The sequence below is a fragment of the Sphingomonas sp. Leaf38 genome, assembly GCF_001421825.1.
GTDB lineage: Bacteria > Pseudomonadota > Alphaproteobacteria > Sphingomonadales > Sphingomonadaceae > Sphingomonas.
Window position 1 is genome coordinate 867,973 of the sequence record NZ_LMLD01000011.1, and the last position, 57,671, is coordinate 925,643.

The following is a 57,671-nucleotide window of genomic DNA, read 5'->3' on the forward strand; positions in this document are numbered from 1 at the left end:
CCGGTGACGTCCGGTGACGTCCGGGGCAGTCATCGCGCCTATCGGCCTGATGACCGCCCCGCGGTCGTTCGATACGACGACGTCCGCTCGATCAGTCCTACCGCCCCTGCAGCTTTGCCAGGATGCTCATCGATTGTTCGGAGCCCGACTGCGGTACGACCTCGCCCGTGCGGTCGATGATCGCGTCCCAATGTGCTGCGATACCCTCGACCGACAGGTCGTCGCCGGTCAGCAGCGCGCCTTGCGTCAGCGTCACATACGCCGCCTGGAACACGCCCGCGCCGGCGCCGACGATCATGTTGGTGGGCGCATCCTCCGAGACGAGGAACACCGCCGCAGGCGCGACCTTGTCGGGGGAGAACGCCTTGAACGCCTCTTCGGGGAAGATGTCCTGCGTCATCCGCGTGCCCGCGGTCGGGGCGATCGTGTTGACCCTGATGTTGGTCTTCGCGCCCTCGATCGCGAGCGTCTTGGTCAGGCCCGCAAGGCCGAGCTTGGCCGCGCCGTAGTTTGCCTGGCCGAAATTGCCGTAGAGACCGGTCGACGACGCGGTCATCAGGATGCGGCCGTAATTCTGCGCGCGCATCGTTTCCCACACCGCCTTTGTGGCGTTGGCCGAGCCGTTGAGATGGACGTCGACGACGAACTTGAAGTCGGCGGGCTCCATCTTGGCGAAGCTCTTGTCGCGCAGGACGCCAGCGTTGTTGATGAGGACGTGGACGCCGCCCCAGGCCTCGGACGCCTTGGCGACCATCTCGACCATCTGGTCATAATCGGTGACGCTGCCGCCGTTCGCCATCGCGGTGCCGCCGGCGGCCTCGATCTCCTCGACGACCTTCAGCGCGGCGTCGGAATGACCGGTGCCGTCGCGCGAACCGCCGAGATCGTTGACGACCACCTTCGCGCCGCGGCGGGCGAGTTCGAGCGCATATTCGCGACCGAGACCGCCGCCTGCGCCGGTGACGATCGCCACCTTGTCATCAAAGCGAATGGACCCAAAGTTTCCGGACATGGAAAAGGCGCTCCTCTCTTATCGTTGGAGCGCCTTTCCTAGAACGTAAAGCTGGCCGTGCAAGCGGCGGATCGTCCGCCGCCTGCATCGACGTCAGTTACTTGCCGCCGCGGTTACGGCAGCCGTCCTTGACCGTCTTCGAGCACACCGGATACTCGGCAGGTGCCGGGGTCGGCGGCGTCACGGTCGGCTGACCGAAGGTGACCCGGCCGGCGCCGGGCGCCATCGGCGCGCCTGCCATCGGTGCGCCTGCCATGGGCGCGGGGGCTGCTGCCGGATCTGCCGGTGCGGCCATCGCCGGATCGGCGGGGGCTGCGGGATCCGCGGGGGCGGTCTGGTCCGCCGGTGCCGTCTGCATCGCGGGATCGGCCGGCGCGGTCTGCGCGGCCGGGTCTGCCGGCGGCGTCGTCTGGGCGATCACGGGCGACGCGAGAAGAGCGGCAGCGGCGAGAAGGATGGACTTCATAGGAATCTCCTAAATGGGTGCACCATTTTGGTAGCGCGACGTCTGAACGCACTAAGTCGCGCTTGGGTCCTTCGTTTCGCATCCGATTCCATTCGCCCCACCGCCGGACAGAGTCCTTATCCCCCCGTATCGAGCGAATAGCCTGCCGAACGGACGGTGCGGATGATGTCCGGACGCTCGCCGACGTTGATCGCCTTGCGCAGCCGGCGGATATGCACGTCGACGGTGCGGCTCTCGATATCCGAATCATGCCCCCACACCGCATCGAGCAGCCGTTCGCGTGAGAACACCCAGCCGGGATGCTCGAGGAAATGCTTCAACAGCCGGAACTCGGTCGGTCCAAGCGAGACGACCTCTCCCGAGCGGCGGACCTTGTGGCCGACCGTGTCCATCTCGATGTCGGCATAGCTCAGCGCTTCGCCCGCGAGTGCGGGGCGGACGCGGCGCAGGACCGCGCCGACGCGGGCGACGAGTTCGCGTGGCGAGAAGGGCTTGGTGACGTAGTCGTCGGCGCCGGTCTCGAGCCCGCGGACGCGGTCTTCTTCCTCACCCCGCGCGGTGAGCATGATGATCGGCACGTTCTGCGTCTCGGGCGCGCGGCGCAGGCGACGGCAGACCTCGATCCCCGACAGCCCCTCGACCATCCAGTCGAGCAGGACGATGTCGGGCACCTTCTCCTTGGCGAGCAGCAACGCCTCCTCGCCATCGGGGGTGTGCGCGATCTCGAAATCCTCGCGCTTGAAATGCCAGACCAGCAGTTCGGCGAGGGCGGCATCGTCCTCGACCAGCAGCATCTTCGCGCGTGCCATTATGCCTGCTCCTTCTTTATGCCGCGTTCGCGATCGACCATCTGCGTGCCGGTCGCGGCGAAATAGACCATCTCGGCGACGTTGGTGGCATGGTCGCCGATCCGCTCGAGATTCTTGGCGACGAACAACAGATGCGCGACCTGCCCGATCGTCCGGGGGTTCTCGACCATATAGGTGACGAGCGTGCGGAAGATGCTGTCGTAGAAATCGTCCAGTGCAGCGTCGCTCTCGACCACCCGCACCGCTTCTTCGGCATCGCGCTTGGCGAACGCGTCGAGTACGTCGTGGACCATCTCGCTCGCCATCCGGCCCATCGCGGGCAGGATCGAGATCGGCTCGATCCGGTGCTCGCCATCGATCATCGGCACGCGCTTGGCGATGTTCTTGGCGTAATCGCCGATCCGCTCGACGACGCCCGCGATCTTCAGCGCGGCAACCACCTCGCGAAGATCGACCGCCATCGGCGCGCGCAGCGCGATGATCCGCACCGCAAGCCGCTCGACCTCCGCCTCGATCACGTCGATCTGCTTGTCGGCAGCGCGTACCTGCTCGGCGAGCGCGATGTCGTTGCGTTGCAGCGCCTGCATCGCTTTGTCGATCGCGTCCTCGGCGAGCCCGCCCATCTGCGAGATCAACCCGCGCAGCTCGCCGATATCGTTATCGAAGGCCTTGACCGTATGCGTGTTCATGCGTGGTCCTCCACTCAGCCGTACCGGCCGGTGATGTAATCCTTGGTCCGCTCTTCGCGGGGATTGGTGAAGATGTCGGAGGTGTTGCCGTATTCGACGAGCGTGCCGAGGTGAAAGAACGCGGTCTTCTGGCTGACGCGCGCGGCCTGCTGCATGTTGTGCGTGACGATCACCATCGCATAGCGGCCGCGCAGTTCGTGGATCAGCTCCTCGATCTTGGCGGTCGCGATCGGGTCGAGCGCCGAGCACGGCTCGTCCATCAGGATGACCTCGGGGTCGACCGCGATCGCGCGGGCGATGCACAGCCGCTGCTGCTGGCCACCCGACAGCGCGGTGCCGCTGTCGCTCAGCCGGTCCTTGACCTCGTCCCACAGCCCGGCGCGGCGCAGCGACTTCTCGACGATCCGGTCGAGATCCGCCTTCGCACCCGCCAGCCCGTGGATGCGCGGGCCGTAAGCGACGTTCTCGTAGATCGATTTGGGGAAGGGGTTCGGCTTCTGGAACACCATGCCGACGCGGGCGCGCAGCTGCACCACGTCCATGTCGGGCGAATAGATGTCCTGGCCGTCGAGCTTGATCTCGCCCGTCACGCGTGCGCTGGCGACGGTGTCGTTCATGCGGTTCAAGGTGCGCAGGAAGGTCGACTTGCCGCAGCCCGACGGGCCGATGAACGCGACGACCTCGTCCTGGTCGACGTCGATCGACACGTCGTTGATCGCGATCTTGCTGCCGTACGCGACGGAGACGTTGCGCGCCGTCATCTTCAGGACGGGGGCTTTCATGGGCTTTGGCATCACCAGCGGGTCTCGAATCGGTTACGGAGGTAGATCGCGACGCCGTTCATCGCGAGCAGGAAGACGAGCAGGACGATAATCGCGGCGGACGTCTTCTCGACGAAGCCGCGGCTGACCTGATCGGACCACAGGAAGATCTGGACGGGCAGCACGGTCGCCGGATCATTGAGGCCCGACGGCGGCGCGGCGATGAACGCGCGCATGCCGATCATCAGCAACGGTGCGGTCTCGCCCAGCGCACGCGCCATGCCGATGATCGTCCCTGTGAGGATGCCGGGCAAGGCAAGCGGCAGCACGTGGTGGAACACGACCTGGACGGGCGACGCGCCGATGCCGAGCGCGGCGTCGCGGATCGACGGCGGCACGCTCTTGATCGCGTTGCGGCCGGCGATGACGATCACCGGCATCGTCATCAGCGCCAGCGTCAGCCCGCCGACGATCGGCGCCGAGCGCGGCATGCCGAACGTGCCGAGGAACACCGCGAGGCCCAGCAGCCCGAAGATGATCGAGGGGACCGCGGCGAGGTTGTTGATCGACACCTCGATCAGGTCGGTCCAGCGGTTCTTGGGCGCATATTCCTCAAGATACAGCGCGGACAGCACGCCGATCGGGAAGGCGAGCAGCAGCGTGACGACCATCGTCAGCAACGATCCCTTGAACGCGCCCCAGATGCCGACGCGGGTGGCGTCGGTCGAGTCCGCCGCGGTCAGGAAGCCGGCGTTGAAGCCGCGCGTCAGCACGCCTTTCGCTTTCAACCGCGCGACGACGGCTTCGGCGTCGCGCGTGCCGTTGCCCTTGGCGGCGACGTCGATCGGGCTGGAGACGGGGACGTCGAACACGGTCTTGCGCTGGAGCAGCGACGGATCGGCCTTGATCGCGTCGCGGACCACTGCCCAGGCGCCGTCGGAGAGAAGATCGGTGCCGTCCTTGCCGAACGCCTTGGTGGCGGCGAGATCGACGGTGCCTTCGAGACCCGCGCCGGCGAGCGCAAGATCGGCCCCGCGACCGACGAGGTGCGCGGGCTCGACCGGCAGCTTGGCGGCGGCGAGATCGACCGGCAGCGACACGCGCGTCTCGACGAAGCCGCTCGCGCCCTGGCTCACCATCGAGAACAGCAGATAGGCGAGGAATGCCGCGGACAGCCACACGGCAGCGAGCCCGGCGAAGCGGAAGCGGCGCTCCGACGCATAGCGGCGGCGGATCCGCGACTGCATCGCCTGCGTCGTCCAGTCGGTCGGGACGCGGCGCACCGGCTCGGCGTTCGTCGTAGGACTCTGGGGCACGAGCGTATCACTCATAGGCTTCGCGGTACCGTTTCACGACGCGCAGCGCGACGATGTTGAGAAGGAGCGTGACCACGAACAGCGTCAGGCCCAGCGCGAACGCGGCGAGCGTCTTGGGGCTGTCGAACTCGGCCTCGCCGGTCAGCAGGTCGACGATCTGCTTGGTGACGGTGGTGGTGCTGGCGAACGGGTTGAGCGTGAGCGTGGCCACGCCGCTCGCGGCCATGACGACGATCATCGTCTCGCCGATCGCGCGCGATACTGCGAGCAACACGCCGCCGACGACGCCGGGCAGCGCGGCGGGCAGCAGCACGCGGCGGATCGTCTCGGACGAGGTCGCGCCCATCGCGAGGCTCCCGTCGCGCATCGACGACGGGACCGCTGCGATCGAATCGTCGGCCATCGACGAGACGAACGGGATGATCATGATGCCCATCACGAGGCCGGCGGCGAGCGCGCTCTCGGACGAGGCCCAGCTGATCCCGATCGACACCGCAAAATCACGCACCGCGGGGGCGACGGTGAGCGCGGCGAAATAGCCGTAGACGACGGTCGGCACGCCCGCGAGCATCTCGAGGATCGGCTTCATCCATTTGCGCGTGGTGGGTGCGGCATATTGGGTGAGGTAGATCGCGCTCATCAGGCCGAACGGGATGGCGACGATCATCGCGATCACCGCGCCGATGAAGAACGTCCCCCAGAACAGCGGCACCGCGCCGAGCGATGCGCCCGGATCGCGGCCGTCGATGACTTGCGGGCTCCAGTGCGTGCCGAACAGGAAATCGGTGATCGGCACGACCGAGAAGAACCGCGCGGATTCGTACAGCAGCGAGCCGACGATGCCGACCGTGGTCAGGATCGCGATCAGCGACGCGCCGAGCAGCAGCAGCATCACGACGCGCTCGACCTGCGTGCGCGCCCCGAAACCGGGCCGGACCCGCGTAAACGCGAACGCGCCGCCGGCGAAGGCGAGCAGCAATGCAAGCGCGGTCGCGATCCAGTCGTAGCGCGTCTGCGCGGCGGCATAGGCGGGGGCCAGCGTCTGCGAGAGCGCGTGGAACGCGCCAAAGCTGCGCCCCTCGGCGAGGCTGCGCGCCTCCGACAGGATCGACGCGCGATCGAAGCCCGGGGCGGGAAGCTGCACCGCGGCGGGGGTGGCGAGCACCGCATCGGTGACCAGCGCGGGCGCGGTCATCGACCAGACCGCAAGGAAGACGAGCGGCGGGATCGCCGTCCACAGCGCGACGTACCAGCCATGATGCGAGGGCAGCGAACTGAACCGCGCGGTGCTGCCGGCGCGGAAGCGCGTGGCGCGGACGCGCGCGGTGAGCCAGCCGATCAGGCCAAGACCGAGGACGAGGAAGAGGAGCGCGATGGCCGACATCAGGCGTTGCCCCCCATTTCATCCACTCCGGCGGAGGCCGGGGCCCAAATGGGAAGGTCGAAATAAGCGCGCGCAGCGTGAGCCAATCGAAGGTCGCCCAATTGGACCCCGGCCTTCGCCGGGGTGGTGGTCGTAGTACGCGAGATCTTCACCCCACGCCCGTTCCCCCGCGGACGCGGGGGCCCAGCTAAGTGCCGATGGCTCACGCGGCTCCTGGGCCCCCGCGTCCGCGGGGGAACCAAGGAGGGGAGAGGAGGGAGAGACCGCGTCACTTCAGCACCGCCGGATCGAGTACCGTCTCGTTCGCAATGATCGCCGCCGAGCGCGCCTGGATCGCAGCCGGCGCCGCGATCAGCCCGCGCTTCACCAGCGGTCCGGTCGTGCCCCAGTTCGCCGCGTACAGTTTCAGCAGATTGCGCAAGCCCGGAATCGCGGTCAGATGCGCCTTCTTCACGTAGATATAAAGCGGCCGGGACCCCGGATACGCGTTGTCGGCGATCGTCGCATAGGTCGGCGCGACCCCCGAGATCGACACGCCGTTCACCGCGTCCTTATTCTCTTCGAGATAGCTGTAGCCGAACACGCCGATGGCATTGGGATTCGACTGCAATTTCTGCACGATCAGATTGTCGTTCTCGCCCGCGTCCACATACACGCCGTCCTCGCGGACCCGCGTGCACAACGCCTTGTGCGCCTCCGCATCGGACTTCGCGAGCGCCTTCGCCGAGGGATCGCTATCCTCGCACCCCTTGGTCAGGATCAGCTCGGCGAGCGCATCGCGCGTCCCGCTCGTGGCCGGTGGCCCGTAGACCTGGATCGGCACCGCGGGCAGCGCCGGGTTGACGTCGCGCCAGACCCGCGCGGTATTCGTCTTGCCACCCGGACTGGCGGCGAGCGCCTTGTAGAGATCGGTCGGCGTGAGCTGCATCTTCGGGCCGTTCTTCGCCTCGGCGAACGCGATGCCGTCGATTCCGATCTGGATTTCCATCACGTCGCGCACGCCGTTGGCGGCGCAGTCCTTATACTCGCTCGCCTTCATCCGGCGCGACGCGTCCTCGATATCGGGATGCGCGGCACCGATCCCGGCGCAGAACAGCTTCATCCCCGCGCCGGTGCCCGTCGATTCGATCACCGGCGCCTTGGCATCGGGATCGTTGGCGACGAGCTGCTCGGCGATCATCGTCGTGAACGGATAGACGGTCGACGATCCGACCGCGGTGATCTGGTCGCGCGACCCTGCGCCGCCGCCGTTCGCCTGATCGACGCACGCGGCCAGCGCGCCCGACACCGCCCCCAACACCCCTAGAAGAACGATCCGCTGCACCAGAATTCCCGCCATGCACCGGCCTTAGCGGTACTTAAGGCGATCCTGTGTGACAGTCGCGTTACCCTTTTATGACACCGCCTTTTGTCGCGCCGCCGCTCGGTGGCAGGATCACCGAGACGGTGGTGCCAACTCCCACTTGGCTGGCGATGTCGAGCCGCCCGCGGTGCCGCTCGACGATATGCTTGACGATCGCAAGACCGAGGCCGGTGCCACCGAGCGAGCGGCTGCGTCCCGCGTCGGCGCGATAGAAGCGCTCGGTCAGTCGCGGGATGTGGACCGCCGCGATCCCGTCGCCCTCGTCGCGGATCGACAGGCGGATCATGCCGGCATCGTCGCGTTTCAGCGCGATCGTCACCGGCGTCCCCGCGCGACCGTATTTCATCGCGTTGCCGATCAGGTTGTGGAGCATCTGCGACAGCTGGACGCGATCCCCCGATACCGCCGGCAACGCCGAATCGATCGTCGCCATCAGATCCTGCCCACGATCGCCCGCCGCGTCGGCGAGTTCCTCGCAGGTGTCCTCGACCAACTGCGCAAGATCGACCGCCTGGTCGGGCAGGCGGAATTTCTCCGCCTCGATGCGCGACAGCGAGATCAGGTCCTCGACCAGTCGCTGCATCCGCCGCGCCTCGTCATCCATCACCTTCAGGAAGCGCGCGCGGACTTCGGCGTCCTCTCCCGCCTCGTCCCGCAGCGTCTCGATGAAGCCGAGGATCGACGCGAGCGGCGTCCGCAATTCGTGGCTGGCATTGGCGACGAAGTCGATCCGCATCCGCTCGGCGGCGTAATTCCCGGTCTGGTCGACCAGATGGACGATCCGCTGCCCGTCCGACGCCTCGCTCAGCCGCATTTCCCAGCGCTGGTCGCGCGTGCCGAGTCCGACGAGTTCGATCGGGCGTTCGCCGTCGATCGGCCCGGGCGTGCCCAGCCGCTCGGCGGCGGCGGGATGGCGGATCGCGACCCGCGCGTCCTCGCCCAGGATATGCGTGCCAAGCAGCGTCCTGGCCGCGCGATTGGCCAGCGTCACCCGTCCGTCGTGCACCAGCAGCACCGGCGCGACGATCGCATCGAGCACGTCGTCGAGCACCGCTGGCGCGGTAAGCGCGGCGTCGTCCGGGGGCGCATCCTCGTCGCCGGTGCCCGCGGCGACCAGCGCGGCGGCGATCCCGCCGACCACCGCGACGATCGCACCCTGGATATCGCGGGTGATCGCGAACACCGCGATCGCCGCGACGACGACGACGACGATCGCCCAGAAGGTACGCAGGCCAAATCCCGACAGCATTGTGATCTCCAGGGCGCGGAAGGCATTGCGCGCGTTCGTCCTAGTTCGGTACGATCGGCGCGGCTATATTGTCAGCGCTTCAGGATTATGAAAGGGCTGCGGTATAGCAGGGGCATCATGAGCGACGACACGCGATCCAAGCAGAGCCCGGCAGATGGTTCGGACACCACAGCGCAGACCGGCGTGCCGTCGCGGCGGCGCGTGCTCGCGCTCGGTGCGGTGACGGCCGGCGCGGTGATGTCGATCCGGCCCGCGCTCGCGCAGACCGCAGGATCGGTGCTGAACTGCGAGATTCCCGTCCCCGATGCAAGCCGCGCGGGCAGCTATATCGATGCGGACGGCAGGGTCGTCCCCGCCCGGACGCGCGGGGCGTTCCCGTCGTCACCGCGTCCGTTCAAGGGCGAGGAGGTCAAGCGCGCGATGGCGAATGGCAGCACGCTGCCCGGTACCGATTCGGAGCGTAGCCGTGCCTACGTCAAATATATTCGCCGGTTGCAGCGCGGCCAGGGCGGCTTCACGTGCTTCGCATCGTTGCAGATGCCGCGCGGATGAGGCCGTGGAGGATGCGGTCTATCGCGCACCGCCGAGCGACGGCCTGCTGATCGCGCCGCTCGACGAGTTCACCGCGGTCTATCACCGTGCGTCGGGGATCACGCATCTGCTGACCGAACCCGCGCCGCAGATCCTGGTTGCGGTGCAGGCGGGCGCGTGGTCACTCGATGCGCTGCTCGACCGGCTCGGGCGGGATTATGACCTCGCCGACGGCACCCGCGAGGCCCTGACGGCGCGGCTCGACGAACTGGTGGAGGCGGGGCTGGTCGAGCGCGTATGAGACACGCGTTTTCCGTGCGGATCGGTCCGGTCGGCTTCCGGATCGGCGCGGACTGGCGCGGGCCGATCGCGCAGCTCGAGACGCTGTACCGCGACTATCCCAAGCCGTTGGACGGCGTGCCCGACTTCACCGTCCGTCTGTTCGCGCGTCGACCCTGGCGACGCTTTCTCCGCCCCTCGGTCGAAATCGGCGGTGACTACATGCTGCCCGAAGCCGCGCCGTTGCCGCTGCGCCAGGGCCTGCTCGCCGCCGAGATGGCGATGAACCTGCAGATGGCCTTGGGCGCGCGGCGGTATCTGCTGCTGCACGCCTCGGCGGTCGAGCGCGATGGCCGGGCACTGTTGATGACCGGCGTTTCGGGGGCGGGCAAGTCGACACTGGCGACGCTGCTCGCGGCGCGGGGCTGGCGGTTCATGGGGGACGAGTTCGTGCTGCTCGATCCGGTGACGGCGCAGGTCCATGCATTTCCCCGGCTGATCAGCCTGAAGAACGCGGCGATCGGCGCGGCCGAGGCGGCAGCGCCCGACGCAAGGATGGGGCCGCTGTTGCGTGCGACGCCGAAGGGCGACATCCGCCACATGGTCCCCGATGCGCGCGCGATCGCGGCAATGGACGTCCCCGCGCGGCCGGCGTTGCTGGTCTTCCCGCGCTATGGCTTCGAGTCCGAGGCGCGGTCGGTCCCGCCCGGCGAGGCGTTCGTGCGGATGACGCAGGCCTCGACCAACTATGTGTCGCTCGGCGAGGCGGGCTTTCGCGCGTTGACCGGGCTGATCGCCGCGGTGCCGTCGATCGCGGTGGACTATCCCGACGGTACGCGCGCGATCGAACAGGTCGAGGCGCTATGGGCGGATCTGTGACCGACGCGCGCATCTTGGCGCGCGCGCTGGCCGACCCTGCGCAGGTCGCCGGGCTCGACGCGGACGGCTGGACCGCGTTGCTGACGATGGCGCGTGCGGAACAGCTGATCGGCACGTTGGCGCTACGGCTCGACGGCTTGCCGATGCCGGGTGCGGTGAAGGCGATCCTTGCCGATGCTCGGGCGGCGGCGGCGCACGGGCGCCGGGCGGCGCTGTGGGAGGCGGAGATGGCACGGCGCGCGCTCGCCGGGCTCGATTGCCCGGTCGTGCTGCTGAAGGGGACTGCGTTCGTCGCGGCCGGGCTGGCGGCGGGGCAGGGGCGGTCGATCGGCGATCTGGATATCCTGGTGCCGCGCGCATCGCTCGACGCGGTCGAGGCGGCGCTCCTCGCGGCGGGGTGGGAATGGGTGAAGCCCGATCCGTATGACGACGTCTATTATCGCCGCTGGATGCACGAGCTGCCGCCGCTGATCCACCGCGAGCGCGACCGGATGATCGACGTCCACCACACCATCCTGCCGTTGACCGCGCGGATCACGCCCGACGCAGAGGCGCTGATCACCGATAGCGTTGCGCTCGAGAACGGCCTGCGCACGCTATCCCCCACCGGGATGATCATCCACGCCGCAGCGCATCTGTTCGCCGATGGAGACCTTGCCGGCGGCCTGCGCAATCTCTGGGACATTCGCTGTCTGGTCGACGCGTTCGGCACCGCCGGGCTGGCCGCGGCCGCGCGCCACCACGGCTTGCACCGCGAAGTGGCGCGATCGCTCCGGCTGGTCGACGCGGTGTTCGGTGACGGCATCGCGCGCGGTATCGATCGCCTCTATGTCCGCCGCCTGACCGCGCGAGACGGCTGGGGCCGGCCGATCCGCCCGCTGACCCGGTTCGGTTTCTACATCCGCTCGCACGGGTTGCGGATGCCCCCCGCGATGCTCGCCCGCCATCTTTGGACGAAGTGGCGGAAGGCCTAGTTCAACCGCGCACCACGCCCGCGACGGACCGACCAGACCGCCAGCAATACCACCGTGATCGCCAACGTGTCGGCGATCCAGTCCTGGATATCGCAATCGCGGTGCAGCGACGGGATCGACTGCAACACCTCGATCATCGCCCCGAGAAACGACAGGCGTTCGCCGATCCGGAACAGCCGCGCGGTCGGAAACGACAGCGCCGCCAGCAAGGCGATCGTCGCAAAGGCGAGCATATGCCCGACCTTGTCGCCGAACTGGTCGATCGGCAGGTGCGGCGGCTTCGGCAGCAGCGCCATCGTCACCGCGAAGATCACGGCCACGACCAGCGCGATACGCGTGAGGCCGGTCCGGTTCATGCGCCGAGCCGGTCCAGCGTCGGCAGCAATTCGTCGTAACCGTCGATCACCGCGTCGGCGCCGAGCTCCGCGACCGGCTGCATCAGGAAGCCGAAGCTGCACGCGATCGTCGGCAGTCCCGCGGCTTGCCCGGCCTTGATGTCGAAGATCGAATCGCCGACGAACGCGGCGCGCCCGCCACCGTTACCGCCGCCGCCATGTTCACGACACAGCTTCACCATCGCATGGATCGGCATCGGCGATGGCTTCGACTCGGGCAGCGTATCGCCGCCGAGGATGCAGGCGAACCGCTCGGTCAGTCCGAGTTCGCCCAGCACGATCCGCGCGAACCGCTCGACCTTGTTGGTCACGATCCCGAGTGTCACGCCCCGCGCCGCCAGCGCGTCGAGCGCGTCGATCGCGCCCGGATAGGGCTTGGTCAGCACGCAGATATGGGCCTCGTAATAAGCGAGCAGCGTGGCGTGCAGCGGGTCGAGCATCGCCTCGTCATAGCCGCCGGTCGCGGTCAGGCCCTGCTTCAGCATGTGACGCGCGCCACCGCCGATCATCGGCTTGACCTGCTCGACGTCGAGCGGGGGCCGGTCGACCGAGGCGAGCGCATGATTGACCGCGGCGGCGAGATCGCCGCTGGTGTCGAGCAGGGTGCCGTCGAGGTCGAAACCGACGATATCGAATGAAAAATGCGTCATTGCGCAGGGGCCTGCCAGCGCCGCTATGGAATTGGCAAGGCTTTCGTGGCAGCGATCCTTCCATGACGACGCTTTCCAACGACCAGCCGATTCCGGGCGATCTCAGCGCCCCCCCCAGCGCGCCCCCTATCGCCGTCGTGATCCTCGCCGCGGGTAAGGGGACGCGGATGAAATCGGATCTGCACAAGGTGCTTCACCCGATCGCCGGGCGGCCGATGCTGCTGCATCTGGTCGCGAGCGCCGCGACGCTGCACCCCGCCAAGACGGTCGTCGTGACGGGGGCCGGGCGCGCGCAGGTCGAGGCCGCAGTCGCGCCCTTGGGCATCGCCACCGCGCTTCAGGCGGAACAGCTCGGCACCGGCCATGCCGTTGCGCAGGCGCGCGCGGCACTCGCCGGGTTCGAAGGCGACGTGCTGATCCTCTACGGCGACGTGCCCCTGGTCACCGCCGCGACGATGCAGCGGATGATCGACCGGTTGCATGGTGACGACACGCCGGCCGTAATTGTGCTCGGCTTCCGCCCCGCCGAGCCCGGCGCCTATGGTCGCGTGATCGCCGACGCCGCGGGCCGGATGGACCGGATCGTCGAGTACAAGGACGCGTCGGCGGCGGAACGCGCGGTGACGCTGTGCAATTCCGGGCTGATGGCGGTGCGGTCGACCGACCTGTTCGCACTGCTCGACCGGCTCGGCAACGACAATGCCGCGGGCGAATATTACCTGACCGATATCGTCGGGCTGGCGGGCGAGGATGGCCGCGCCTCCGCCGTGATCGAAACCGGCGCGGACGAAGTCGCCGGCGTCAACAGTCGCGGCGAACTCGCCGGCGTCGAGCGCGCCTGGCAGGCGACGCGACGCGCGCAGGCGATGGCCGACGGCGCCACGCTGATCGCACCCGATACCGTCTGGTTCGCGCACGACACGATCATCGGCCGCGACGTCGTGATCGAACCCAACGTCGTCTTCGGCCCCGGCGCGCGTGTGGCCGATGGCGCGACGATCCACGCGTTCAGCCATGTCGAGGGCGCAACCGTGGGGGCCGGCGCCAATGTCGGCCCGTTTGCAAGGCTGCGCCCCGGCGCGGACCTGCGTGCGGACGCCAAGGTCGGCAATTTCGTCGAGGTCAAGACGGCCATCATCGGCAAGGGCGCGAAGGTCAGCCACCTGACCTATATCGGCGACGCCGACATCGGTGCGGGCGCGAACATCGGCGCGGGCACGATCACCTGCAATTACGACGGCTATTTCAAATACCGTACGGTCGTCGGCGACGGCGCGTTCATCGGCTCGAACTCCGCACTCGTCGCGCCCGTGACGATCGGCGCGGGCGCGATCGTCGCGGCAGGCTCGGTCGTGACGCAGGACGTCGAGGCCGATGCGCTTGCGCTGGTCCGTCCCCTACAGGTCGCCAGGCCCGGCTGGGCCGCGCGGTTCCGTGAGAAGATGGCAGCCCGCAAGGCCGCCCGATAAGCGCGTTTCTGGAGTAAGATCTGATGTGTGGCATCGTTGGAATTCTGAGCGGCGAAGACGTTGCGGGGCGGTTGCTCGATGGCCTCAAACGCCTCGAATATCGCGGCTATGATTCGGCGGGGATCGCGACCGACCATGACGGCGCGATCGACCGGCGTCGCGCATCGGGCAAGCTCGTCAACCTGGCGAACGAACTCGCCGCGCACCCGCTGCCCGGCAAGACCGGTATCGCGCATACCCGCTGGGCGACGCATGGCGGGCCGACCACCAACAACGCGCACCCGCATGCGACGGGCGAAGTCGCAGTCGTCCACAACGGCATCATCGAGAATTTCAAGCCGCTGCGCGACGAACTGATCGCGCGGGGCCGCACCTTCACCAGCGAGACCGACACCGAAGTCGTCGCGCATCTGGTCAGCGAGAAGGTCGAGGCGGGGATGGACCCCGTGTCCGCGGTCCGCGAGATCCTGCCGCGGTTGCACGGCGCGTTCGCACTCGCGATCCTGTTCCGTCAGCACCCTGATCTGCTGATCGGCGCGCGGCTTGGCTCACCTCTGGTCGTCGGCCATGGTGACGGCGAAATGTATCTCGGCTCGGACGCGCTCGCGCTCGCCCCGCTGACTCAGCGTATCGCCTATCTCGACGAGGGCGACTGGGTCGTGCTGACGCGCGACGGCGCGCAGGTCTATGACCGCGACAACACGCCCGTCGAGCGCGCGATCACGCTGTCGGGGATTACCGGCGAGGTGATCTCGAAGGGCAACCACAAGCATTATATGCTGAAGGAGATCTACGAGCAGCCGATCGTCGTCGCGCAGACTTTACGCTCGTATCTGAAGCGGATGGAGGGCGAGGTCTCGCTGCCGATCCCCGAGTTCGACCTCTCGACCATCAAGCGCGTGACGATCGTCGCGTGCGGGACGAGCTTCTATGCCGGCATGGTCGCCAAATACTGGTTCGAGCAGTTCGCGCGCGTCCCCGTCGACCTCGATGTCGCCTCCGAATTCCGCTACCGCGCGCCGGTAATGGAGGAGGGCGGCCTTGCGCTGTTCATCTCGCAATCGGGCGAGACCGCGGACACGCTCGCGGCGCTGCGCCACGCCAGGGCCGAGGGGCAGAAGATCGCGGTCGTCGTCAACGTGCCGACCAGTTCGATGGCGCGCGAGGCGGACCTGTTGCTGCCGACGCATGCCGGCCCCGAGATCGGTGTCGCGTCGACCAAGGCTTTCACGTGTCAGCTTGCGGTGCTGGCCGCGCTCGCCGCCAATCTGGCGCGCGCCAAGGGGCTGCTGTCGAAGGACCAAGAGCGCGAGATCGTCCGGCATCTGTCGGAGGCGCCTGCCGCGCTGAACGGCGCGCTGGCGTATGACGAGGCGATCGAGGCGATGGCGCACAACGTCGCCGGCGCGCGCGACGTGCTGTATCTCGGCCGTGGGACGGACTATCCGCTCGCGCTCGAGGGTGCGCTGAAGCTCAAGGAAATCAGCTACATCCACGCCGAGGGCTATGCCGCGGGCGAGATGAAGCACGGGCCGATCGCGCTGATCGACGAGCATGTCCCCGTCATCGTCATCGCACCGTCGGGGCCACTGTTCGACAAGACCGTCAGCAACATGCAGGAAGTGATGGCGCGCGGCGGCAAGGTCGTGCTGATCTCGGATTACGACGGGATCCAGGCGGCCGGCGAGGGCTGCATGGCGACGATCACGATGCCCAAGGTCCACCCGCTGATCGCGCCTCTGGTCTATGCGGTGCCGGTGCAGCTGCTGGCGTATCACGTCGCGGTGCTCAAGGGCACGGACGTGGATCAGCCGCGTAATCTGGCGAAGAGCGTTACCGTCGAATAACGGGCTTCGCTTTCCGGCGCGCCAAACCCCCACGTCATCCTGACGAAAGTCAGGATGACGTGGGGAGGGCGGAACGGGTTACGGTGTGCAAGCCGAGCGACGTAATTCCCCGCATCCCCTCAAACGAGGGAATGCGGGGCTGTGCCAATTACTTGTCGTCGCGGACCAGTTCGGTCGCGGCGAGATGCTCGGCCAGGAACCAGACCTGCGGCTCGTGCGTGCGGATGATGTTGCTCACCAGCAGGTCGTTGGTGCCGTCGTCGCCCGACTCGTCGGCGGCTTCGGCGCCCTCGTGCGCCTGGCGCAGGATGATCTCATGCGCTTCGAGCAGCCGCGCGAGCTGCGTGGGCACGTCCTCGCGGCCCTTGGGCGGACGGGGGATCGTCGTCATCTCGGCGACGTCGTGCGCCATCGCGATCGAGATGCCGCCCAGCGCCATGATCCGCTCGGCGACCAGATCGACCAGCGCCGCCTGCTCCTCGTAATGCTTGTCGAGCAGCAAATGGAGTTGGTAGAAGGTTGCACCCGACATCTGCCAGTGATGCTTCTTGTACATGTCACGGAGCGTCATCGTGTCGGCGAGAACCTGGTTCAGCGTTGCGACGCTCTGCGCGCGGGCATTGTCCTCGAGCGCGATCGGCAGGCGCTTGAGCGTGCCGTACGGCTGGATCTCGCGATACTCGACCTTGTACTGTGGCTGTGCCTCGGCCGAGACGGCGCCAGCGATATCGGTAGGCTTGGGGGGCTTCTTTGCCATCGCAAATTCCTGTCTGTTTGGATGAACTCGACAGGCATAACGCACGATCGGGCAGATCGACAGCAGACGAAATCATCGTTCACTGTGAATGGCCGGACCTGCCTCGCGCTGCGCGCGCCGCGCGTCCCTCTTGACGGGAGCGCGCGGGCAAAGGAAGCGGGCGGGCACGAAATGTTGGGAGTTTGGGATGACGGAAGCACCTCTGGTCGCAGGTATCGAACTCGGCGGGACCAAATGCATCTGCATCCTTGCGCGAGGTCCCGATCAGATTGAGGAAACCGTGCGTATCCCGACCACCCGTCCCGAAGAGACGATGGCGGCGATCGAGGCCGTGCTCGACCGGTGGAGCGGGTTCGTGGCGATCGGGATCGCCAGCTTTGGTCCGGTTTCGATCGATCGCCATTCGCATGATTACGGCCACATCACGTCGACGCCCAAGCCGGGCTGGGCGGGCACCGATGTCGCGGGTCGGTTGCAGCGCCGCTACGGCGTGCCGACCGGGTTTCACAGCGACGTCGTCGGCGCGGCGCTGGCCGAGGCGTTCTGGGGCGCGGCGAAGGGGCTGCCCGATATCGCCTATGTCACCGTCGGCACCGGCGTCGGCGCCGGCATGATCGCGAACCATCGCCCGGTCGATGGACTGACGCACTCCGAACTCGGCCATATCCGACCCGCGCGGTTCCAAGGCGACGACTGGATCGGCAATTGCCCGTTCCACGGTGCCTGCATCGAGGGGCTCGTCGCCGGCCCGGCGATCGCCGCGCGGATCGGCCATCCCGCGGACGAGGCGCCTGCCGAGCATCCGGTGTGGGATGGCGTCGCCGACGCGCTGGGGCAGCTGTGCCATACGCTGGTGCTGACGGGGATCCCGCGGCGGATCGTCATGGGCGGCGGCGTGATGGGGGCGTCGCATTTGTTCCCCCGCGTCCGTGCGGCGATGACGCGCAGCCTGGGCGGCTATATCACGCTGCCCGAGGTCGCGCTCACCGACACTTTCATCGTCCCCCCCGCGCTCGGCAACAATGCCGGACCGCTCGGTGCGATCGTGCTGGGGGCGCAAGCGCTGGGCCATCATCTCGAAACGTCGTTTACGGCCTCTTAACCGCATCTCGTTACCGCTCGATAGGAAGAGTTGGAGGCACCAACGCCATCGCCGGACGGCGAAGGCCGGGCCCGGCGAGGAGCGGTTTTCGATGCACATTCTGATCGTGGACGACGAGCCGGCGATGCACGACAGCTACCGGCGGAGCTTCGCCGGTCAGCGGTCTGACGGGGCCGACGCGCTCGACGCGATGGCCGCCGAACTGTTTGGCGACGACGTGGTCGAACCGGTCGACGATGCGCCGGCGTTCGCGGTGACGCATTGCGACCAGGGGCTCGATGCGGTCGCCGCGGTCGAACGGGCGTTGGCGCAGGGCACGCCGTTCGCGGTCGCGTTCATCGACGTGCGGATGCCACCGGGGATCGATGGCCGCGAGACGGCTAGGCGGATCCGCGCGCTCGACCCGGCGATCAACATCGTCATCGTCACGGGCTTTTCGGATTTCTCGCCGGTCGAGATCAGCAAGGTTGCGGGCCCCGCCGACAAGATCTTCTACATCGCCAAGCCGTTCGAGGTCGCCGAGATCGTCCAGACCGCGACCGCGCTGGCGCAGCGCTGGCAGAACGACCGCGACCTGGCGACCGCGCGCGACCTGCTGGCGGCGCAAGTGGTGCAGCTCGAGGAACAGGCCGCCGAACTCGCCGCGAACGAAAGCCGCGCGATCCATATCGCGACGCATGATTCGCTGACCGATGCGCCCAACCGGCTCGCATTCCTCCGCGCGCTGGCGGCACGGACCCGCAGCGACGGGCTGTTCGCCACCGTCATGATCGATCTCGATCGGTTCAAGCTGGTCAACGACACGCTGGGACATCTGGCGGGCGACGCGCTGATCCGCGAGATCTGCGCGATCCTCCACCGCGCGACCCCCGACGGCGCGCTGGTCGCCCGGCTTGGCGGCGACGAATTCGGGATCCTGTTCGAGACTTCGGGCGAGGCGGCGGCGGTGATGGCCTGCGAACTGATCGTCGCGGCCTGCTCGGTCAGTATCCAGGTGTTCGGCAATTCGGTTCAGGGCGGCGCATCCGCGGGACTCGTCGTCACCGCGGGCGGCGAGGGGCGCGATCCGGTCGACGTCATGCGCCGCGCCGATCTGGCGCTCAACGACGCCAAGCGCGGCGGACGCGGCATCGTCCGGCTGTTCGACGAAAGCATGGACGAGGGCATCCGCTTCCGCCGCCGGGTCGAGGGCGGCCTGAGCCAGGCGATCGCGAAGGGCGAGCTCAGCCTGGTCTATCAGCCGATCGTCTCGCGCGATGCGATCGAGGTGGTCGGGTTCGAGGCGCTGGTGCGCTGGAACACCAGGGAATACGGGCCGATGAGCCCCGCCACCTTCATTCCGATCGCGGAGGAATCGAACCTCATCCACGAACTCGGCGACTGGGTGCTGCGCGAGGCGCTCGAAGTGCTCAAGCAATGGCCGGGGCAATATGTCTCGGTGAACTTCTCGCCGCGCCAGTTCCGCCGCCACAATTTCGTCGGCCACATCATGGAGAGCGTCCAGCGCGCCGGGATCGCGCCCGCGCGGCTCCAGATCGAGATCACCGAAACCGCGATCTTCGACGATGCCGAGCGCGCCGCCGACACGCTCTACAAGCTGCGCCAGATGGGCTTCCGGATCGCGCTCGACGATTTCGGCACGGGCTATTCGAGCCTCTACAACATCCGCAAGTTCGCGCTCGACTGTCTCAAGATCGACAAGTCGTTCATCGACGGGATGGGCCGTGAGCGCGAAAGCGCGGCGATCGTCCATTCGATCATCCATCTCGGCCGCGCGCTCGGGCTCGGCGTGATCGCGGAGGGCGTCGAGACCGAGGCGCAGGTCCAGGCCTTGCGCCTGGCGGGTGCCAGCCACCTCCAGGGCTATTTCTTCTCGCGGCCGGTGACCGCCGATCGCGCGCTGGCGATGGCGCAGGCGGGGACGCTGATCGGCAAGGACGACGTCTCGAGCGAGGGCCCGCCGATCCGCCAGACCTTCGGGATGCGTGGCTGATGCCATCCGCGGCGATGGGCCGGTTGCCGCCAGCGGTCGGACGCCAGTTCGGACGGATGCGGACGCCCTCGTCGCTGGGCGCCAAGCTGGTGCTGATCATGACCGCGGTCGGGCTGGTCGCGGCAGTGGCGATCACGCTGCTGCTCGCCGGCATCATCACGCCGAGCTTCACCAAGCTGGAGGACAAGGCGATCGCCGGGCATGTCGAGCGGACCCGCGCGGCGCTGTCCGAATACGCCGCGAAGGTCGAGAACGCGGTCCGGGATTACGGCGACTGGAACGACAGCTATGCGTATATGGCGCATCCCGATGCACGGTTCGAACGCGAGAGTTTCTCGCCGCTCGCGATGAGCAACATCGGCGTCGATGGCATGGCCTATGTCACGCCTGGCGGCCGTATCGTCATCGCCCGCTGGCGTGATCCGGTCAGTGGTGTCGAGCGCCCGGCGTTGCGGTCCCGGTTGACCGCGATGATCGGCCGCACGGATCTCGGGCGCGTCGTCGGTCGACAGAGTTCCGGGCGTTTCTACGCGCGGGTGGGCGACCGGGTGGCGGCGATCGGTGTCGCGCGCGTCCGTCGGTCGGACGGCAGCGGCGATGCCCGCGGCTATGTGCTGATGGCGCGGGCGATCACCTCGCAACAGATCTCGGCGCTGCTCCAGCTCAACGCACGGATCGATCTCGCCGCGATCGCCGACCGCGGGACGGTGACGCCGACCCGGTCGAAGCTGACGATCGCGGTGCCGATCCCGGGGGCGGACGGCCACGCCGTCGCCAGCACGCGGTTCAGCGTCCCGCGGGAGGTCTCGCTGCTTGGGCGGCGCATGCTGCTGCTCGCCGTCGCGGGCTCGACGATGCTGTTGCTGCTGGTGCTGATCGTGCTGCGACGGATGATCGAGCGGCTGGTGCTGCGTCCGCTCCACCGCGTCGAGGGTCATATGCAGCGGGTGCGCGCGTCGGGCTCGCTTGCGTTGCTCGAGGAAGACGGCCGGCGCGACGAGGTCGGGTCGCTCGGCCGCAGCTTCAATGCGATGCTGCGGCAGTTGAAGGACCTGCGCGAGCAGATCGAGGTGCAGTCGTTCGACCTGGGCCGCAGCGAAAGCGCGGTCGCGGTGATGCACAATGTCCGCAACGCGCTCAATCCGATCAGCACCATCCTCAGCCAGGGTATCGCGCAACCGGCGCCGGTCGACCGTACGACGATCGACCGCGCGATCGGCGAACTCGCGCGCAGCGACATGCCCGACGCACGCCGCCAGAAGCTCGCCGCGTTCGTCGCCGCCGCGCTAGAGGCGGAAATCGCCAACCGCGAAGCCACGCGCCGCGAGCTGACGATCGGGCGCGAAGCGATGGCGCACGTCCTGGAAATCATCGGCCAGCAGCAGCGGGCGGCGCACGAACGCCCCGTGCTGGAGCTGTGCGACGTGAGCGACATCATCGCGCGCAACGCGACGATCGCGCGCTATTCGCAAGGGGCGTCGATCGCGTTCAGCTTCCCCGCCGGGCCAAGCCCGGTGCTGGCGAGCCGCGTGATCCTCAGCCAGGTGATCGGCAATCTGTTCGGCAATGCGGTCGAATCGATCGTCGCGCGCGGCACCGGCAGCGGTTCGATCGCGGCGACGATCACGCAGGCGGACGACCGCGTGACGATCGCGATCCGCGACGACGGCGAGGGGTTCTCGCCCGAGATCGCCGCGACGCTGTTCCAACGCGGATTTTCGACGCGCGCGCACAAGTCGGGCGGTCTGGGGCTGCACTGGTGCGCCAATTCGATGAACGCGATGGAGGGCTCGCTCAAGCTGGAGAGCGACGGTCCGGGGCTTGGCGCGGTGGCGATCCTGACGCTGCACGCAGGGGATCAGGCGTTGGCCCAGGCGGCCTAGATCGACGTCGTCGCCCCGGGCCAAGTCCGGGAATGACGGCGGAAATGACGGCGGGGTTAGGCCGCCCGCACGTCGGGTGTCACGTCGCGCAGATACGGCGCGACCATGTCTCGTTCCAAAAACCAGCGCTGCCGCTCGATGGGCAGCGTCTCGAACCCGCCGATCGTTCCGCGACATGCCGCGCTGCCGCACGCACACGGCATCCGCCACGCGGGCAGCGACAGCGTCGTCGAATAATCCCACGCGATCTCCTCGCCCGGCGCGATATCGCGGAGCGCGATCAGGATCACGCCATCGTCGCCGAATCTGAGACCCGTATTGGGCGCGCAGCTATGATTGATCAGGTCGTCGATCCTTCCCGATGGCCCCATGAAGCTGTCCGCGGTGATCTGCACGAAGCGGTCGTCGGTGCCCTGCATCAGCGCGGGGACGCGATCCGCGCCGACGCGTCGCCCCGAGAAGCGGATCACCGTCTCGCCCTGCGCGAACCCGGCGGCGGCATAGACTGCCTTGCCGAGATGCGTCTCGCCGACCGCGAACAGGTTCGCCGCGGGCCGATACGCGTCGAGAATGAAGAACCGGCCACGTCGCAGCCCGAACGATCGCACCGGATTGATCGTCGCGAGCCCGACCATGAACCACACGCTCGCATGGCAGAGCAGCTCGACCAGGATATAGCCATACTCGCCGACCCCCGAGCCGTGCGTCCGCGTCGCCAGCAACAGCGTCGCAAGATCGCCGAGCGTCCACAATCCCCAGGCGGGCGAGCGTTCGCGCGCGCGATCCTCCCACACGCTCTGCCAGGTCGGCCAGAAGCTGATCGGGACCGCCGCGACGACCAGCATATGCGCCCAGAATGTCTCGTGGAACGCCACCCACAACAGGATCGCGGCGAACGCGGCGGCCATGCACGCCGTCTCGCTCGGCGTCGGCGCACGCCACCGCGAGCGCCGCCACATCACCAGCGTCACCACCGCACAGGCGAGGGCGGACAATCCGAAGATCCAGCTTTGCGGCGCGTTCGGGTTGACCGCTGCATAGGTTGCGGCCTCGATTCCCGTGGCGGCGCTCCAGATCAGCCATGACGCGCGATTGGGCTCGACCAGATGCCGCTGCAATCCAGCGAGATAGAGCGTATAGCCCGCCGCACTCAGACCCATTGCGATGATGAACCAGAGTTCGATCGCCCTATCCCCCGTTTCCCCGGATCGGAAGGTAAACGCGCGGTGAACCATCGTCTACGGGAAAGCATCCCCGCCGCTCGCTCGCTCGCTCGCGCAGAGCGGGTCGCCGTCATAGCAGGCTCGGCTGAACCTCGTCGTCGTCGCCGACGATCCCCGACAGCGTCAAACCCAGCAGGCGCACCCCGTCGGGCACGGGCAACTGCGCCATCAGCAACTCCAGCCCTGCGGCAAGGAACGCCGCCTTGTCCGTCACCGCGCCGTGCGAGGACCGCGCCCGCGTGATTGTCCGGAAATCGGCGTGGCGCAGTTTCAGCGTGATCGTTCGCCCGCGCGTGCCATGCCGCTCGATCCGCACCCATGCCGCATCCGCAACCCGGTCGAGCGCCGCGCGCAGCTCGTCGGGGTCGCTCAGATTGGTCTCGAACGTGCGCTCCGCCCCGACCGACTTTGCCGTTCGATCGACCCGCACCGGTCGATGATCGATCCCGCGCGCCGCGCCATACAGATACCCCGCATAACTGCCGAAATGCTGCTGGAGGAACGCGAGGCTCTGCGCGACCAGGTCGGCGCCGGTCAGGATTCCGAGCCGCTCCATCTTCTGCGCGGTGACCGGACCGACGCCGTGGAACCGCTTGACCGGCAGCGACTGGACGAACGCCGCCCCGCGTTTCGGCGTGATGATGCACATCCCGTCGGGCTTGTTCTGGTCAGAGGCCAGCTTGGCGATGAACTTGTTGTAGCTCACCCCCGCAGAGGCGGTCAGCCCGGTATCCGCCTTGATCCGCGCGCGGATTTCCTCTGCGATCGCCGCCGCGGTGCCCAGGCCGCGGATGTCCTCGGTCACGTCGAGATACGCCTCGTCGAGCGACAGCGGTTCGACCAGCGCGGTATAATCGGCGAAGATCGCGCGGATCTGGTCGGACACGCCACGGTACACGTCGAACCGCGGCGGGACGAAGACGAGGTCGGGGCAGCGCCGGATCGCGGTCACCGAAGGCATCGCGCTGCGCACGCCAAAGGCGCGCGCCTCGTAGCTCGCCGCCGCGACGACGCCGCGCGCGCGTGAGCCGCCGACCGCGACCGGCCTGCCCCGCAGCGAGGGATCGTCGCGCTGTTCCACCGACGCATAGAAGGCGTCCATGTCGACATGGATCACCTTGCGCTGGGCGGGAGGCTGGGTAGGAGGAAGCATCAGCGCGTTAGATAGGCGCGCGGCGCGCGGTGATACAGGTGCATCCGCAACCAATCGCGCAGCCATGGGTACTGCCGACGGGCATACGAAGGGACGCGAATGCAGGTCGGGACGGAATGCTGGCGGGTCGAGCGCGCCGAACAGATGGCGGTCATCGTCGATGCGGAGAAGTATTTCCGTACCGCGCGAGTCGCGATGATGGCGGCCAAGCGCCGCATCCTGCTGATCGGATGGGACTTCGACGCACGGATCGAGCTCGAGCCCGGCGTCGACCGGCCCGGCGAGCCCAAGAAGCTCGGCGACTTCATGCTGTGGCTGGTCGAGCGCGAACCCGAGCTCGAAGTGTTCGTGCTGCGCTGGGACACCGGCGCGATCAAGTCGCTGTTCCGCGGCTCGACGATCTTCACGATGCTGAAATGGATGAAGCACAAGCGCATCCACACCAAGCTCGACGGGCATCACCCGACCGCTGCATCGCATCACCAGAAGATCGTCATCATCGACGATGCACTGGCGTTCTGCGGCGGGATCGACATGACCGGGGACCGCTGGGACACGCGCGATCACCGCGATGACGAACCGCACCGCGTCCAGCCATCGGGCAAGCCCTATAAACCGTGGCACGACGCGATCAGCGCGGTACAGGGTCCGATCGCGCATGCGCTGGGCGAGCTGTTCCGGCGCCGCTGGCATCTTGCCGGGGGCATGAAGATGGCGGCGGGCAAGCCGGGCGGTACGCTCTGGCCCGAGGGGCTCGAGGTCGATTTTCACGACGTCGACGTCGCGATCGCGCGCAGCGAACCCGAAATGTCCGATCAGGTCCCGGTCTATGAAAGCGAGGCGCTGTTCCTCGGCCAGATCGCGCGCGCCAAACGGCATCTTTATATCGAGAGTCAGTATTTCGCGTCGCGTAAGATCGCCGAGGCGGTCGCCAAGCGGCTCGGCGAGGCCAATGGCCCCGAGATCGTGATCATCAACCCGACCACCGCGCAGGGCTGGCTCGAACCGATCGCGATGGATACCGCGCGCGCGCGGCTGATGGAGGCGCTGCACCGGCGCGACACTTATGGCCGGCTGCGGATGTACCACCCGTACACGGCCGGTGGCGAAGCGATCTATTGCCACGCCAAGATCCTGATCGCCGATGAGGACGTGTTCCGGCTCGGTTCTTCGAACATGAACAACCGGTCGTTGCGTCTCGACACCGAATGCGATCTGGCGATTCGGGCCAGCGACGAAGCGACGACCAAGGGTATCGCCGCGATCCGCGACGGGCTGATCGCCGAGCATCTCGGCGTCGACGTGTCGGTGGTGAGCGATCTGATCGCGCAGACCGGCTCGCTGATCGCGACGATCGAGCGGCTGCGCGGCGCGGGCAGGACGCTGCAGCCCTATGAGGTCCCCGATCTGACATCCGTCGAGGAATGGCTGGCGGACAACGAAGTGCTCGATCCCGAGGGGCCCGCGGAGATGTTCGAGTCGCTCGACAAGCGCGGGCTGTTCCGGCGGTGGCGCCGCAGGAAATAAGGGGCGGTCTTCGATCCTCCCTCTGGCGGGGGAGGGGGCATGCCTCGTTTGCCACCGCGCATATATGCGAAAGGCCGCGGCACCCCCCGGTACCGCGGCCTCCTGCTCTCCCGAACCTACAGGGGAGTTACGCGACCTGGGCTTCGAGCACCTCGTCGGGTTCGCGCAGCACATAGCCGCGACCCCAGACGGTCTCGATGTAATTCTCGCCATCGCATGCCAGGCTGAGCTTCTTGCGGAGCTTGCAGATGAACACGTCGATGATCTTGAGTTCGGGCTCGTCCATCCCGCCATAGAGATGGTTCAGGAACATTTCCTTGGTGAGCGTCGTGCCCTTGCGGAGCGACAGCAGCTCGAGCATCGCATATTCCTTGCCGGTCAGGTGGACGCGGCTGCCATCGACCTCGACCGTCTTGGCGTCGAGATTGACCGCGAGCTTGCCGGTCCGGATGACCGACTGGCTGTGCCCCTTCGAGCGGCGGACGACGGCGTGGATGCGCGCGACCAGTTCCTCGCGGTGGAACGGCTTGGTGACGTAGTCGTCGGCGCCGAAGCCGAAGCTGCGGACCTTCGAATCCATCTCGTTGACCCCGGACAGGATCAGCACCGGCGTCGACACGCGCGCGACCCGGAGGCGCTTCAGCACGTCATAGCCGTGCATGTCGGGCAGGTTCAGGTCGAGCAGGATGATATCGTAATCATACAGCTTGCCCAGATCGAGGCCTTCTTCCCCGAGATCGGTGATGTAGACGTTGAACCCTTCGGTCGTCAGCATCAGTTCGATCGCCTTCGCCGTGGTCGGCTCGTCCTCGATCAGCAGCACCCGCATGCGTCGTCCCCTGTTCGCGAAACCGCCCGACACCCCATGTCAGCAGCTCGACTTCGATTCATTAACCACACAAGCTCTGAAGGCAAAAGGTTAATTTCGAGCTAAGGCTGACGTTCGAGCGGGTTGGCACGCGACGTGGAGACGCGCGTGCGCAAGACCGTGCTGCGACCTGCGCGCGGCTCGGGTCATTGCGTATCGCGCAGGCGTTTCGTCAGGAACGCGATCAAGGCTTCGACGCGGGCGGGTCTCAGCGGACTCGGCGGGGTGAGCAGGTGGAGGCCGATCGGGGCGGGGGCCCAGTCGACCAGGATCGGCACCAGCGCACCGCTGGCGAGCGCCGCACCGACGATGAACGCGGGCAGTCGCGCGATGCCCAGACCGGCGACCAGCGCGGGAAGGATCGCTTCGCCACTGTTCGCGGTCAGCGGCCCCTGCGCCCGCACCGACACCTCTGCCCCCCCGGGCCCTTGGAAGCGCCACGGTCCGACGACGTTGGAATAGCCGAACAATCGATGCTCGCCGAGTTGTGCCGGGTGGGTCGGCGTCCCGTGCTCCGCGAGATAGCGTGGTGCGGCGACGATATGCGCGTGGATCGTGCAGAGCCGGCGTGCGCGGAGCGAACTGTCGGGCAGTTCGGCGATGCGGAGCGCAACGTCGAACCCTTCGGCGACGATGTCGACGCGCGCATCCGACAGATGCAGGTCGACCTCAATCCCGGGATGCGCGGCGAGGAATTCGGCGAGCAACGGCGCGACGTTGGTGATCCCGAAGCTCATCGGTGCGGCGAGCCGAACGCGGCCGGTGGGAGCACTGGCGGCGTCGTTGGCGGACTCCTCCGCGAGCCGCGCCTCGGCCAGGATGCGCGCGGCGTGTTCCGCGAGCGGCTTGCCGGCTTCGGTCAGCGCGAGCCGGCGCGATGTGCGGTGGAACAGCGACTGGCCGAGATGTGCTTCCAGCCGCGTGATCGCCTTCGAGACGGTCGCCTTGCTCAGCCCGATCGCATCGGCGGCGGCGCTGAACGAGCGATGTTCGACGACGCTGGCGAAAATCGCCCAGGCTTCGAGATCGGGCAGGCGCATAAGGGGGCTCTCCGCCGGGGTGGTTGATCCGACCATCGCTACGCTAGCACCGAAACGATCGGTTTCCAGCGTTTCTATTTACGTCGCGATCGCTCCCCTTATCTTGGCTGCAACCAGTGGAGACTTATCATGACGACCACGACCCTGACCAAGATCGCCGACACCGCCGTCGAGCGTCGACCGTTCGAAAGCCTCGGCCATGCCGATCATGGCTGGCTCAATGCCCGCCACCATTTCTCGTTCGCCAGCTATTACGACCCGGCGCGGATGGGCTGGGGCGCGATCCGCGTGTGGAACGACGACCAGATCGCCGCCAATTCGGGCTTCCCCCCACATCCGCACCAGGACATGGAGATCATCACCTATGTCCGCAGCGGGGCGATCACGCACCAGGATTCGCTCGGCAACACGGGCCGCACCGAGGCGGGCGACGTCCAGGTGATGAGCGCCGGCACCGGCGTCCGCCACGCCGAATACAACCTCGAGCCCGAGACGACGACGATCTTTCAGATCTGGATCGAGCCTTCGCGTAAGGGTGGCTCGCCGAGCTGGGGTGCCAAGCCGTTTCCGAAGGGCGAGCGGTCGGGGCAGTTCGTGACGCTCGCCAGCGGGTTCGAGGGCGACGGCGATGCCTTGCCGATCCGCGCGAATGCCCGTGTCCTGGCGGCGACGCTCAAGGCCGGCGACAGCGTCGACTATGCCATCGAGGACGGGCGCCACGTGTATCTGGTGCCGGCGACGGGCGCGATCACGATCGGCGACGAAGCGTTCGGCGCACGCGACGGCGCGGCGCTGCACGGCGGTCAGACTGTCACGATCACGGCACAGGATGATGCCGAGATCGTTCTGGTCGACTCGGAATAAGCGCGCGGCGACCTGATCCGTCACATCGGCGAAAGCTGAGATACGCGGTTCGGGCCGCCGCATTCACCTGATGAAGATCCCAGCATCGGCTGGGTACGTCGATAAAGGAGACTGACAATGACCAAGGTTCTCGTGCTCTATTACTCGTCCTACGGCCATATCGAGCAGATGGCGGATGCGGTTGCCGAGGGCGCCCGCGCCGGTGGTGCCGACGTCGATATCCGCCGCGTCGCCGAAACCGCGCCGCAGTCGGTGGTCGAGGCGGCGCACTTCAAGACCGATACCGCGCATGCCGAGATCGAGGGCCCCGCCGCGCTCGAGCAGTATGACGCGATCATCGTCGGCGCGCCGACCCGCTTCGGCCGGATGCCCGCGCAGATGGCGCAGTTCTGGGATACGACCGGTGGGCAGTGGTTCTCCGGCGCGCTGGTCGGCAAGGTCGGCGGTGCCTTCACCTCGACCGCGAGCCAGCATGGCGGGCAGGAGACGACGCTGTTCTCGATCATCACCAACCTGCTGCATCACGGCATGACGATCGTCGGCCTCGACTACGGGTTTAAGGCGCAGATGGGCGTCGACACGGTCAAGGGCGGCTCGCCCTACGGCGCGACGACGATCTCGGACGGCGATGGCAGCCGAATGCCGAGCACCGAAGAACTCGATGGTGCCCGCTATCAGGGCAAGCGGATCGCTGAGACGGCGGCCAAGCTGACCGCCTGATTGGAGAGGCGACGCGGGCGCGCACGCCCGCGTCGTTGTTCGCACCGGGGGTCAGCCGATCAGCAGCCGGGCGCCCAGCGCGGCGAACAGCGCGGGGGGCATGACCACCGCGCCGACCTTCAGGAAGCGCCAGAACCCGACATCCTCGCCTTCGCGACGGATCGCGGTGAGCCACAGGATCGTGGCCAGCGAGCCGGTGATCGACAGGTTCGGCCCCAAATCGACACCGATCAGCAGCCCGTCGGTGACGATCTGCGGGACATGCGCCTGGCCGAGCGTGGTGCTCGCGATCAGCCCGGCGGGCAGGTTGTTCATCAGGTTCGATCCGAACGCGAGGATCGATCCGGCGATCCCTGCGGTCGCGGCGGGCGACTGGGCGGCACCCTCGGCCAGCCAGCGCGCGAGCATCGCGATGACGCCGGTGCTCGCCAGCGCCTCGACCAGCACGAACAGCCCGGCGACCAGCGGCAACACCGCCCACGACACCGACCGTAGTGTCGCGACGGGCGATTTCCGGGCGCCGATGCAGATCGCCGCGGTCGTGGCGATACCCGCCAGGCACGTTGGCAGCCCCAGATCATAGCCGCGCGCCGACGCGACGATCAGCAGCACTGCCGTCGCGACGATGCCGATCAGCGCGACCATGCCGCCCCTTGGCAGCGTCATCGTCTCAACCTCGGTCGCGCACGTGCCGCTCAAACGCTCGCGCTCGAGCCAGCGCAGGATCAGGAACGTGACGCCGATCGCCATCACCGATGGCACCGCGAACGACGCCATCCAGGCGCCGAGCGTTGGCATCTTGCCACCGTACAGCACCAGATTGGCGGGGTTCGAGATCGGCAGCACAAAGCTCGCGGCATTGGCGATCAGCGCGCACGCAAACAGCATCGGCAACGGATCCGCCTTCGCCTTTTTCGCCGCGGCATAGACCGCCGGCGTCAGCACGACCGCGGTCGCGTCGTTCGACAGGAACGTCGTCACGACGATGCCGACTCCGAACACCAGCGCGAACAGCCGGCTGGTCGATCCCTTCGCCATCCGGACCGCGTGCACCGCGACCCAGTCGAACAGCCCTTCCGCGCGCGCCACCTCTGACAGCAGCATCATGCCGATCAGGAACAGATAGACGTCGCCGCCCTCCAGCACCGCGCGCCAGGCATCGCCGGTCGGCATCAGGCCGAACACGACCAGCACGACAGCGCCGGTCACCGCCCAGACAGCTTCGGGGAGCTTGAACGGCCGGGTGATCACGCCGAACGTCGCGATGAAGCAGATCGCCCAGATCGCGTACCGGGCCAGCATGTCGGGGTGTGTCACGTATGGGCCATCCCGTAAGAACGTGGCTGCGGTGCCGTTGACGCGTGTTCGTCGCTGATGCGGATCACCAGTCGAGGCCGTTCTTGTTGGGGCCGCGCTGCGCGCCATCGATCCCGCGGTCCGGCCATGCGCCGATCGCATGGACGTCGCGGCCGAGTGCTGTCGGCGCATTGCGCTTCAAGCGCGGTGGCCCCGGACGGTCGAGCGGGCGGGGCGCGCGGACCAGGATCTCGATCACGTCTTCGCCGCCATCGCTGCGCACGCTCAACCGGTGGAGCCCGTCGGCCACGCCGTCGATCGTCGCCTCCCACAGCCCGGCTCCGTCATGCGTCATCGCCACCACGGCGCCGTCGTCGAGCCGCGCAAAAACCTCGGTCGGGGCGGAGGCGCCGAGGATCTTCGCCCGGACAACGAAGGATCCGTTCGGGACATGGCCGCTATCATCGGGATCGGTGATCAGGCGACGATCGGCGGGCGCGGTGATCTGGACCAGCGGCCACGGATCGTCGATCGCCTGGAACCGCCAGCTCGGGATGCCGTCGTCGAGCGTCACGACGGAGAATCCCGCCGCGCCCTCTTCGATCTGGCCGGTCGAGCGGGTCGCGCCATATACCACGCGGCCGTCGTTGAGCAGTTCGTTGTAATGCGTGTGGCCCGTATCGACGAACGCGACCCGGTGCGCCGCGAACAGCCCCGCAATGCCGTCGGGATCGTCGCGAAGGTCGCCCGGATAGGCATGCATGAAGACCACACTGCGTAGCGTGGCGGCGGTCGCCGCGCTCAGTTCGCGCTCGATCCACCGTCGCTGGCCGGGATCGATCCGGAAATCGGGGCCACCATCACCCGCGGAGACGATATCGAGGAACAGGCAGCGATAGCCGTTCATCGTGACGGCATAGGGCGCCAGGTTCGTCGTGATCGCATGCATCGCGGTCAGGTCGCCGGGTTCGAAATCATGATCGCCTGCCAGCACATGCCAGGGGAGCGACAATCCGGTCATCGCGTCGGCAATTCGCGCATATTGGTCGTGGGTCCCGTGATTGGCATTGTCACCCGGCAGGAAGGCGAAATCGACCGTGCCGCCCGCCGACCCCGGACCGACATGCGTCTGCGCCAGCGCCGCGAGTGCGCGAAACCGTGACAGTCCCTCATACCCATCGGCCTCGTCGACATGCAGGTCGCCAAAATGAATCCAGGTAAGGAGCCCTGCCATTATAGTCTCTTCCAAGTCATTCCCGACGGTCGCAGCCAAGCGCAAGGATCAGGCGAACGTTCCGTGACATTTTCTTCATGATTTGAAGCTGAACATCGTCGTTCAGTTTCGGTTTAGCTTCCGGGATCATTGGATAAATCTGGATCGTATATATTCTTCGGCGTTGGAAACTTTGCCGCCGGCCAGATCTTTAGCGCTCGACGGACAGCGACTTTGAAGGACTCCTGATGGCCACGATCGCGGACATGCCGCCCCGAAGCACGAGCGGAGATCGACCGTCCGGCAAGGTCCCGACGCGGACGCTCGACGCGTTGAACTTCTTCCTGGCCGACGTCCGCGACGGCCTCGGACCCTATCTCGCGATCTACCTGATCGCGGTGCGCGGCCCGGCGCATGGCTGGAACGAGGCCACCGTCGGCGCGGTGCTGACGATCGCCGGGATCGTCGGACTCATTTCGCAGACGCCCGCGGGCAGCCTGATCGACCGCGCCAGGAACAAGCCGCGGATCGTGATGGTCGCGGCGCTGCTCGTCACGCTCAGCAGCCTCTCGTTGCCGATCGTCAGCGGGTTCACGGCGGTCGCCGTCACGCAGTCCGTCGCGGCGATCGCAGGCGCGGTATTCGCCCCCGCGATCTCGGCGATCACGCTCGGGCTGGTCGGGCCGAAGCTGTTCGCCAAGCGGGTCGGTCGTAACGAAGCGTTCAATCACGCGGGCAATGCGGTCTCGGCGGCACTCGCGGGTGTGCTGGCGTGGAAGTTCGGCCCGGTCGTCGTGTTCTGGCTGATGGGCGGGTTGACGGTCGCGAGCATCGTCAGCGCGTCGCGCCTGAAGAACGACGACATCGACAACGCGGTCGCGCGCGGGCTCGATTGCGAACCCGACGAGGCGGACGACGATTGCGCGCAGCCGAGCGGCTGGAAGACGTTGCTCGAGAACAGGTCGCTGATGATCTTCGCCCTCACGGCATTCCTGTTCCACCTCGCCAACGCGGCGATGCTGACCTCGGTCAGCCAGCTGCTCGCGCGGACGGTCGGCAAGGATCAAGCGACCTCGCTTACCGCCGCGTGCATCGTCGCGGCGCAGCTCGTCATGGTGCCGGTTGCGATCCTGGTCGGTCGCCACACCGATCGCTGGGGCACCAAGCCGCTGTTCCTGGTCGCGTTCGCGTTTCTTGCCGCGCGCGGTGCGCTGTACACCGTGTCGGATAATCCGTGGTGGCTGGTGGGGGTGCAGGCGCTGGACGGCGTGGGGGCAGGGATCTTCGGCGCGCTGTTCCCGGTCGTGATCGCCGATCTGACCAAGGGCACTGGCCGCTTCAACGTCAGCCAGGGCGCGGTGGCCAGCGCCCAGGGGCTGGGGGCGGCGCTGTCGGCGACGCTGGCGGGGGCGATCATCGTCTGGGCCGGGTACACCGCCAGCTTCCTGACGCTCGCGACGATCGCCGCGCTCGGGCTGGGACTGTACGTGGTCGCGATGCCCGAAACCAAGGAGAAGGGGGCGGGCTGAGCAGCTACGCCCCCCTCCCGGATGTTCAGCGCTGTTTCTTGGTCAGCGTCGCGGTGAAGTCGGGGTCCTTGTTCGCGACCCAATCGACGAATTTGCGCACCGCGGGGCTCGCCAGCAGCCCCTCGACATCCATCCCGTGGCGCTGGAGCTCCGAATTCGTGAAATTGGCGGTCAGTGTCTGCTGGCAGATCGGATGCATCGGTACGACGTCGCGACCGCCGCGGCTTTTCGGCACGGGATGATGCCAGACGATGGTCGCGCCGGTGGGCCGTCCGCACAGCCAGCACGCGACCGCCGGCGCCGGCGGCGCGGCGTCGGGCGTCAGGTCTTCATAGGGACCATGTTTCGAATGCTTGCGGGCCATGTGACGAGCCAAATCCCCTGAGTATGCCGCCGCTGTAGCGGCATGCTCCGGAAATTCACAGCATCGCTCTTCGTCCCGCGCAACCACGCCTATTTCACGTCGAGCAGGATCGTCGTGACCGAGCGGGGCCGCGCGATCGTCGCGGCGCCCGATCCGCCGACGCTGGCGGCGTGATGCGTCGCATCGGTCACGACGACATCGCGCACCCGGGCGTTCGGCAGCGCGATCGTCAGCCGCCGCGCGATCGAGCCGCCGTTGACATGGACCAGGATCAGCGTGCGGCCATCGGGCGAGGACGCGCCGATCGTGTCGGCGTCGTCGACGGGGACCAGTCGGTAGCCTGGGCGCAGATAGCGGCTGAACGACGCCATCACCCAGTATTTCGGGGTGATCTGGATCGGGTGCGGCGCGGCCGGGGCGGCGTTCAGGTCCATCTTGACGAGCCCCCAGTTCGAACCCGGCTTGCCGTCCTTCCCGCTGAAATTCTCGACCGCCTGCCAAAAAACCCACGCCGCGGGTTCGAGCCGCTTCAGATCCTGGACGACATGTTCGCCGAACGCCAGGCCGGACGCCATGTCGACGAAGGATTCGGGATCCTTGTCGAGTGGGGTGTCGTCCTCGCTCATCCACAGCCGGATATTCGCGGCGCGGGCGATATCGCGCACCGCGGTCTGGTGGACGGTCCCATAGCTGTGCACGTTGAGCTGGCCGATCCGCGCCCGCGTCGCTGGCGGGTAGGCGGCCCAATCGGCGACGAACAGATGGGCGTTGGTCTCGTCGGGCGCAGCGATCGCGGTGTCGAGGCCGGCGGCGTCGAGCGCGGCGGCGGTTGCGTCGATCATCGTCGCCTGTCGGGCGGGCGACCAATGTGCGCCCTCCTGCGTGTTCGCGGCGAACCAGTAATCAGTATTGGGCTCGTTGACCGGCGACAGCGTGCGGAAACGAATCTGGTGGCGACGCTCGAGTTCGCCGACGACGCGTGCGAGATAGGTGGAGAACGGACGCTCTTGACCGGGGCGGAGATTGTCGTCGGTGCCTTTGACCGCGCCGGATACGCGGCCGCTGACGGTCATGAACGCGGGCGGCGAGTTCGAGAATGCCTCGAATATCGGGGCGGCAACGCGGTGCTTGATCGCATCGAGCCACCAGCGCTGGTTCGCATCGGCGGACCAGTCCCACATCGCCGGATCCTCGGGCCGCCACCAGTCGCTGGCGACTGCGGCGGCGGGCTGCCGCCAGAACCCCGGTACGGCGGCGCCGGTGCGGAGGTAGGGCAGCGTCGTCGCGGCATTGCCACCGCCGATATTGTAGCGCGCGATCGTCCAGCCCAGGCCCTGCTTACCATAGAACAGGTCGGCTAGGCGTTCGCGGGTCGCGTCGGGGTAGCCGCCGGTGACGTTGGCGAACCAGGCAAGCGCGGTTCCCCAGCCTTCGAACTCGGTGCCGGGGCGATCGATCGCGGGCCGGAGCGTGATCGCGACGCCATCCTGGACTGGTGCCGCCCGGATTGCTGGCGCTTGGATTGGCGGCGCCTGAACCGGTGGCGCAATCCGCGCGCTCGACGGTGTCGCGACCAGCGCGAGGATGGTGATGCCGATGCGGCGCGTGCTGTGGATCATGCTTTGGCTCCTCGATACAATGGTGTTTGCTTGGCGGTCCGCTTCAGTCCGTTGCACGCAGGGACAGTTCGGTATCGACTTGTGCCTGCGCGATGAGCGCCATCGTCGCGGCGCGCGCACCTGCGGGGTCGGCGTCGGCGATCGCCTCGAACAGCGCGCGGTGTTGCGGCATTGAATCGCTCGGCTTGCGCGTCTGGCGATGCTTGAAGACCGTCGTCCATCGCACCGCGGCGCCGATGCTGCCCCCCAGGCTGACGAGCAGTTCGTTCCGCGTCGCCTCCAGGATGACATGATGAAAGCTTTGATCGGCCGCCTGACCGATCGGGCTCGCAAGGCCGTGGTTCTGCATCTGTTCGAGTGCATGCCCCATCCTCGAGAGATGCCGGGTCGTGCGGAACGTCGCGGCGAGTTCGGCGGCGGACGGCTCGATGATCAGGCGCAGCTGGAACAGGCTGCGGACGAAGCCGACCGCAGGCTCGCCTTCGAACATCCAGGCGAGCACGTTGGGGTCGAGCAGGTTCCAGACCGCGCGCTCGCGGATCCGCGTGCCGGTCTTGGGTTTGCTCTCGAGCAGGCCCTTCGCGCCGAGTATCCTGAGCGCCTCGCGGACCAGGCTGCGCGAGACGCCGCGTTGCTCGGCGATCTCGTGTTCGGTGGGAAGAGTCGCGCCGACCGGATGCGCGCCGGTCACGATTTCGATCCCGAGGTCACGCGCCAATTGTGTATGCGATGTCCGTCGCCTGGGAAGGTCTGACATTTCGATCCCCCTTTGGATTGGCGTACGCCTTAGCTGGATCGGTACGGCATCGAACGCACCCTACACAAAAATGCTCTTGTCCTACAATAGAAATACAGTATTCAATCTTCCCAACGATCGGCAAACAGGCGCTTTCGCGGGCGTTCAACAGGCCGACGACGCTGCAATAGGGAGGATGTAGACGATGGTTCGGTTGCGTACGCGGATGTTGATCGGAGGATCGCTGGCAGTGATCGTGACCGTAGCGACACCAGGCTTCGCGCAGAGCGTGCCGACGCCGGTGTCGGCGCAGACCGCGTCCGGATCCACGTCCGCGCCGACGCGCGGGACGCTCAACGCCGATCAGGCCGCCGCGCAAGGCGTGTCGAGCGACGACATCGTCGTCACCGGCGTGCGCGAGAGCCTGCGGTCCGCGCAGGCGATCAAGCGAAATTCCGACCAGATCGTCGACTCGGTCAATGCGCAGGACATCGGCAAGCTGCCCGACGCCAACACGGTTGAGGCGCTGCAGCGGATCACCGGCGTCCAGATCCAGCGCCGATACGGCGAAGGCGCGACCGATTTCGATCACCGGACGCAGCCCGCGATCACCGTGCGCGGTCTGACCCAGGTCAGCAATTTCATCGACGGTCGCGCTGCGATCTCCGCTTCGGGCGGGCGCACGCTCGATCTCGAGGCGATCCCGCCCGAACTGCTCGCCGGGATCGACGTGTTTAAGAACCCGCCAGCCTCGACGATCGAGGGGGATATCGCCGGCGTCGTCAACATCCGCACCCGTCTGCCGTTCGACAGCGCGGGGCAGCTGATCAGCGCGACGCTGAAGGGCAATTACTATGACCGCGCCGACAAGTTCGGTGGCTCGGGATCGGCGCTGTACAGCAACCGGTTCGCGACCGGCGTGGGCGAAATGGGCATCCTGCTGAACGCCAGCTATGCGCGCAGCGCGTACCGCCAGGATGCGCTGCTGATCGGTCAGTTCGGTCCGATCCCGACCGGCACCGTCATTCCCGGCGCCCCTGCCAATGCGCAGGTGCCATTCGGCGAGCAGATCTATGACGATGGTGGCAAACGCAACCGGATCGGTCTGGCCGGCGCGTTCCAGTGGCAGCTGGCGGACAATTTCCTGCTGACCGCACAGGCCCTGTATTCGCGGTATAAATTCTTCCGTCAGGGCAAATATTTTTACTACAACAACAACGGCAACCCGCTGACGACGCCGCTTGCGGGTTCGGCGTTCACGTTCGACGACGCGGGTTATGCGACGTCGGGATCCCTCGGCAACCAAGTGTTCGAATCGTCGCGGTTCGATCAGGATCTGACCAACACGACGGGCAATTACACGCTGAACGGGAAGTGGGACGTCACCGATCGGCTGCATGCGCGCTTCGATGCGCAGTACCTGAAGTCGTCCTACAATGCGGACCGCAACGGCTTCGTGATCTCGCTGTACGATCAGACCGGGCAGACGCCGTACAATGCGACCAACCAGAGCATCGTCGATTTCGACCTGCGTGGATCGAAGCCGGTGTGGAACGTGCGCAACCCGGGATTGCTCAATAACCCGAACAATTACGCCTTCACCTACATGGCGGATTCGATCCAGCGCAACGATGCGGATCAGCTCGCGCTGGCTTATGACCTCGATTACGAGGTCGAGGGCGACGTGCTGAAGAAACTGCGCGGTGGCCTGCGTTACTCGGACAGCAGCGTCGATTTGCGGGGGACGTGGAACGGCTTCTGCCTCTTGCCGTCGGGGCCGAACCCAAGCTGTTCGTCGGCGAATGGCATCCCGTTCGTGCGGTTGTCGACGTATCCCGAACTGGCCATCGCCGGGCCATCCTCGAACTTCTTCGACGGCAAGACGCTGCCCGGCGGAATCCTCTATCCCGCCTTCTCGCAGGGTAGCGGTCTGTTCGACAGCCTGACCAAGACCGAGGCGCTGTTCGGTGCGACACCGAAGACCGCGTTCACACCGGGCGATCTCAACCATCAGACCGAAAAGACGCTCGCCGCCTATGCGATGGCGGATTACGATACCGATGTCGCCGGACTGCGGATCGACGGCACGCTTGGCGTTCGCATCGTTCGGACGCGGAGCGGTTCCGCGGGCACGGTATTCAACAGCGACGGCACGCTGGTCCCGATCGAGGTCAATCGGGAGTATGTGAAGGCACTGCCGAGCTTCAACCTGCGCGCGCACCTGACCGACAAGCTGCAGACGCGCTTCGCGTTCAGCAAGTCGTTCGCGCGGCCAAACTTCGATCAGCTCGCGACCAACGTTACGCTCAATCCTGCGACGCAGGTCAGTCCGATCACCGGGCGTCCGAGCGGTGGGTCGGGCAACCCGTTCCTCCGGCCGATCACCTCGAACAACTACGACGCGACGATCGAATGGTATTTCGCGCCGACGGGTTCGGTGACGCTCGGCGGTTTCTACAAGACCGTCGACGGGTTCCTCGCGGGCGGGACGGTGGTGCGATCGTTCAACGGCATCGCCTATGATATTGGCACCACGCTCAACACCGGCAGCGGCAAGATCAAGGGGTTCGAGGCGGCGTATCAGCAGTTCTTCGACTTCCTACCAGGCCTGCTCAGCGGGTTCGGCGTGCAGGCGAACTACACGTTCGTCGACAGCAACGTCTCGAACCCGTTTGCCACCACGGGCAGCTCGATCCCAACGCAGGTGCCGCTCGAGAAGCTGTCGAAGAACAGCTACAACCTTGTCGGGCTGTACGAAAAGGGGCCGATCACGGCGCGTCTCGCGTGGAGCTGGCGCGGCAAGTATCTCGATACGACCTCGGGCAGCGGCGCAAACGGCATTCCGCAGTTTCAGAAGCCCTATGCCTCGCTCGACAGTTCGATCAGCTACAACATCAACGAACATTTCGCGTTTTCGGTGGATGCGGTGAACCTGACCAATCGGATGAACGTGACCTATATCGGCACGACGAGCCAGCCGCTGCAATACACGCTCAACGACCGCCGGTTCGGCTTCTCGCTGCGCGCCACCTACTGACCGTTCTTCCCCGCCGTCCCCGCCTGCCGACGTGGTGTTCCCCTGCCACGTCGGCATTTTTTCGGATAAGCGCGTGCCCATGACGATTCCGCGGCCAACGTGCGACCCTATGGTGTCGGTCCACTATGTGGGCGATGAACGCGAACCCGTGATCACAATGAATCATGCCACCGGCATCGCCGATTTGCTGGTCGACTATGCTGCGACGCGCTCGCGCTTCGCACCCGCCGCGTCGGTCGGCAGCGGCTATCCCGGCCTGCTCGGACCTGCGCCGACCCAGTATATCGATCGCATGGTGCAACAGGTCCTGCCGCTGATCGCCGAGCATTTCGGCACGGGACCCGTCAGGCCGGTACGTGCCCGCGGCAATTTCTCGCTGGTGACGACCGATCCTGCCGACCTGGCCCCCGCACAATGTGTCCCGCACGTCGATACTGCCGACCGTCTGCAGTTCGCGACGGTGCATTATCTGTGCGACGCGCGGCACGGTGGCACGGGATTCTTCCGCCATCGCGCCACGGGGTTCGAGACCGTGGATTCATCGCGGATCGCGCCGTATCAGGACCGGCGCGACGCGGAGCTGACGGAGGGTCCGCCGCGCTATCCGGGCGCGGTCGACGATCCGCTATTCGATCTCATCCACGCCTGCGCCGCAATGCCCGACCGGCTCATCCTCTACCGCGCGGCGTTGTTGCATTCGGGGCTGATCGACACCGTCGCCGTCGATGCGGCGGATCCCCGCCGTGGCCGGTTGACGGGCAATCTGTTCCTCCAGTGTCGTCTCGTGGCATGACCGACCGCGCGCTCCGCAGCATCGCGATCATCGGCGGGGGCACCGCGGGCTGGATGGCGGCGGCGGCGTTGGCGCATGTGCTCGGCACGCGCAACGTCGCGATAACGCTGGTCGAATCCGAGGAGATCGGCACGGTCGGCGTCGGCGAAGCGACCATTCCGCCGATCCAGGCGTTCAACGCGCTGCTCGGTATCGACGAGGACGCCTTCGTCGCCGCGACGATGGGCAGCTTCAAGCTCGGTATCGAGTTCGTCGACTGGTTGCGCCCAGGCGCGTGCTATTTCCACCCGTTCGGCGTCTATGGCACCGACGTCGGCGCGGTGCCGTTCGAGGGACTGTGGCACCGCTTGCGGGCCGTGGGCGATGCGGCGTCGCTCGACGCCTATTCGATCTGCGCGGCGGCGGCGCAGGATGGCCGGTTCATGCGACCGCTCACCGATGGCGGCAACACGCCGCTCCACCGGATTGGTTATGCCTATCATTTCGACGCCTCACTCTATGCGCGGTTCCTACGCCGCCATGCGGAGGCGACCGGCGTCGTCCGGCGCGAGGGCCGCGTCGTCGATGTCGCGGTGCGCGGCGCGGACGGCTTCGTCGAGACGGTGACGCTTGCGTCGGGCGAGCGGATTGCGGCGGATCTGTTCGTCGACTGTTCGGGGTTTCGCGCGCTGCTGCTCGGCGAGACGCTTGGCACCGGCTATGAGGACTGGTCGCACTGGCTGCCCAACGACCGCGCGGTCGCGGTGCCGAGCGCGCCGGTCGGGCCGCCGACCCCCTATACGCGGTCGACCGCGCGCGCGGCCGGCTGGCAGTGGCGGATTCCGCTCCAGCACCGCACCGGCAATGGCTATGTCTTCGCCAGCGGTCATCTATCGGAGGACGAGGCGATCGCGACATTGCTCGCCAGTCTCGACGGCGAACCGCTAGCGGAACCCAGGGCGCTGCGGTTCCGGACCGGGCGACGCGACGCCTTCTGGGTCAAGAACTGCGTCGGGCTCGGGCTGTCGAGCGGGTTTCTCGAACCGCTCGAATCGACCAGCATCCACCTGATCCAGGCCGGGATAGCGCGACTCCTCGAAATGCTGCCGACCCGCGATTTCGAGGCGGCGGACATCCGTCGCTACAACAGGCTGATGATCGCGGAGTATGACAGCATCCGTGATTTCATCATCCTGCACTTCCACGCGACGCAGCGTGACGACACACCCTATTGGGACCATGTCCGAACGATGGCGGTACCCGAGACGCTCGCCGAACGGATCCGCATCTATCAGGCGACCGGACGCGTGTTCCGCGAGGCGGACGACCTGTTCACCAAGACGAGCTGGCTCGCGGTGATGGACGGGCAGGGGCTGTGCGCGAACGGGTTCGACCCACTCGCCGCGAGCCTGTCGGCGGACGAGGCGCGCACCCGGCTGGCGCGGATGGCTGCGGTCACCGCGGCCGCGGCGACGCGGATGCCGCCGCACGAGCAATTTATCGCCCGCCACTGCGCGAGATCGATTGCATAGCGGATGGACGGCGATAATGTCAGACAAAATAGGGGTCTGTCGTTTGTGGTATCGGAGGATCGGGTGAGGCGTTCGAACAGTCTGATCGGCACCGCACATTCCCCCCGCGCGCCCGGGACGGCATAGGATGCAGCCGAACCGTCGCGACCTGATCGCAGGGGGCATCGCAACGCTGGCCGCAGGACATGCCTCGACGTCAGCGTCCGCCCGACCGCCAATAGCGGCGTTCACGCCCGGCGCGCTCTGGCCCGACGATCGCGGCGTGCACATCAACGCGCATGGCGGCGGACTGCTGCGGCACGGCGACCGATGGTACTGGTTCGGCGAGCACAAGACCGCGGGCGAGGGCGGCAATGTCGCGCAGGTCGGTGTCCACGTCTACAGCTCGGCCAATCTGTACGACTGGCGCGACGAGGGTATCGCGCTTGCCGTCTCGGACGATCCCACCAGCGAGATCGTCCGCGGGTGCGTGATCGAGCGGCCCAAGGTCCTGCGCGATCCGGTGTCGGGACGGTTCGTGATGTGGTTTCACCTCGAGCTGAAGGGGCAGGGCTATGCCGCGGCTCGCGCGGGGGTTGCGGTCGCCGACCGGGTGACCGGGCCATACCGCTTCCTCCGATCGGGGCGCGTCGATCCGGGGCAGTGGCCGGTCGACGTGACCGCAGCGGACAAAGCCCAGACCGACAGCCATCTCGTCCGCGACCGCCCCGGCGGGCAGATGGCGCGCGACATGACGCTCTTCGTCGATGCCGAAGGCGCCGCCTGGCACGTCTATGCGTCGGAGGAGAACCGCACGCTGCAGGCGGCACGCTTGCGACCCGATCTCACCGCGCATGATGGGCGTTATTGGCGGTTGCTGCCCGGTGGTGCGAATGAGGCACCCGCGATTTTTCGCGCGCGCGGACGCTATTATATGATCACCTCGGGGCTCACCGGCTGGGCGCCCAATCCTGCACGGTCGTTCGTTGCCGATCGAATCGAAGGGCCGTGGACGTCGCTGGGCAATCCGGTGCGCGGCACGCCGGCGCAAGTCGCGACGACCTTTGGCGGGCAGAGCAGTTTCGTCCTGCCGTGTCCGGACACGACCGGCCGCGAGCGGTTCGTGTTCATGGCGGACATCTGGCGTCCGAAGAACGCGATCGACGGTCGGTACGTGTGGCTGCCGATCGAATGGGAGGGCGATCGCCCGATCCTGCACTGGCGCGACCGCTGGTCGCTGGAGACTCTATGATCCGAATTGCTCTGCTGGCTGCCGCCGCGACCGTGCTGACTGCCGCCGATGCGCCTGCGCCGCGTTGGGATGCCGCATCGACGCGCAATCCGTTGCTGCCCGGCTATTTCGCGGATCCCTCGATCGTTCATGACGAGGGGCGCTGGTATATCTTTGCAACGATCGATCCCTGGGGAGACGATCGGCTCGCGCTATGGACCTCGACCAACGGTCGCGACTGGCGCTTCTCGACGCCTGCCTGGCCGACCAAGGCGGCGGCGAGCAGCCCGAGTTCGGGGGATTCCAAAGTCTGGGCGCCCTCGGTCGTCAAGACGCGCGATGGGCGCTGGTTCATGTATGTCTCGGTCGGCAGCGAGATCTGGGTCGGCACCGCACCGTCGCCCGCCGGGCCGTGGCGCGACGCGCATGGCGGCAAGCCGCTAATCGCCAAGGCGTTCGATCCCAGATACCACATGATCGATGCCGAGGCGTTCATCGACGACGATGGCCAGGCCTATCTCTATTGGGGATCGGGCCTGAACTGGACCAACGGGCATTGCTTCGTCGTCAAGCTGAAGCCGGACATGGTCACGTTCGACGGCACGCCGAAGGACGTCACCCCGCCGCAGTATTTCGAGGCGCCGTTCATGGTCCGCGCCGGAAAACACTATGTGCTGACCTACAGCGACGGCAAGACGACCGAGGACACGTACAAGGTCCGGTACGCGATCGGCGACACGCCGTTCGGGCCGTTTCGCGAGGCCGCCAACAGTCCGATCCTGTCGACCGATCGCGCGCATGACGTGATCAGTCCGGGGCATCACGCCATCTTCCGATCGAACGGCCAAGCGTACATCCTGTATCATCGCCAGGGCCTGCCATTCCCACAAGCCGGCGACGCCGTGCTCCGTCAGGTCGCGGTCGACCCGCTGACGATCCACGACGACGGTACGATCGCGACCGTGCTGCCGGGGCAGGGCGGCGCGGTCGCCGGGTTTGCGGCACGGCGCGATGCCGGGCTGCGCTGGACCGCGCGCGGCGCGGGGGCTGACGCGCTCCACGGCCCGGTGCGCGCGGCGGACGACAATTATGCGACACTGTGGCGGCCCAGGCCTGGCGGCCCCGCTACACTGGTCGCCGATCTCGGCACGGCGCGAACGGTGCGCGAGAGCCTCGTGCGGATGGAGTATCCGATCCGTCGCTATGCGCTGTCGATCGAGGCGTCGGCGGATAGCCGGACGTGGCGCCGCGTGGCGCAGACGACGGCGAGCGGATCGCCGATCGTGCTGCATCATGCCGCACCCACCCGCTATCTGCGGCTGACCGTGCCGAGCGGCGCTGGCGTCTGGGAGTGGACGATCCGATGACGCCATAGCGGCGACCGGTGCTGTGCCTTGCGCTCGTCTCGCCTGTAGGCGCAGCGGGCACGCCGGTGGCCAGGGGCGGTCGCCCGCTACGGTTTCACTGCCCGGAATGCCGCGTCACGATGTACGGACCGTCGCCGACTTGGCGACGCGGGTCGATCATTCGTACACGCGCAACGAACCCCCGATGTCCGGCGCCCCCGAGCGCCTCGCCGCCGTCGCGCGACGGCCGCAACGCGCGCGTCGCCGGCCGAGTTGGTGCCGTGGGCCGCGCGCGTGCGCGGCGCACCGACCTGGAGCGCCGAGACGCCAGGAAAGCACCGCGCGTCGCGGCCTCACCGGCGCCGATCACCGCGGTGATTTTCCGCCCGCGCGCTTGGTTACCGACGCCAGCGGCAGAACGACCTTTGCGGCCCCGCCGATGATGAGATCGGGCAGCGCGGTCGGGTCGGTCAAGGCGATCGTGAGCGCGTAGCTGCCATCGAGCCGGTCGATCACCTCGGCGATCATCGCGCGTTTCGGGTCGACGCTGAACAGCGCACCCTTGCCGGGACCGGTCAGGTTCCCGCGCTGATCGACCGGGCGCACCTGGACCGATATGCAGCGGCCACGCGGACAGGCGTTGAAACTTCCTGCGCCGATCGTCGTGTTTGCCAGCGTCGTTGCGGCATCGATCGCGACACCGACATAGCGATCGGTCGTGTAAATTCGCTGGAACGGGCCGTTGAGCGGCGTCTTGGCGTCCACCATGAAGGTGACGCGGTACACCCCCTCGAACGGCGCGGGCGTTTGCGCGGTGTAGACGCCGCGGGTGGTTTCCTTTAGCGGCACCTTCAACTGGCCGTTGACCGCGGTGGCGGCGACGATGCCCTTGTCGCCTGCCGCGAACATCGCTGCCGCTTTCGCGCCCGCCAGGCTGACCGGGTCACGCTCCTTCCTGCCTTGCGGTCGGACCGGCGATTTCGACAGGATCGTTCCGAGGCTGGCGGTGGGGCCGCCGATCAGCGCGTAGACCGATCCCGCCGCGAGTTTGCTGACGGGGCGGCCAGCCTCAGTCAGCCTAGCGGTCAGGCGCAGCGGCTTGCCAATGCCGGGAGCCGGCTGGTCGACCTTGAAGTCCGAGGCGAGCGTCGCGTTGTCGCCCAGTACGAACAGGCTGTGGTTCAGCGCGGGTCCCTGCTGACCGCCGGCAACGAAGCCCAGCGACCAGTCGCCGGCGGGCTTCACGCATTGGCGCCGATCGTTGCAGAAGGGCGCGCGCAGAGTCATTACGAGATGATCCTTTCCGCGCGCGAGGACGACGTTGCGATCGCGCAAGGGGTCGAAGTCGATACCGTCTTTGCTGATCTTGAGGTCTGACGGCATGGTGTCGCCCCCCGGCGACGACCAATTGAGCAGTAGCGTCACTGCCCCGTCCTGCGCGCTGGTGCGGAACGGGATCGACACGCCATTGCCCAGTCGGCGCAGGACGGTCGGGTTGGCGATCCGCGAGCGCGCGCGCGCTGCACCGTGCGTGATCGAAATGAGCTCCAGCTTGTCGCCGACCAACGTCTTGTCGAGCACCTGGAGAAAGAAAGTGATCAGATCTGCAGGCGTTTTGAGGGTCGCGGGCGATCCCATCAGGCCACCGCAGCCATTATCCGCGATCTGCTGGAGCGTCGTCGTGCCGCCGGGGCCGGCGGGATCGTCGGTGCGCAGCCTGAAGGGGCACAGCGACACCGGTGCCATGCCAACCCATGGCGTCCCGAACGGCAGGTTCTGGGTGGGATTGATCAGCAACTGCGTGCCGTCGGATGTCAGGAACGGCGCGGTATTCTGTTCTCCGTCGGTAAACAGCAGGACGGTGTTTTGATGTGCCGCGGCGTTACTCAGCAGCGGGGCCTTGAGATTTTCGACCCCTGCGCCAATCGACGTGCTGCCGCCGGGGGCACGCGCGCCGATAGCACCGAGCGCGGCGTCCAGGGTGATCGTATTCATCCCCGCGAGACCGCCGGTATTGCTGGCGGTGGAGTCGAAGAAGACGACGCCGAGTTCGTCGCCCGGTGTCGCATAGGCCTTGGCGACATTAGCCATCTGCGCGGCCGCATCGTTGAGAATGTTCCACCGGCGGCACGCCGGCACCGGCGAGAAAAAGGCGCCGCAGCCCGGATCGCCTGCCGGCTTGGCCGACCAGTCCATGCTGCCCGATTTGTCGAAGACGAGGGCGAGGCGCGCCGGATTGCGGCCGACGTTCGGTATCGGCTTCGCACCGGCGAATGCGGTGTCGCTGTCAAACGGGAGGACGGTGAACCCCGGCACCGCGCCCTGAACGCCGGTGATCGAGTAGTGGATCTCATCGCTGCGCTGTAGCAGGCCGAAATGATGGATCTGCACCATGTCGCCAGCGCCGCCGAACGTCCGGAAGAAGCATTTGCCGCTGGTCGCTGGGGAGAGGATTTGCGCAACGGGGCTGTACGTGCAGGTGATGTCGGCAGCGGGGAGACCGCGCGGGCGAAGCTTGACCACGGCGCCGGTCGAATCGAGCGGCAGTGCCAGTGCGTCGTCGGGTATATATTGTACCCTGATCCCGCCCTTGCCCCCCGAGGGAACCGCCTGGCGTATGTCGAGATCCTCATACCCGCTGCTGTCGGCCTTGAGCTTGGGCGCCGAGCTGCTCAATTGGTCGAGGGTCGGCGTCACGGTCTGGGCGAGCGCGGGGACGGACACGCTGGCGAGCAGCGTGAGGAGCAAGGTGCGAGTCAGGATCACGGCATTTCTCCCTGGAGAATGGATTGACGAGCAGTTGAGACGCTACGTTCGAACTTGGCAGGTCAGATCTTGGTGACGAACGAGACTTGGCGCACGGCATTGCCATCTTGGTAGAACACGCTGGCGTTGCCGCTATCGACCGCAAGATTGGGATAGCGCGGAGACCCTGTCTCGCTGACCATCGGCCGCGCCTCGCCGAGCAACCCCGCCTCGCTGGTGCGACCGATCAGCTGGGTGCCGCCGCCGGGCGCGGTCAGCGCATAGGCAAGCCACAATCGTCCGGGCGCGATGAAACCGGCGGCAAAGTCGCGCACTGCACTGGCGGGCATAGTCGCGAGGCTCGTCCACGTGGCCGGCCATGCGCCGCCAGCAGACGTCTTCGACAGGATCGACAGGGTCCCGCCCGCCTGTTCGAAGAGCAGGATCTGCGGACCCGGCACGATCGCGACGCGGGCCTGCGCATCGGTGCTGGTGCCGACCACCGTCAGGCTGTTGGCGCCAGCGCCCGGCAGGAAGTTCTGGGTGAACACCGTCGGCGTGGCCGGTGTGGCGGGATTTTGTCCGACCCAGGCGATCTGCGTGCTGTTGTCCGACAGCCGCATCGCGACCACGCCGATGTTGAGGTCGGGACTGCCGACCTCCAGCGGCGCGCCCCAGCGGGTTGCAGGCGGCGCGCCGGGGTCGAAGCGTCGGCTGAACAGTTTGGCCGTCCCCGCCTGTCCGGTATAGAATATGCGCCGAAAGCCCGCATCCTCGTGGACGATCGCCATGCTGGTGACGTTCAACACGCCGGTGAACTGAAACTCGTCCTCGGCCGGCGTCACGGTGCCGTTGGCCAACACCTTCGCGCGCGACAGGAAGCGATCCACGCCCGCGACGCGCACCCAGTAGAGGAAGGTCCCGTCAGGCGCCGGCGCGGTGGTCGGCAGGTTGAACGGCCCCCCGGTCAATCGCGTGACCGGTACGGTGATCGAGGGCCGGTCGCGCAGCACGCCGTTGAGCACGTCGCGCAGCGAGAAGGCGAGCTTTGGCGTGCCCGTACCATCGACCGCATAGCCCGGCCCGAACACGTCGCCGGTCAGTTGCTCAAGATCGCGTCGCGACGATACCTGCAGGCCGGTGCGGCGGGCCTCCCCCAGCGTCTGGTCGGTCAGTTCCTGCAGCGCGGTGCGCGTGACCTGCGCGAGCATCGCATAGCTGTGGCCGGGCCGGAAATCGGGATCGCCCGATTGCGGGACGCCGGATCCGCCCGCGGGAGTGCGGACCCGCACCACCCATTCGCGGCGCAATCGCGAACAGCTCTCGGTGCCAAGCCCGGCGAGGATCAGCGTCGCGTCCTCGGCGGCGGTGACGAGCCGCTCCCATACGTCGAGATAGATCGAGAGCGGCGTGGTGCCGGGTACGATCGCGACGATCGCCGGGACGCCCCAGCGCGCCGCCAGTGCCGCCGCGCCCGGCTGGCTCGCGTGGAGCGGCTGGGCGGTGAACAGCGTGTCGGCGACGATGAACGCCTCGAGCCCGTCGACGAACATCCGCCCCGCGGCCATCGGCGCCGCACCGCCGCCCGCCATGATCCGAAAATCGACTCTGCTGCCGGCGCCGCCGATCCCACCGATCCGGAAGCCGTCATTGCCGAGCGGAATGCCGTCGCCGACGAACCAGCGCACGAACGCGCGCAGTTCGAAGCGGCGTATGTCCTCGCTCTCGTTCCAGTCTGCGTCGACCAGCGGGACGCCCTGCGCCAGGCGTACCGAGACATAACGGCGGAGCGGATCGAAGCTGTTGGGCGAGATGACGGCCATGCGCGTTTCCTTTGCCGATACGGATCAAAACAGGAGCCAGATGGTGCGTTCGAGCGTGCTGACCGGATCTTTGGCGATCACCGGGTGGCGGACGAGATTGACGAGCAGGCGCGCGCCACCGAGCGTGGCCATCAGCCCGAACTCGCGCAGATTGGCGGCGACATGGTGCGCGTCGGGCCAGGGCGGCACCGCGGGGCCGATCGTCGCCTTGATCTGCAGACGATTAGTCGGCGCCGCGGAGACGATGTCGCCGTTGAGGAAATCCATCGCCAGCGCCGGCCCGGTGACGAGGAAGGGGGCGGGATCGGCGAGCGCGATCTCCGCCTCGGTCGGTGCGGGCGGTGGCGTCGCGTCCCAAGTGGGAACGCCACCACCGATCGCCAGCGCGCCGATCGGCAGCGCCGCCGGGCTGCCGCGCATATAGCTTGCGAGCAGCAGGCGGGTGCCGGTGACGACGACGTTCGACCGCCAATCGCTCTGCCAGGTCACGGTGCCGTCGGGCGCGCGCAGCACGTCGCGATAGCGGCCGGACGGTAGCGGGATGGGCGTGGCGTGCATCGGGTAGACCCTTATGTGATGGTGGCGCGGTGTCCGGGTGGCGGTGTGTTCGAATGGGGCGGGCTAGCGTGGCGGCGGAAAGAAGCTGCGGCGGCGCAGCGTCGGCAGGACGAGCGGGTCGGCCGACACGTCGCCCGCGGTATTGGTGCGCAGCACCAGCCAGTCGGGGAGCACCGCGCCGCTGGTATCGCCGGGCAGGCCGATCCGGTCGACGAACGCCATGTCGTCGAGGAAGCTGTCGGTGATGAAGCCGTTGGCGAACACGAACTCTTCGGGTGCGGTCGGATCTAGGATCAGCACCGCGCGCATATTTACCGGCAGAAACTCGTGGAGCAGCTGCTGCAAGCGGAGCGCGGCGTCGGCGGTGATCGATCGTCCGTTCGAGCCGCGCGAGAGATACAGCCCGATCGTGCCGCGGGTATAAAAGTCGTTGGCGGCCAGCGGCGGCTCGCCGTCGAGCACGGGGCGATGCGGCGTGTAGCTGAGCAAGTCGTCCCAATGCTGGCGGCGGCCATTGCGCGCCGCGTCGTCCGCCCGCACCGTCGTCGTCCCGCTAGTGCGCCGCTGCGTCGCGGCGATGACGGCGGGCATGGCCGCGATCCTGGCGGCACCGGCGAACAGCGGCGAGACGTCGCCCGGCGTAAACCCCGCATCAGCGCGGTGCAACAGCGTCAGCCCGGCGGTCGCGGGCGCACCGACCGGCGCGGGCAGGGTGACCGGCACCGGCGCGCTGCGATGGACCACGCCGGTCATGATCGGCGTCGGTCCGCCCGGGGTCAGCGCAGCGTCGAGCACGACCTCGGCGAGCCCGACGCCACCGCCGCGATCGGTCGAGAAGAACAGTCGCGCACCGCCGGTCGCCAGCGGCAACAGCGCGGGGTCGCGATCCGCCGCGCGTCCCCCCACCGGCGGCGTTGTCGCATCGCGTGTCGCGGTCCAGCTGCCCGTGACGGGGTCGAAACGCTTGAGGCGCAGCCGCCGCTGGTCGGCGGCCGGATCGGCGATGGCGGTTTGCGACCAGGCGAGCAGGTGCGCGCCATTGGCCTCGGTCGCCAGCACAGGCTCGCGCGCGGCGGGTTCGTCGACCAGTATGACCGTCGCCGATCGCGCGGGCTCGATGCGCGCGACCGCGTTGCTCGGCAGGCCGTTTGTCGTGGTCACGCGCCGTACGATGTCGCCGTCGATCATCACGGCGCCCGCGGCGGTCGCGGCCCAGGCGGTGGCGCCGTCGGTCGAAATCGCGGTCGCCGGGCCGACGCCGTCGAGCGTCGACCAGTTGCGCCACCCGGTCGCGTCGCGACGCCAGACTCCGGTTGCCGCCGCCACCCACAGCGTACCGTCGGTGTCGCCAATCGCGACATCGCGCAGGTCGGTGGCCAGTGCGGCGGCCAGTGCGGCGGGGGCATCGACGGTGGTGAACCGGGCGCCGTCGGCGCTGTGGCTCAGCCCGGCGGCGGTGGCGATCCACAGCGATCCGGCACGATCGAACGCCAGCCCGCGGACGTCGAGCGAGGGCAGGCCGGCGGCAAGCCCGACCGCCGACCAAAGGCCTGCGGGGTTGCGCCGTGCGAGACCGGCAGGCGTGGCGATCCAGACCGCCGCATCGGGTGCCAGCACGACCGCACGAATATCGTCGGCGGGGAGGCCGTCGGCGATCCGGAACGTTGCCGGCGCACTGCCGGGGACCACCTGCGTCAGTCCGGTCGCGGTCGCCACCCACAGCGCGCCGTCGGGGGCCAGCGCAAGCCGTCGCGTGTCGTTGCCGGCCAACCCCGCGACCGCGTCGATCACCTGCCAGCTGCCATCGGGTCGCCGTCGCGCGACCCCCGCGTTGGTCGCGAGCCACATCTGCCCGGTGGCGTCGATCACCGCATGGCGCACCGCCGCGCCGGGCACGCCCTGGGCGACGCCGAACGGCGTAACGCTACCGTCTTCGCCGCGCCGTGCGAGGCCGGCGTTCGTGGCGATCAGCGTCGCCCCGGGAATCGTGGCCGCACCGGCGATCCGCCATGCGTCGGTAAAGCCGCTCCACGCGAGGCGGATCGTGCCATCGGCGCTCGCCGCAGCGGTCAGGTCGCGCGCCATGTTCGCGCGGGCCAGGGCGTGCGGGACCGCGAGAGTCAGCCGAGGGTCCCAATCGCCCTGTGCGAGGGGCAATTCGGCGAGCCCGAGCCGCCGCGCGCCGGTCGATCCCGCAAGGTCGATCGACAAGCGCGCCCGTGGCCCCCGCGCGACGGAGGTGAGAAGCAGCGAGCCGTCGGGCGCGCTCGACGCGCTGGCGCCGGTCAGCTGCGCGTTGACCGCGGCGACCAGTTCGGCGGCGGACGCCTTTCCCGGATCGGCGAAATCAGCCGCGCGGACGATGAAGTCCTCGCTGCCCCCCGCCGTGACGAGCCGGAGGCGACCGCCGACGACGAGCGCCATCGGCGCGGCACGACGGCCGGCCAGCCGTGCCGGGGTCGGCTCGGCGGCGGTGGCGAGCGCGGTATCGATCCGGGCATCAGGCGTGCCAGCGTCCGTGATCCAGGCGATCAGCATGCGCCCGTCGGGCAACGGCGCTGCGGCGGGATGGCGAACGTCGGCGGGGACCGGCAGTCGCGCCGCGCCGTACCATCGGCCATAGGCAAACGCCTTGGCGACAATTCCGCCGACGCGGTCCGCGACCGGGGTGGGATCGCTCCCGGTCGCGGGATCAACAGTCGCGGGATCGACGGTCGCTGCGGCATCGTGCAGGATCAGGTGGACCCGGCCCGACCGATCGGTCGCGACCGCCGCCCGCTCCGCCGCGGCGCCGACGAGCGAGAGCAGGTCCGCGTCGGGATGCCGCACCCGCAGCCGCGCATCGGTGCCGCGACTACGGCTCCGCAACCGCAGTCGGCCGCTGACGTCGCTCGCCTCGATCTCGGTGGTAGCGGCGCCGATCCGCGCCGCGAGGTGCGCTGCAGTCAGCGCAGCCAGGTCGCCACCGCCTTCGCCACCATCCGCAAGGCGAAGGACGAGCGCCGCGCCACGATCGACCTCGATCGTCAGTTGCGCGCCCGCAAACAGCGTATAGGGCCCCGGTGCCGCCGTCAGTTCGGCCGCGAGCGTGCCGAGCCCGGCGGCATCGTCATTGCCTACACCAAAGCCCAGCGTTTCGCCGATGTCGAGCGGCGAGCGCCAGCCGCCGGCGCGTTCGACCGCGGCGAACAGCGGTGGCCGTGGCGGATCGTTGGCGCGCGCGATGAACTGCGCGAACTCGGCGACCCGCGTCGTCCAGCCGGTGTAGCGCTGGACGATTGCGCGATAGCTGGTGATCGACCCCAGGGACCGATAGAGCCGCGGTGCAGCCTTCAGTTCGTTGCGCGCGAGCGGCACCGCGTCGGTGTCACCCAGCCGCCAGCCGAGCCATTCGGCGAGCAGCGGCAGATGTCGCGCATCGACCGCGTCGACATCGCGAAGCGACCAAAGGCCTTCCGCCGAACTGCGCATTGCATCGAGCGCGGCACCGAACGGATCGAGGAAGCGCCGCAACTGCCCTGCCATCGCAGCGCGGCCGGGCTGGCCGACCGACGCCTCGGGAATCGTTGCCGATTCGATCGTCGGCTGGCGCAACGTAACGTCGCGCTGACGATGCGCGGCGGGCAGCATGTCGTAGAGCGTGCGGTTCAGCCCGAACGGCGCGGCGGGCATGCCGGTCGCCCGCAGCCGCATGCCATCGCCGGCCGGATCGGTGTATCTCAGCTCGTAATAATAAGTGATGCCGGGCGCCAGCGACAGCGGCGTGTCGCCACCGTCGACGATCGCGACGTGGCGCGATACCGGCCGGCCATCCGCCGCGATCCGCGTGGTGAGGATGCGCCGTTGCCATTCGATTCCGGGGGGCGTGCGCGCGATCGAGATTGCCTCGATCCGACGCCGCTCGGGCCCGTCGATCTCCTCGCGATCGGGCAGGTCGAGGATCGCGATGCCGGGTCCGGGCACGCCGGGGAAGGTGGCGCTGTCATAGACCAGATACGGGTCGGGCACCGTGGTGACGCCGAATTCCCAGTCGCGCGTCTTGCGGCGCAGCACGAGCCGCGGTGCGTCGGCGAGCGTTTCCCCCGCGTCGGGCGTCAGCGTCCACCCTACGCGCAGCCGCCGCGCGACCAGATCGGGCTCGACGCGGAAGCCCTCGATTCTCATGCTAGCGCTCCGACCCGGACATCGGTGACCAGCCGATCGAGGACCGGGATCTCATACGCGCCGAGCGTAATGCGGCTTGCCGGCGTCATGCGACCAACGAGGGCGCGACGGATCGAGTCGGGCAGCAGGTTGAGGGCGGGGAGGCCGGCGCGGCGCAGTTCGTCCTCGACGGGCAGGTCGGCGGTGTCTGCGGTTGCCAGCCGGGCAAACCGGGTGATGCTGGCCGCGACGACGCCAGGCACCGCCTCGACCAGCGCATAGAGATCACCCTGATACAGCGTCTGGCCGAAGCCGACCGCCGCAAATGCGAAATAGCCGCTGGCTGCGTCGATCACCCGCTGGCGGACGGTGTCGGCGTGAAAGCGCGGATCGACTTCGGCGGCGAGCGCGAGTTCGATCGGCGCGCGCTCCGCGTCGAGTATGCGGACCAGCGTACCCGCCATCCGCTTGTCCTCGAAAAAGTCGAGCAGGCGCGCGCGCAGGTCTTCGGGCAGCGGTTCCAGCGTGTCGCCTTGGGGCGCGACGACGACTTCGATCAGGTTCCAGCTTCGGCTGCGCGCCTTGACCTTGGCGACGCCCCCCGCGCGCAATGCCTGCGCCTCGTAATCGTCCAGCGTCACCGCACGTCGGTTCGATCGATAGACCGCGGGGCCGAGCCGGGCGCCGCTCGCCGCATCCTCGGCATCGGTGCCGCCCGCCGCGGCGATCGGGTTGGAGACGGCGACGAGCAGCGGGATCGCGGTCTTCGCGCGGGCGATCGCACCAGCCGCGACGTTCCCTACCGCGCCGCCGCCGACCCGGAAGGTCGCCCTCACGCCGTTGCTGCCCGGTGGTGGAATGCGCCCGAACTGACCGTCGCCGGTGCCGATCCGCGCGTGGCCCGCATCGCCGAACGTCAGCGTGTAATCACGCGCGTCGGCGGGGGCCAATACCAGCCGGCCGGCGGCGTCCTCGCTGTAGAGGAAGCTGTCGCGTCGATCCCAGCGCACCCAGCCGCCGCCCTCGTCGATCTCGACCGTCAACGTCTCCGCGAGCAACGGCGCCCGGTCGATCGTGAACTGCTGGTTGGGTTCGCCGGTCGAGCTGCCGATCACGATCTGCGTTTCGGCGCCGGCCTGGACGACGGGCAGCCGCACGCTCGCCCGCTCGGTATTGGGGCGCACCGATTGCGCGGGCGCCGCCTGATCGGAACGCAGGTCGATGCCCAGCGTCGGGCCGAGATAGCTGAAGTCGATCGTCGTATCGCCGACGCCCACAGCGGTGAATAGCGCACCCGATGCGATCGTCGTCGCCGCTGGCGCGAGCGTCGGAAATTCGAAGGTGAGCAGCAGGTCGGCGCGTGCTGGCGCGGGCGGGGCGAGTTCGTAGCCGATCAGCCGGAGCAGCTGGACCAGGCTGCGCCGTTCGACCGCGGTGCCGGGAAACATCTCGCTGGCGATGCGATCCTGATAATACAGGACGATGTCGCCCATATAGGCGAACATGTCGACCAGCAGGATGCCGACGTCCGACGGAGTATGGTCGGTCCACTCCGGGATCCGGAAGCGCGCCAGATCGAGCATCGCGCGGCGCAGGGACTGATAGTCCTTGTTGGTGTAATCGATCGCGGGGCGGGTGGACATGCTGTGCTCCTCAACCCAGCGGGACCATGAGGCGATCGGTCGCCGCATCGTTGGTCAGCGTGTAATCGAGCCGTAGCGAGAGCGTGGCGTCGGGATCGCCATTGCTGGCACCCCCGCTCCCGCTCCCGCCCCTGCTCCCGCCGCCGCCGTGGCGCTCGACGCTGAGCGCGGTGACCATGATGCGCGGCTCCCAGGCGAGCAGCGCCTGCTGAATCTCGCGTCGGATGAGCACCGCCAGTGCCTCGTCGTTGGGATCGTGGACCAGCGACGCGAGCCGGGTGCCATAGTCGCGTAGCATCGGTCGCTCGCCGAGCCGGGTGGCGAGGATCACGCGGATGTTCTGGCGGATCTTGTCGAGCCCGCTGGCGCGTGCGATCCCGCCGGTCAGCGGATCGATCCGGAATGGAAAGCCGAAGCCGGTGACGGGCATCGTCATGACAATGCCACCGCGTTGCTCTGCTGCGCGGTGCCGATCACCGCGTTGGCAAGGTTGCGCACCTCGCTGGCGACGCCCTTGACGCGGCCGGCCGTGACATAGGCCTCGACGGTGTCGGCAATCGCCTTGGCGAGTTCGTCGGCGGCGCGGTCGGCGGACCAGCTCTCGGCACCGCTCCGCGTGAAATTATCCTTCAGCCGGGTCGACAGGCTGATCGCGAGCGCGGCAGAGTTGAGCGACATGGCGGGATCCTCAATCGAGCGGGCATGCCGGCAGCGCGGGCAGCTGCGGCAGTTGCGGAAGGGCGGGGAGCGCCGGCACGCCGGGGATCGGCGGGATCGGCAACGCCAGCGAAGGCAGCGAAAAGGCCGGCAGATCCGGCAGGCCGGGCAGCGCAGGCGGCGCGGGCAGCGACGGCACCGCGGGCAGGGTGGGCAGCGCGGGTATGCCGGGGATCGGCGGGATGGGCAGCGCGAGCGAGGGGAGCGACACCGTCGGCAGACCGGGCAGTGCCGGCAGTGCGGGCAACGCTGGCGCTCCCGGCAGGCTCGGCAGCGCCGGCACCCCGGGGATTGGCGGGATCGCGAGTGCCGGGATCGGCAGCGGGGGGAAGGTGCAGCGCGTCACTTGACGAGCACCGCGCCCGAGAGATGGACCGCCGGGACCAGCGGCGCGGGGGGGACTGGCGGGAGTGTCGGCCCCATCGCGGTCGGATGCGTGTGCATCAGGAACTGCGTCCACAGCGCCTGGAACGCGGTGCCCATCAGCGTCGGCTGGCCGCCTGCCGCGGCGCCGTTGCCGAGCGCCACCGTTGTGCCGTCGAGGATGATCTGCTTGGCGGTGATCCGCACGGTGTCGCCGGTCAGATCGAGTGCTGCGCCATCCTTGTTCATGAGCACGATGCCGGCATCGGTCAGCGTCACGATCTGGCCATGTTCCGACAGCAGCATGGCGTTGCCGCCGTCCGCCGCGCTCAGCGACATCGTCGTGCCGTTCTTGTTGGCGATCGTGATGCTGCCCGCCTGGTCGATCGCGACGAAGGCGTTCGAGGCGTGGCGGATGACGACGCGCTCGGCACCATCGGTATCGTCGAACTCGACGACATGGCCGCCCGGCGTATGGACGACGCGGTTGTCGGGCGGTTTCACCTGCGATTCGGGCGGCGCGGCGTTGGTCGGATAGAAGGTCCCGACCCAGATCGGCAATTGCCGGTCGCCGCCTTCGAACTCGACCCAGACGAACGCTCCGATCGGCGGTACGAAGAAATGACCGGAGGGGAAACAGGGGTACGCCCAGACCGCGAGCGTGGCGCCGAACACCGCCGGCACCGTGACCATGATCGCACCGACCATTGTAGCGTCGGCATTGTCGACGACGCTGCCGCGATATTTGCCGTAATAGCGGCCGGTGTGGCGGGCGAGATCGGGATGCATGGTCTATCGCGTCAGTTCGAATTCGGTGACGTAGCTGGCGAGCATGTCCTCGTTCGCACCCGGCGTCGCGACACGGTGGCGGGCACGGCGGACATACCAGTCGGTTTCAGCCCAGCTGGCGACGCCGGCCAGCGTGATGCGCGTCTTCGCGCGGATATTCACCATGCCGACGCAGCTGCCCCGCGCGCGCCAGCCGAGCGTGCGCGTCGGATCCTGTGCCGCGTCGCCGGCGGACAGACCCGCCGCCAGCCCGGCCGGCCGGAGCGTGGCGGGCGTCTCGATCGCCTGGGCGGCGACGGCGATTGCATTGTGGATCGGCGCGCCGGCGCGGTCGGCGGCGTCGAGCACCCGCGCGCTCGGGCTTTGCGAGGGCTCCGCCGGCGCTGCGGGCGGCGCGGTGACGTGCGTCGCGCCGGTCGCCGCATCGATCGTCGCGGTGCCCCGCCGCGGATCCGCGGTCGCGGCATCGCGATCGAGATGGAGTGACAGGATGCGGTTGGTGGTGCCGATGTTCGACAGGGTGCCGACCGGTTCGCTCGTCATGAGCCGGGCGAGCGGGACGAAATAGAATTGCGATCGTGCGTCGTTATATTCGACGAAGGCGAGGCACCCGGCGCGCCGGCTTTGTTCGGTGATGAACGCCCAGTCGTCCTGCGTCTGGCGCAGCGGCGTGGTCGCGCCATAGCTGGGGTCGGTGGCGGGCTCGATCTGCGCGACCGTCACGCCGGCATCGGGCGCGCGCGTCACGATCGTCCGGACGATCGAACTCAGGCTGCCGACATGATCGGTCGCCTCGAACGCACGCTTCTGGATGCGCGAGGCGAAATCGAGCGCGGTGAACCGGACGCGGGCCGGCTCGCACCCGTCCTCGCGGATCTCAACGCGGGTGATCGCGCCTTCGAACACGGTCGCGAACACGTTGGACCAGCCGAGCTCGACGAGCAGCGTGTTGCCTTCGCGCGGCGTGTTGCTCGCCAGACCAGCGGGGTCGTCGAGTTCGACGACCGCGCGGTCGATCAGCCGGTCATGATCC

At 67.8% G+C, this 57,671-nt stretch carries 49 protein-coding genes (1 of these 49 running past the window's edge); 18 read left to right on the forward strand and 31 right to left on the reverse strand.

What is annotated here, in order from left to right:
• Window positions 1-97: 97 nt before the first annotated feature.
• From ASE88_RS11375 to ASE88_RS11415, 9 genes are all read right to left on the reverse strand, one after another.
• Complete coding sequence (locus tag ASE88_RS11375) at window positions 98-1,012, reverse strand: SDR family NAD(P)-dependent oxidoreductase (protein WP_056478185.1); 915 nt, start codon at window positions 1,010-1,012, stop codon at window positions 98-100.
• A 97-nt stretch (window positions 1,013-1,109) separates the two neighbouring features.
• Window positions 1,110-1,478, reverse strand: a complete 369-nt coding sequence (locus tag ASE88_RS11380; RefSeq protein WP_055873050.1) for a hypothetical protein — start codon at window positions 1,476-1,478, stop codon at window positions 1,110-1,112.
• A gap of 116 nt (window positions 1,479-1,594) precedes the next feature.
• A complete protein-coding gene (gene phoB / locus ASE88_RS11385; RefSeq protein WP_055873047.1) occupies window positions 1,595-2,287 on the reverse strand; it encodes a phosphate regulon transcriptional regulator PhoB in 693 nt (230 codons plus the stop codon).
• Window positions 2,287-2,976 (reverse strand): phosphate signaling complex protein PhoU, encoded by a 690-nt coding sequence (gene phoU, locus ASE88_RS11390; RefSeq protein ID WP_055873040.1) that lies wholly within the window; start codon window positions 2,974-2,976, stop codon window positions 2,287-2,289. The genes phoB and phoU overlap by 1 nt, the downstream gene beginning before the upstream one ends.
• 14 nt (window positions 2,977-2,990) lie before the next feature.
• Entirely contained in the window at window positions 2,991-3,758 is a 768-nt protein-coding gene (gene pstB, locus ASE88_RS11395) for a phosphate ABC transporter ATP-binding protein PstB (RefSeq protein ID WP_234422594.1), read from the reverse strand.
• Between the two features lie 11 nt (window positions 3,759-3,769).
• Window positions 3,770-5,068: a phosphate ABC transporter permease PstA gene (pstA, locus tag ASE88_RS11400; RefSeq protein ID WP_056478187.1), complete on the reverse strand. Its 1,299-nt coding sequence runs from the start codon at window positions 5,066-5,068 to the stop codon at window positions 3,770-3,772.
• Window positions 5,061-6,437, reverse strand: coding sequence for a phosphate ABC transporter permease subunit PstC (gene pstC, locus ASE88_RS11405; protein ID WP_055873035.1), 1,377 nt, complete (start codon window positions 6,435-6,437; stop codon window positions 5,061-5,063). Before pstC ends, pstA begins: the two co-directional genes overlap by 8 nt.
• Window positions 6,438-6,705: 268 nt before the next feature.
• Entirely contained in the window at window positions 6,706-7,776 is a 1,071-nt protein-coding gene (locus ASE88_RS11410; RefSeq protein ID WP_056478189.1) for a substrate-binding domain-containing protein, read from the reverse strand.
• A gap of 46 nt (window positions 7,777-7,822) precedes the next feature.
• Window positions 7,823-9,049: an ATP-binding protein gene (locus ASE88_RS11415; protein ID WP_056478191.1), complete on the reverse strand. Its 1,227-nt coding sequence runs from the start codon at window positions 9,047-9,049 to the stop codon at window positions 7,823-7,825.
• 117 nt (window positions 9,050-9,166) lie between these two features.
• Here ASE88_RS11415 and ASE88_RS11420 point away from each other — a divergent pair, with 117 nt between their 5' ends.
• From ASE88_RS11420 to ASE88_RS11435, 4 genes are read left to right on the forward strand one after another with little or no spacing between them, the layout of a single operon-like run.
• The gene (locus ASE88_RS11420) at window positions 9,167-9,601 is read left to right on the forward strand and encodes a hypothetical protein (RefSeq protein WP_055873028.1); all 435 of its coding nucleotides are present in this window, start codon (window positions 9,167-9,169) and stop codon (window positions 9,599-9,601) included.
• A gap of 4 nt (window positions 9,602-9,605) precedes the next feature.
• Entirely contained in the window at window positions 9,606-9,881 is a 276-nt protein-coding gene (locus ASE88_RS11425; RefSeq protein WP_056478193.1) for an HPr-rel-A system PqqD family peptide chaperone, read from the forward strand.
• The gene (locus tag ASE88_RS11430; protein WP_056478194.1) at window positions 9,878-10,738 is read left to right on the forward strand and encodes an HprK-related kinase A; all 861 of its coding nucleotides are present in this window, start codon (window positions 9,878-9,880) and stop codon (window positions 10,736-10,738) included. The genes ASE88_RS11425 and ASE88_RS11430 overlap by 4 nt, the downstream gene beginning before the upstream one ends.
• Window positions 10,723-11,712 carry a nucleotidyltransferase family protein gene (locus tag ASE88_RS11435; protein ID WP_056478196.1) on the forward strand — a complete coding sequence of 330 codons (990 nt, stop codon included), beginning with the start codon at window positions 10,723-10,725 and terminating at the stop codon, window positions 11,710-11,712. The genes ASE88_RS11430 and ASE88_RS11435 overlap by 16 nt, the downstream gene beginning before the upstream one ends.
• Here ASE88_RS11435 and ASE88_RS11440 read toward each other — a convergent pair.
• The gene (locus ASE88_RS11440) at window positions 11,709-12,068 is read right to left on the reverse strand and encodes a hypothetical protein (protein ID WP_056478198.1); all 360 of its coding nucleotides are present in this window, start codon (window positions 12,066-12,068) and stop codon (window positions 11,709-11,711) included. The two genes, ASE88_RS11435 and ASE88_RS11440, sit on opposite strands and share 4 nt — an antisense overlap.
• On the reverse strand, window positions 12,065-12,757 hold the full coding sequence (locus ASE88_RS11445) for an HAD-IA family hydrolase (protein WP_055873014.1): 693 nt from the start codon (window positions 12,755-12,757) through the stop codon (window positions 12,065-12,067). The genes ASE88_RS11440 and ASE88_RS11445 overlap by 4 nt, the downstream gene beginning before the upstream one ends.
• Before the next feature lie 167 nt (window positions 12,758-12,924).
• On the opposite strand from ASE88_RS11445, the gene glmU reads away from it, so the two are divergent.
• Together glmU and glmS are read left to right on the forward strand one after the other, a co-directional pair.
• Entirely contained in the window at window positions 12,925-14,226 is a 1,302-nt protein-coding gene (gene glmU, locus ASE88_RS11450; protein WP_056479423.1) for a bifunctional UDP-N-acetylglucosamine diphosphorylase/glucosamine-1-phosphate N-acetyltransferase GlmU, read from the forward strand.
• Between the two features lie 23 nt (window positions 14,227-14,249).
• Window positions 14,250-16,073: a glutamine--fructose-6-phosphate transaminase (isomerizing) gene (glmS, locus tag ASE88_RS11455; RefSeq protein ID WP_055873011.1), complete on the forward strand. Its 1,824-nt coding sequence runs from the start codon at window positions 14,250-14,252 to the stop codon at window positions 16,071-16,073.
• A 148-nt stretch (window positions 16,074-16,221) separates the two neighbouring features.
• Here glmS and ASE88_RS11460 read toward each other — a convergent pair whose 3' ends face one another.
• Complete coding sequence (locus ASE88_RS11460; RefSeq protein WP_055873008.1) at window positions 16,222-16,830, reverse strand: Dps family protein; 609 nt, start codon at window positions 16,828-16,830, stop codon at window positions 16,222-16,224.
• Window positions 16,831-17,017: 187 nt separating this feature from the next.
• Here ASE88_RS11460 and ASE88_RS11465 point away from each other — a divergent pair, with 187 nt between their 5' ends.
• The 3 genes from ASE88_RS11465 to ASE88_RS11475 all read left to right on the forward strand — a co-directional run bounded on the left by ASE88_RS11465 (window position 17,018) and on the right by ASE88_RS11475 (window position 21,808).
• Window positions 17,018-17,932 (forward strand): ROK family protein, encoded by a 915-nt coding sequence (locus tag ASE88_RS11465; protein WP_055873005.1) that lies wholly within the window; start codon window positions 17,018-17,020, stop codon window positions 17,930-17,932.
• A gap of 91 nt (window positions 17,933-18,023) precedes the next feature.
• Complete coding sequence (locus ASE88_RS11470) at window positions 18,024-19,925, forward strand: putative bifunctional diguanylate cyclase/phosphodiesterase (RefSeq protein WP_056478200.1); 1,902 nt, start codon at window positions 18,024-18,026, stop codon at window positions 19,923-19,925.
• Window positions 19,925-21,808, forward strand: a complete 1,884-nt coding sequence (locus tag ASE88_RS11475; RefSeq protein ID WP_235527912.1) for a CHASE4 domain-containing protein — start codon at window positions 19,925-19,927, stop codon at window positions 21,806-21,808. Before ASE88_RS11470 ends, ASE88_RS11475 begins: the two co-directional genes overlap by 1 nt.
• Window positions 21,809-21,864: 56 nt before the next feature.
• Here ASE88_RS11475 and ASE88_RS11480 read toward each other — a convergent pair whose 3' ends face one another.
• Window positions 21,865-23,043, reverse strand: coding sequence for an SET domain-containing protein (locus tag ASE88_RS11480; RefSeq protein ID WP_055872999.1), 1,179 nt, complete (start codon window positions 23,041-23,043; stop codon window positions 21,865-21,867).
• 58 nt (window positions 23,044-23,101) lie between these two features.
• Entirely contained in the window at window positions 23,102-24,184 is a 1,083-nt protein-coding gene (gene dinB / locus ASE88_RS11485; RefSeq protein ID WP_056478202.1) for a DNA polymerase IV, read from the reverse strand.
• A 99-nt stretch (window positions 24,185-24,283) separates the two neighbouring features.
• Between dinB and ASE88_RS11490 the strand changes: the two genes are divergently transcribed.
• The gene (locus ASE88_RS11490) at window positions 24,284-25,711 is read left to right on the forward strand and encodes a phospholipase D-like domain-containing protein (RefSeq protein WP_055872992.1); all 1,428 of its coding nucleotides are present in this window, start codon (window positions 24,284-24,286) and stop codon (window positions 25,709-25,711) included.
• A gap of 127 nt (window positions 25,712-25,838) precedes the next feature.
• Here the strand turns inward: ASE88_RS11490 and ctrA are convergent, their stop codons facing one another.
• Together ctrA and ASE88_RS11500 are read right to left on the reverse strand one after the other, a co-directional pair.
• Window positions 25,839-26,540, reverse strand: coding sequence for a response regulator transcription factor CtrA (gene ctrA, locus ASE88_RS11495; RefSeq protein WP_055872989.1), 702 nt, complete (start codon window positions 26,538-26,540; stop codon window positions 25,839-25,841).
• Between the two features lie 185 nt (window positions 26,541-26,725).
• A complete protein-coding gene (locus ASE88_RS11500) occupies window positions 26,726-27,619 on the reverse strand; it encodes a LysR family transcriptional regulator (RefSeq protein ID WP_055872985.1) in 894 nt (297 codons plus the stop codon).
• A gap of 129 nt (window positions 27,620-27,748) precedes the next feature.
• Here ASE88_RS11500 and ASE88_RS11505 point away from each other — a divergent pair, with 129 nt between their 5' ends.
• A complete protein-coding gene (locus ASE88_RS11505) occupies window positions 27,749-28,483 on the forward strand; it encodes a pirin family protein (RefSeq protein WP_056478204.1) in 735 nt (244 codons plus the stop codon).
• A gap of 117 nt (window positions 28,484-28,600) precedes the next feature.
• Complete coding sequence (wrbA, locus tag ASE88_RS11510; RefSeq protein WP_055872979.1) at window positions 28,601-29,203, forward strand: NAD(P)H:quinone oxidoreductase; 603 nt, start codon at window positions 28,601-28,603, stop codon at window positions 29,201-29,203.
• 51 nt (window positions 29,204-29,254) lie between these two features.
• Here wrbA and ASE88_RS11515 read toward each other — a convergent pair whose 3' ends face one another.
• Complete coding sequence (locus ASE88_RS11515; RefSeq protein WP_056478206.1) at window positions 29,255-30,505, reverse strand: arsenic transporter; 1,251 nt, start codon at window positions 30,503-30,505, stop codon at window positions 29,255-29,257.
• 79 nt (window positions 30,506-30,584) lie between these two features.
• On the reverse strand, window positions 30,585-31,733 hold the full coding sequence (locus ASE88_RS11520) for a metallophosphoesterase (protein ID WP_056478208.1): 1,149 nt from the start codon (window positions 31,731-31,733) through the stop codon (window positions 30,585-30,587).
• 227 nt (window positions 31,734-31,960) lie between these two features.
• Here ASE88_RS11520 and ASE88_RS11525 point away from each other — a divergent pair, with 227 nt between their 5' ends.
• Window positions 31,961-33,241 (forward strand): MFS transporter, encoded by a 1,281-nt coding sequence (locus ASE88_RS11525; RefSeq protein ID WP_056478210.1) that lies wholly within the window; start codon window positions 31,961-31,963, stop codon window positions 33,239-33,241.
• A 25-nt stretch (window positions 33,242-33,266) separates the two neighbouring features.
• Here the strand turns inward: ASE88_RS11525 and ASE88_RS11530 are convergent, their stop codons facing one another.
• The 3 genes from ASE88_RS11530 to ASE88_RS11540 form a co-directional block, all read right to left on the reverse strand.
• Window positions 33,267-33,605: a hypothetical protein gene (locus ASE88_RS11530; protein WP_056478212.1), complete on the reverse strand. Its 339-nt coding sequence runs from the start codon at window positions 33,603-33,605 to the stop codon at window positions 33,267-33,269.
• Between the two features lie 89 nt (window positions 33,606-33,694).
• Window positions 33,695-35,224, reverse strand: coding sequence for a glycoside hydrolase (locus ASE88_RS11535; RefSeq protein WP_082466512.1), 1,530 nt, complete (start codon window positions 35,222-35,224; stop codon window positions 33,695-33,697).
• Window positions 35,225-35,267: 43 nt separating this feature from the next.
• Window positions 35,268-35,981, reverse strand: coding sequence for a FadR/GntR family transcriptional regulator (locus ASE88_RS11540; protein WP_056478214.1), 714 nt, complete (start codon window positions 35,979-35,981; stop codon window positions 35,268-35,270).
• A gap of 229 nt (window positions 35,982-36,210) precedes the next feature.
• Between ASE88_RS11540 and ASE88_RS11545 the strand changes: the two genes are divergently transcribed.
• The 5 genes from ASE88_RS11545 (at window position 36,211) to ASE88_RS11565 (ending at window position 43,878) form a co-directional block, all read left to right on the forward strand.
• On the forward strand, window positions 36,211-38,997 hold the full coding sequence (locus ASE88_RS11545; RefSeq protein ID WP_235527914.1) for a TonB-dependent receptor: 2,787 nt from the start codon (window positions 36,211-36,213) through the stop codon (window positions 38,995-38,997).
• A gap of 109 nt (window positions 38,998-39,106) precedes the next feature.
• A complete protein-coding gene (locus ASE88_RS11550) occupies window positions 39,107-39,790 on the forward strand; it encodes a DUF6445 family protein (RefSeq protein ID WP_056478218.1) in 684 nt (227 codons plus the stop codon).
• The gene (locus ASE88_RS11555; RefSeq protein WP_056478220.1) at window positions 39,787-41,301 is read left to right on the forward strand and encodes a tryptophan halogenase family protein; all 1,515 of its coding nucleotides are present in this window, start codon (window positions 39,787-39,789) and stop codon (window positions 41,299-41,301) included. Before ASE88_RS11550 ends, ASE88_RS11555 begins: the two co-directional genes overlap by 4 nt.
• A gap of 127 nt (window positions 41,302-41,428) precedes the next feature.
• Complete coding sequence (locus ASE88_RS11560; protein WP_082463152.1) at window positions 41,429-42,532, forward strand: glycoside hydrolase family 43 protein; 1,104 nt, start codon at window positions 41,429-41,431, stop codon at window positions 42,530-42,532.
• Window positions 42,529-43,878 carry a family 43 glycosylhydrolase gene (locus tag ASE88_RS11565; RefSeq protein ID WP_056478222.1) on the forward strand — a complete coding sequence of 450 codons (1,350 nt, stop codon included), beginning with the start codon at window positions 42,529-42,531 and terminating at the stop codon, window positions 43,876-43,878. Before ASE88_RS11560 ends, ASE88_RS11565 begins: the two co-directional genes overlap by 4 nt.
• A gap of 345 nt (window positions 43,879-44,223) precedes the next feature.
• Here the strand turns inward: ASE88_RS11565 and ASE88_RS11570 are convergent, their stop codons facing one another.
• The 10 genes from ASE88_RS11570 to ASE88_RS11615 all read right to left on the reverse strand — a co-directional run.
• Window positions 44,224-46,623, reverse strand: a complete 2,400-nt coding sequence (locus ASE88_RS11570) for a VWA domain-containing protein (protein ID WP_056478224.1) — start codon at window positions 46,621-46,623, stop codon at window positions 44,224-44,226.
• A 62-nt stretch (window positions 46,624-46,685) separates the two neighbouring features.
• The gene (locus tag ASE88_RS11575; protein ID WP_056478226.1) at window positions 46,686-48,425 is read right to left on the reverse strand and encodes a DUF6519 domain-containing protein; all 1,740 of its coding nucleotides are present in this window, start codon (window positions 48,423-48,425) and stop codon (window positions 46,686-46,688) included.
• A gap of 24 nt (window positions 48,426-48,449) precedes the next feature.
• A complete protein-coding gene (locus tag ASE88_RS11580; RefSeq protein WP_056478228.1) occupies window positions 48,450-48,983 on the reverse strand; it encodes a hypothetical protein in 534 nt (177 codons plus the stop codon).
• Between the two features lie 63 nt (window positions 48,984-49,046).
• Entirely contained in the window at window positions 49,047-53,147 is a 4,101-nt protein-coding gene (locus tag ASE88_RS11585; protein WP_056478230.1) for a phage tail protein, read from the reverse strand.
• Window positions 53,144-54,769 (reverse strand): baseplate J/gp47 family protein, encoded by a 1,626-nt coding sequence (locus tag ASE88_RS11590; protein WP_056478232.1) that lies wholly within the window; start codon window positions 54,767-54,769, stop codon window positions 53,144-53,146. Before ASE88_RS11590 ends, ASE88_RS11585 begins: the two co-directional genes overlap by 4 nt.
• 10 nt (window positions 54,770-54,779) lie before the next feature.
• Window positions 54,780-55,205 (reverse strand): GPW/gp25 family protein, encoded by a 426-nt coding sequence (locus ASE88_RS11595; RefSeq protein WP_056478233.1) that lies wholly within the window; start codon window positions 55,203-55,205, stop codon window positions 54,780-54,782.
• Window positions 55,202-55,447, reverse strand: a complete 246-nt coding sequence (locus ASE88_RS11600; protein ID WP_055872931.1) for a hypothetical protein — start codon at window positions 55,445-55,447, stop codon at window positions 55,202-55,204. The genes ASE88_RS11595 and ASE88_RS11600 overlap by 4 nt, the downstream gene beginning before the upstream one ends.
• Before the next feature lie 10 nt (window positions 55,448-55,457).
• Window positions 55,458-55,832, reverse strand: a complete 375-nt coding sequence (locus tag ASE88_RS11605) for a hypothetical protein (protein ID WP_056478234.1) — start codon at window positions 55,830-55,832, stop codon at window positions 55,458-55,460.
• Window positions 55,829-56,638 (reverse strand): phage baseplate assembly protein V, encoded by an 810-nt coding sequence (locus tag ASE88_RS11610; protein WP_056478235.1) that lies wholly within the window; start codon window positions 56,636-56,638, stop codon window positions 55,829-55,831. Before ASE88_RS11610 ends, ASE88_RS11605 begins: the two co-directional genes overlap by 4 nt.
• Window positions 56,639-56,641: 3 nt before the next feature.
• A protein-coding gene (locus ASE88_RS11615) for a hypothetical protein (protein ID WP_056478236.1) crosses the window boundary here: on the reverse strand, window positions 56,642-57,671 show its 3' portion. Its footprint extends 89 nt past the window's final position; the window shows 1,030 of its 1,119 coding nt (coding positions 90-1,119); the start codon falls outside the window, past its right edge — the gene reads right to left on this strand; the stop codon is at window positions 56,642-56,644.

Coding starts and splice junctions, on each gene's coding strand:
- ASE88_RS11430 (WP_056478194.1), top strand. CDS start 9,878: ATGAGACACGCGTTTTCCGTGCGGATCGGTCCGGTCGGCTTCCGGATC.
- glmS (WP_055873011.1), top strand. CDS start 14,250: ATGTGTGGCATCGTTGGAATTCTGAGCGGCGAAGACGTTGCGGGGCGG.
- ASE88_RS11540 (WP_056478214.1), bottom strand. CDS start 35,981: ATGTCAGACCTTCCCAGGCGACGGACATCGCATACACAATTGGCGCGT.
- ASE88_RS11500 (WP_055872985.1), bottom strand. CDS start 27,619: ATGCGCCTGCCCGATCTCGAAGCCTGGGCGATTTTCGCCAGCGTCGTC.
- ASE88_RS11600 (WP_055872931.1), bottom strand. CDS start 55,447: ATGTCGCTCAACTCTGCCGCGCTCGCGATCAGCCTGTCGACCCGGCTG.
- pstA (WP_056478187.1), bottom strand. CDS start 5,068: ATGAGTGATACGCTCGTGCCCCAGAGTCCTACGACGAACGCCGAGCCG.
- ASE88_RS11585 (WP_056478230.1), bottom strand. CDS start 53,147: ATGAGAATCGAGGGCTTCCGCGTCGAGCCCGATCTGGTCGCGCGGCGG.
- glmU (WP_056479423.1), top strand. CDS start 12,925: ATGAAATCGGATCTGCACAAGGTGCTTCACCCGATCGCCGGGCGGCCG.
- ASE88_RS11520 (WP_056478208.1), bottom strand. CDS start 31,733: ATGGCAGGGCTCCTTACCTGGATTCATTTTGGCGACCTGCATGTCGAC.
- ASE88_RS11550 (WP_056478218.1), top strand. CDS start 39,107: ATGGTGTCGGTCCACTATGTGGGCGATGAACGCGAACCCGTGATCACA.
- ASE88_RS11535 (WP_082466512.1), bottom strand. CDS start 35,224: ATGATCCACAGCACGCGCCGCATCGGCATCACCATCCTCGCGCTGGTC.
- ASE88_RS11475 (WP_235527912.1), top strand. CDS start 19,925: ATGCCATCCGCGGCGATGGGCCGGTTGCCGCCAGCGGTCGGACGCCAG.
- phoU (WP_055873040.1), bottom strand. CDS start 2,976: ATGAACACGCATACGGTCAAGGCCTTCGATAACGATATCGGCGAGCTG.
- pstB (WP_234422594.1), bottom strand. CDS start 3,758: ATGAAAGCCCCCGTCCTGAAGATGACGGCGCGCAACGTCTCCGTCGCG.
- ASE88_RS11565 (WP_056478222.1), top strand. CDS start 42,529: ATGATCCGAATTGCTCTGCTGGCTGCCGCCGCGACCGTGCTGACTGCC.
- ASE88_RS11470 (WP_056478200.1), top strand. CDS start 18,024: ATGCACATTCTGATCGTGGACGACGAGCCGGCGATGCACGACAGCTAC.
- wrbA (WP_055872979.1), top strand. CDS start 28,601: ATGACCAAGGTTCTCGTGCTCTATTACTCGTCCTACGGCCATATCGAG.
- ASE88_RS11375 (WP_056478185.1), bottom strand. CDS start 1,012: ATGTCCGGAAACTTTGGGTCCATTCGCTTTGATGACAAGGTGGCGATC.
- pstC (WP_055873035.1), bottom strand. CDS start 6,437: ATGTCGGCCATCGCGCTCCTCTTCCTCGTCCTCGGTCTTGGCCTGATC.
- ASE88_RS11440 (WP_056478198.1), bottom strand. CDS start 12,068: ATGAACCGGACCGGCCTCACGCGTATCGCGCTGGTCGTGGCCGTGATC.
- ASE88_RS11410 (WP_056478189.1), bottom strand. CDS start 7,776: ATGGCGGGAATTCTGGTGCAGCGGATCGTTCTTCTAGGGGTGTTGGGG.
- ASE88_RS11530 (WP_056478212.1), bottom strand. CDS start 33,605: ATGGCCCGCAAGCATTCGAAACATGGTCCCTATGAAGACCTGACGCCC.
- ASE88_RS11560 (WP_082463152.1), top strand. CDS start 41,429: ATGCAGCCGAACCGTCGCGACCTGATCGCAGGGGGCATCGCAACGCTG.
- ASE88_RS11555 (WP_056478220.1), top strand. CDS start 39,787: ATGACCGACCGCGCGCTCCGCAGCATCGCGATCATCGGCGGGGGCACC.
- ASE88_RS11420 (WP_055873028.1), top strand. CDS start 9,167: ATGAGCGACGACACGCGATCCAAGCAGAGCCCGGCAGATGGTTCGGAC.
- ASE88_RS11435 (WP_056478196.1), top strand. CDS start 10,723: ATGGGCGGATCTGTGACCGACGCGCGCATCTTGGCGCGCGCGCTGGCC.
- dinB (WP_056478202.1), bottom strand. CDS start 24,184: ATGCTTCCTCCTACCCAGCCTCCCGCCCAGCGCAAGGTGATCCATGTC.
- ctrA (WP_055872989.1), bottom strand. CDS start 26,540: ATGCGGGTGCTGCTGATCGAGGACGAGCCGACCACGGCGAAGGCGATC.
- ASE88_RS11445 (WP_055873014.1), bottom strand. CDS start 12,757: ATGACGCATTTTTCATTCGATATCGTCGGTTTCGACCTCGACGGCACC.
- ASE88_RS11460 (WP_055873008.1), bottom strand. CDS start 16,830: ATGGCAAAGAAGCCCCCCAAGCCTACCGATATCGCTGGCGCCGTCTCG.
- ASE88_RS11595 (WP_056478233.1), bottom strand. CDS start 55,205: ATGACGATGCCCGTCACCGGCTTCGGCTTTCCATTCCGGATCGATCCG.
- ASE88_RS11415 (WP_056478191.1), bottom strand. CDS start 9,049: ATGCTGTCGGGATTTGGCCTGCGTACCTTCTGGGCGATCGTCGTCGTC.
- ASE88_RS11490 (WP_055872992.1), top strand. CDS start 24,284: ATGCAGGTCGGGACGGAATGCTGGCGGGTCGAGCGCGCCGAACAGATG.
- ASE88_RS11580 (WP_056478228.1), bottom strand. CDS start 48,983: ATGCACGCCACGCCCATCCCGCTACCGTCCGGCCGCTATCGCGACGTG.
- ASE88_RS11515 (WP_056478206.1), bottom strand. CDS start 30,505: ATGCTGGCCCGGTACGCGATCTGGGCGATCTGCTTCATCGCGACGTTC.
- ASE88_RS11525 (WP_056478210.1), top strand. CDS start 31,961: ATGGCCACGATCGCGGACATGCCGCCCCGAAGCACGAGCGGAGATCGA.
- phoB (WP_055873047.1), bottom strand. CDS start 2,287: ATGGCACGCGCGAAGATGCTGCTGGTCGAGGACGATGCCGCCCTCGCC.
- ASE88_RS11610 (WP_056478235.1), bottom strand. CDS start 56,638: ATGCATCCCGATCTCGCCCGCCACACCGGCCGCTATTACGGCAAATAT.
- ASE88_RS11380 (WP_055873050.1), bottom strand. CDS start 1,478: ATGAAGTCCATCCTTCTCGCCGCTGCCGCTCTTCTCGCGTCGCCCGTG.
- ASE88_RS11575 (WP_056478226.1), bottom strand. CDS start 48,425: ATGGCCGTCATCTCGCCCAACAGCTTCGATCCGCTCCGCCGTTATGTC.
- ASE88_RS11480 (WP_055872999.1), bottom strand. CDS start 23,043: ATGGTTCACCGCGCGTTTACCTTCCGATCCGGGGAAACGGGGGATAGG.
- ASE88_RS11505 (WP_056478204.1), top strand. CDS start 27,749: ATGACGACCACGACCCTGACCAAGATCGCCGACACCGCCGTCGAGCGT.
- ASE88_RS11590 (WP_056478232.1), bottom strand. CDS start 54,769: ATGTCCACCCGCCCCGCGATCGATTACACCAACAAGGACTATCAGTCC.
- ASE88_RS11465 (WP_055873005.1), top strand. CDS start 17,018: ATGACGGAAGCACCTCTGGTCGCAGGTATCGAACTCGGCGGGACCAAA.